Genomic DNA, 56,930 nt, shown 5'->3' with positions numbered 1-56,930 from the left:
CCCAGTGTTTGTCCCAGTAGACGGGCGGTGCCCAGCATTCCGCTGGCTCCGCCACTTCGGTTGGATGGGGCTGAAGAGATGATAGTGCTGTTGTTGGGTGTCTGGAATAGCCCGAAGCCGGCTCCACAAATAAACAGGCGCCATACTATATCCATATTTGTCGGATTTTCAGGCAGTATGGCGAGAAGGAAAAGACCGGCTGCAAATACGGTCATGCCGATACCTCCTAATATACCTGCATGGATACGTTCTACCAGTCGTCCCGCAAGGGGAGCCATGATCATGGTGGCCAACGGCCAGGGTGTCAGAAGTAAGCCTGTCGTAACATCACTGCGTCCCAGCGAACCCTGCAGGAAAAAGGGGAGGGAGATCATTGCCAGCATTTGCCCGGTGAAAGAACAGATAGATGTGCCGATCGACATGGAGAAGATCGGGATACGCATCAGGTCGACCGGTAGCAACGGAAACTTCTCATGCAGTTGGCGGCGTACAAAGAAATAACCGATCACGAACAATGCAAATATCCCGGCTATGATCAATGTTGTGTTTTCTTTGTGGGCAATACCTTCTAATGAGAATATAAGCAGACCAAAGGTGACTGCGTTCATCAGACAACTGAGCTTGTCGAAACGGCGTTTGGTTACTTTTATCGGATTGTCAGGCAGGTACATCAGTCCGATTGCGAGTGCAGCAATTCCTATCGGGATATTGATGGCAAAAAGCCAATGCCAGGAACCCAATGAGAGAATGATTGAAGCGATTGTAGGTCCGGCAGCAATCGATACGGCAACGACAAGGGCGTTGATACCCATCCCACGGCCTAGAAAACGTTTGGGATAGATGATCCGGAGCAGCGCCGTATTCACGCTTGTGATTGCGGCTGCTCCGAATCCTTGTAAAATACGGGCGGCTGTCAGCATCCAAAACGAATCGGCTAAAGCGCAGATGGCAGATGTGATGCTGAACAGCAAGATTCCTGATAAATAAATCCTCCGGTAACCGTAAATGTCTCCCAATGAGGAGAAAGAGAGAAGCGAAATGGTGATGGCCAGCTGATAGGCATTGACTACCCAGATCGTTACAGACGGTGATGTTCCCAGGTCGCGGGCTATGGTCGGTAATGCAACGTTGGCGATGGTTCCGTCTATCACCGACATTCCTACTCCTAAAGCTGTGGCTAAGATGGCCCAGTAACGCTTGGGTAACGGCAGTCCGTCGTTTTCATTTACAGTTGTGGCGCGATTTGACAATATCATTTTATCTTATTTACTTGATAACTTCTCTTACCGCCTCCAACATTGGTTCGACAGTGAGCGGACTGCCGGTTGCCAGTATCATCCATTGGTTCGGTGTAAGGCGTCCCTGGCGAAATATACGTTCGACTTCGTTGGCGAAATCCTTCCCTTCCAGATACTGGTCGAGTTGAAATTCGATGATCTGTCCGAATGCATAGGCCGATAAATACAGCGGATAACTGATCATATGTGAATAAACGGCCAGTACGGTTTCATCTTTTACCCCGAAAACAGGAGCATAATATTTGTTCCATATTTCTTTAGACAATGAGATGGTTGCTTCTTTCAGCTGTTCCGCTGTTGCGTCCGGATGGGCATACATCCATTTCCAGACAGAAATATCCAACATGGATACACCGCATATTTCATACATGCTCCATATCTTGTCCAGCACATCCATCGCTTTCTTCTCCGGATTCGGATCGGTGATTCCTAAAATTTCAAGATCACGTTTTTGGAAAACAAATGCCAGTGCCTCGGTGAAAGCGGTGTTCGGAACGCCATGCAGCATATAATAATCCACGTCATAAAGTGACAACGTCTGTTCCACATTATGCCCAAATTCATGAATGGCAATGTTATACCCTTTGTAATTCATTCCGGAAGAAGGGATACGGGTACGAAGGCGCGACTGTTGTCCTTTCATCGAAGCTCCCCAGGCGTGTCCTGAACCACGGGCCGCATCTACTGTGATCTTGTCTGCCAGGTAGTTTGCGCGTTCGGCACTGAATCCCAGTTTCATCAGGATATCCGGCAGTTTGTTATCCAGTGCGGCAGCATCCGGGTAAAGAGCCTGCGTCTGTGCATCCAGCTTCGTTTCATCCAGGTTGCTGCGGGCTTTGAAACCATCGTACCAGATGTCGTAAGCTTCCAACTTACGTCCCAGACGCTTGGAGATCATTTTACCGACCTCTTTCAGTTCGGGGGCAGAAAGAAATTCGTCAAACAGTTTTTCTACATCTTGCAGGGCTACTTCCATATCATCATTGAATTTGCGGTCGATATAAGTATTTCCGGTGTATTGGTCGATGCCTTGCATAGCTTTGAAATTGTTCAGCATCTTCTGATAACGGGTTGTCGATTCGGGTGTCGATTTTACCTCTTTACCGTTTTGTTTGATTGTGTTTGTATACGGCTCCCATTCATAGGCTCCTGAATTGATTACTTCAAGAGGTATATCCTGCGATATGATACGTTTCATCACTTCGTAAACCGTACGTTGCTTATCCAGGCCTTCTTTTCCTTTGTTATAGTTCGCTTTGATCTCGTCACGCAAATTCCAGTGTGATAACAGGATCATGTCTTGCGGAAACAGCAACTGCCCTTTCTTGTTTGTCACATGCCCCATATAAATATTGTACTGGGAAATATAGATATCGGCATCGCTTTCAGCGTTTGATGCAGCTTGCAACAGGGAGGCCGGGATGCGTTCCGTGAACAGGTCACCCATACGTGCGTAAGCCCATGCTTTACGGTCGGTTCCGAGTGCTTCCTTTTCTTCAAGGGTGAGATGCGGAAAATTCAGGGCAATGATAAAGGCGATTTTGTTGTTGTACAAGTCATCGCTCAGGTGAGTGGACGGACTGTATGAACCGAATTTCTCATCGATAGAGAACAGCGGTCCGTTATCTAGATGCAGGTTTTTCTGCAGGCGCAGTGACATTTCGTTGAAATGACCGTAAATGCTTTCCAGGTAATCACTGATTTTAAGAAATGTCTGATACTTTTCTTCCGGATCAGTGATATAATTCGCTTCACAGAAAGCCTGGAAAGCGGCATCGTCGCCATCGGTTTCCAGCCAGAGACGGGCAACCTGGTTGACCCCTTTTACAATACCGTTTTTGTTACTGTTGTCTTTGGTGGTTAACGCGTTGATTGTCGATTGTACGACGGACGGGGCAATAGCCGCTTGTCCGTACAGATACGCTAATGAGCAAATAAGCATGATGCAGATGCGTTTAGTTAGATTTCTCATAAGATTTATGTTGTTAAGTTCAAGATCTTTTGCTGCACAAATAAATGTGAAAAACAAATGTAGCTATAATATTTGTATCTTTGTACGTTTTTAAAAAGAGTAAAACTAGAGAAAAATGAAAAAAGTGTGGGGATTAGTGGTTGCTATCAGCATCCTGCTGTCTGTATCCGGTCAGGCATACGGACAATCGTTGAAAGACATCTTGAATTCATCTACCGTAAAAGATGCGGTGACTTCTGTAACAGGAGGTAAAAAACTGACGGTAGAAAATCTGACGGGAACCTGGACATATACGAATCCGGCTGTCCAGCTGGAAGGAGATAACGCCTTGAAGAATGTAGCCGGAAGTGTGGCTGCCGGTGAACTGGAGAAGAAACTGAAAACATATTGCGCCAAAGTGGGCATCGTTGAGGGTATGTTCAATTATGTATTCAATAGTGACAGTACATTTACGAATGCGTTGAAGAAGAAAACCTTGAAAGGTACTTTCTCTGTTAATCCGGATGAGAAGACGGTTGAGTTGAAATATGCTTTGGGCGGAAAGCTGAAAGTAACTACGCTGACAGCTCATGTCGTTATCTCCGGTGATGAGTTGTCCTTGCTTTTCAATGCCGATAAGTTACTGGATTTTCTGTCGAAGATATCTTCTATCTCTGATAATTCCACGTTGAAGTTGGTTAATAAACTGGCCAGTGAATATGATGGGATGATGCTGGGATTTGAATTGAAGAAATAATTCAGCTTTGGACTTGATCCAAAAGCAGACAACAGATCAAGGCTGAATCGCTTCGCTACTCCGGTGAAGCTCGTTCAGCCTTATTTTTTATTTTAAACCGGATAATAACCTGTAAAGCGTCTTTTTCGTCATAATCTTCTGATTCAGGAAACTGACGATATACCCTGTAATGCAAGCTGCAATAAGTGAGCCTTCGCGTATGCCTTCGATCCCCTGTGTAAACATGAGCGAAATTAGTACCGCTAAAGTAACCAATGTAACATCAAAATAAACTTTAAACTTTCCGAATTCCTTGTTATAGCAACGGGAAGCATATTTTACAAACGCTTCGGCACTCATCATTGCCACTTTGGGTTTGATTTCGAGTACGACACCGATAGACTGTACGAGGCATCCTACGAGTAACAATCCCATCGCCATCCCATAACTGGAAGGCTGTAAATTGCTGGTCAGTATCATATTGAAATCTATAAAAGCCGAGAAGATGAATGAAAAAGGTATCTGAAGAAGAATTTCTATTGTATCCTGCCGGCTTCTGTCTTTCCTGATCAGCCAGAATTGCCCCATGATCAATAAAATATTCACGATAAACGTCCAGGTCCCTAACGAGAAAGGTGTATTAAGACTTAATACGTAATTAACACTGGAAATAGGGGTGGTGCCTAAAGTAGAGCGTACGATCAATACAATACCTACTGCTAAAAAATATAATCCTAAAATAAAAACCGAATACTTTTTTAATAATTCTTTTATCTCCATATCAAATATCTATTTGCTTGATATTTATCTTTTTAAACTTACTGAAAAGATATGCAAATATCCGATTTTTTTACCAGAAAGGGATGACTCTGATGGATAAATTAGTATAAAATAGTCAGATGGGAGGTAAATCTCGTTTAAAGCGAGTAAATTGACTTTCAAAATTTATTTATACATACTGTTATCCTTTACGGAACTCATCAACCAGTTTCAGTAATATACTGCCGTAGTTTTCTATGACTTTCTTTCCTATTCCGGGAATAGCCAGCAACTCTTTGGAATTGGTCGGTAATGTATTTACGATACCCAATAAGGCTTTCTGTTGCAGGATCGTGTAGGGAGGCAACTCTTTTTCTACGGCCAGCTCGTAACGCCAGTTTCTGATGCTGTTGTAAAGGTCCGGATGTAAGATGTCGCTGGAAATCTCCACTTTTGCCGTCTGTGATGAAGAGCGCTCGGAACGTTTTTTGGTCGATGCAGGCGGTTCAATCGATGCTTTGGCCTTGGCGGAGAGATAGCCAACGACAGAAAAACCGTTTTGGCACGCTTTCAATGTTTCCTGCTTCAGATGTAATTCTTCCGTAAATTTGCCGACTGCATTATTGACGGCCTTCCGGCTTTCCTTGTTGTCTATTTCGACTGCCGAGTTTTCTTCCAAAGACGTACAAAGGCTATCGATATGCTCTATAAAATAAGTAACACCTTTTCGGACACGTTCCTGTATCGCTTCGTCTTCCCGGTAATTCGGATTGCCTGTGATCATGCGGGTCAGCTGCTGCTGGAAACGTCCGCCGACCTCTGTTATCACGGAACGGAAAGCATCCCGGGTATTCGCATATTGCGTGTTGAGTTCCGGATATAGCTTTTGTAAATGCGTATAAACCATATAAGCCGCATATTGCAGCCGTTGCTGGATACTCTCGAAGTTGAAAAGTTCGAGAGCCAGTTCCAGGAAATATTCTTGTTGCGCCAGTTCCAGTTGTTCTTTTTGCGGTTGTTTTTCGGCGACGGTAGAGGAAAATTCCTGTATCCGTAAATCCTTGATCATGGCATTACGGGTAATGGGACTGCTTAAAACTAATCCTTCCAGTGTTTTACACCGACTAAGGGCAACATACACCTGCCCATGCGAGAAGGCGGCGGAAGCATCGATGATAGCATGATCGAAAGTCAATCCCTGGCTTTTATGGATCGTGATTGCCCAGGCTGTTTTCAGCGGATATTGACTGAAAGTTCCGGCAATTGTCTCTGTGATCTCTTTGGTCTCGGGATTGATCGTATATTTGACGTTGCTCCAGGTCTCTTTTTCAACTTGTATCTCGTTCCCGTCTTCTCCGACAACGGTGATTTTGTTCGGGTTGATGAAAACGATCTTACCGATTTTTCCATTATAATACCGATGTTCGCCGGAAGAATCGTTCTTGACAAACATAACCTGGGCACCGCATTTCAATTCCAGGTGCTGATCGGTCGGATAGGAGTATTCAGGAAAGTCATTGTTTATTTCCGCATTGAATGTGTACGACTTACCCGGTAATTCCGCCAGTTTACGGTTGTTGAGTTGCTGGGCCTGATAATTATGGGTGGTCAGGGTGATATATCCCTGTCCGTCATCCGGTGTGAAGTCCGGTATATAGCGTTGGTTCAGACAATGTAATGTGTCGTCATCGAACCTGTTTTCCCTGATGTTATTCAATAGATTGATAAACGAACTGTCGCTTTGGCGATATACCTGTGTCAGTTCGATGCAGTAGTAATTACTTTCCCGAAGCGCTTTGCTGTCAAAGAAAAAGGTGGAGGGATAATGTTCTTTCAATAGATTCCATTCTTCCTCTTTGGCAACCGGCGCCAGCTGTTGCAGGTCGCCGATCAATAACAGCTGTACTCCGCCGAATGGCTTTGTCCGGTCTTTATAACGGCAAAGGACATCACTGATAGCATCCAGCAGGTCGGCCCGTACCATACTGACTTCGTCTATCACGAGTAAATCCATACTCCGGATGATGTTGATCTTATCCCGGCTGAATTTATTCATATAGTTGTTACTTTGATTACCTTCTCTGTTAGCGGAAGGAATGTAAGGACCGAAAGGTAACTGAAAAAAAGAATGGATGGTTACACCTCCTGCGTTTATAGCAGCAACACCGGTAGGGGCGACAATAATCATACGTTTAGGAGAAACCTCTTTCAGCTTTTTCAGAAACGTAGTTTTTCCGGTTCCGGCTTTTCCTGTCAGAAAGAGGTGCGTTCCTGTGTTCTGTAGGAAGTTGAAGGCCAGGTCAAATTGTTGGTTCATTTGCATGTTCATAGATCTATTGTTTATGGTATCTGCAAATATAAAATAAAAAAACGTGAAAAAGGGTCTTGTCTACCAAAAATCAAGCAGACAAGACCCTTTTTTATTTATACTTTTTCTCAGACAATCAGATTTGCGATCAACTGAATAGATAAAATCAGGAAAACCATTGCAATAGGGTAAACAGTTGCATAGGCAATACTTGGAGCCGAACTGTCTGTCATAGAGTCTGCAGCAGCCAGTCCAGGGGTACTGGTCATACCTCCGGCAACTGTACCGATCAGGTCGAGGATATTGATTTTAAATACCCAGTATCCGAAAATGAGGGCGATGAGCATCGGAACCATGGTTATCGCCATTCCGACCCCGAATAGCGTCCAACCGCTTTCCTGAAAGGTGGATACCAGATTGACACCGGCTGATGTTCCTACTTCAGCCAGGAATAATAACAATCCCAGCTGACGTAACAACTGGTTGGCGGAACCTGACATAGACCAGACGATCGGTCCGGTTTTTCCGATTGCACTTAAAATAAGCGCCACCATCAGGATACCTCCGGTCAGTCCCGGTGAGAAAGAGAATGAGTCGGAAAAGGAGAGATTCAGTTTTCCGAATAATACTCCTAATACGATACCTGCTGCGATAGGGAAGAAATCGGTGTCGGAAAGTTTCTTCTCGTCATTACCGAGTACCTGTCCCACTTCTTTCAAGTCTTCCTTTTCTCCGGCAATCATCAGTTTGTCTCCAAATTTCAGAGTCAGATCCGGTTCGGGAGGAAGGTCGATACCACTTCGGCGAACGCGTGTTACCGTGCAGTTGAAAGTACTTTGCAGGTTTAAATATCCTAAGGTTTTATTTAATACATTCTTGTTGGTGACAAGCATGGACTGAAGTTCCTGTGTGCTGTTAAAAGGAAGGTCGCCCTTGATACGCTCACCCACTAATATCTCCAGCTGTTCCAGCGATTTGTCATTACCGACGGCCTTGATCAGGTCTCCTTCTTTTAAAACCGTATTAGCTGTAGGGATAGATGTTTTTTCATTGTGTTTGATGCGGGAAACAACAGCTCCTGTCATGCTGCGCAGTTGCAATTGAGCCAGTGTCTTATCGCAGATATTGCTGTTGACAATACGGAATGCGGCAGTATGGAGCGGGGGATATTTGCTTTTCCGTTTGGCTTCCAGTGCCTGTGCTTCGGCATTCAAATCGATACGGAGTATTTTGGGTAATAATTTGATAAATAAAATCACACCGATCACGCCGAAAGGATAGGCGATACCATAGGCGATAGAGGCTGAAGAAGATTGGGTGGTATCGATGGCTACCGCCAAACCGGGTGTACTGGTCAGTGCTCCGGCAATCAGTCCGACGATACTCGGGGTATCGATGCCAAGGGCATATTTAAAAATGATTCCTGTCAGACTGGCTGATCCGATGATAAGTAGGGTAATGATAATCAGTGTTTTACCTTTTGAACGGAAAGAATCGAAGAATCCGGGACCAGCCTGGATACCAATGGTGAAAATGAATAGTACCAAACCGATGTTACCTAATTCCTTGGGGATAGTTACTCCGAAGTGCCCGAACAAAAGTGCAATAAAAATAACGGCAGAAACGTCTAGTGAAAGCCCTTTGATCTGTATCCTGCCCAGAATAAATCCTAATGCAACGATCAGAAACAAAGAAAAATAAGACGATTGAAGCAATGTTTCAAACATGTCAAATAGTTTTATTGTGTAGATTTGAGAGTGCAAAAGTACACTTTTTTAGACGTATAGGCAATCTCCCGGCGATAATTCTGTTACCTTTGCAGCGAATTATTAAGAAGTAAATATCCTGCGCGTGAATCGTTATTTTATTTATTTAGGTTATAATGGTAAGAATTTCTGCGGATGGCAGATACAGCCCAATGGCTTAACCGTGCAACAATGCCTGGAGGAGGCTTTGGCTACGTTGTTGCGTCGGCCGGTTCCGGTAGTCGGGGCAGGGCGTACGGATGCGGGAGTGCATGCTCGGCTGATGGTGGCTCATTTTGATTGGGACGAACCGCTTGCTGATCCGGCTTTCCTGGCAGAGAAGCTGAACCGTTTGCTTCCGAAAGATATTGCCGTTTATCGTGTCGTGCCTGTCAAACCGGAGGCACATGCCCGCTTTGATGCTACTTCGCGTACGTATAAATATTATGTCACTACCCGGAAGGATCCGTTTAATTACGATCTGGTCTACCGGATGAATGGGAAACTGGATTTCGAGGCGATGAACGAGGCCTGTAAAGTGTTGTTCGATTACATCGATTTCACCAGCTTCAGCAAGTTGCATACGGATGTCAAAACAAATAACTGCCGGATCTATCAGGCGGGATGGAAACAGGAGGGGGATGTTTGGGTGTTTACGGTGCAGGCGGATCGTTTCTTGCGCAATATGGTGCGGGCGATAGTGGGTACGCTGCTGGAAGTAGGCAGGGGAAAACTGACAATCGATGGCTTTCGTAAAGTTATAGAGGCAAAAGACAGATGTAAAGCCGGGGGATCTGTTCCCGGTCATGCACTTTTCCTGGTAAACGTCACGTATCCCGAATCCCTTTTTGAAGTATAATAAACTATTAACTGTCAATTGTCAACTATCAACTGTCAACTGTTATGTGGGTAGCATTAGCATTTGCCTCAGCATTCCTGCTGGGATGTTATGAGGTGAATAAGAAGATTTCCCTGAATGGGAATGCCGTAATTCCGGTGTTGTTTCTGAATACGTTGATAAGCAGTCTTATCTTCGTTCCTTTCATACTTTTATCGTTCTACACCAATGTGCTGGACGGTACGATGTTTTATGTTCCGCGCGTTTCCTTTGAAACACATGTAGCGGTGTTGATTAAGGCGGTAATCGTATTATCATCCTGGATCTCCGGTTATTTTGCATTGAAGCATTTACCGCTAACAATCACCGGACCGATCAAGGCGACCCAGCCGGTACTTACGCTGGTCGGTGCGATGGTTATTTTCGGTGAACGGCTGAATCTGTACCAATGGATCGGTGTGTTGCTTTCGATCGCTTCTTTTTATATGCTTTCCTCTTCCGGAAAGAAAGAGGGGATTAATTTCACCCATAATAAATGGATCTTTTTCACGGTGATTTCTATCCTGACCGGTGCTATGAGCGGTTTATACGACAAGTATCTGATGGGGAGTATGGATGTGATGACGGTACAGGTCTGGTTTAATGTATATCAATGTCTGATCATGCTGCCGATCCTGTTATTGTTATGGTATCCGCAGCGGAAAAAGAGTACACCGTTTGTTTGGCTCTGGAATATCGTCTTTATTTCCGTCTTCCTGATCATTGCCGACTGGATTTACTTTTATGCTCTGAGCTTCCCCGATTCAATGATCTCGATCGTATCCATGATACGCCGTAGCAATGTGTTGGTCACTTTTGTCGCCGGAGCGCTCTTCTTCCATGAAAAAAACTTAAAGAGCAAGGCGATAGATCTCTTTTTAGTATTATTAGGAATGATATTCTTATATCTGGGTACACGCTAAAGGTTATTCTATTATTTTTGTACATACAAAATAGTATATGGATATGAAAACAGGAGATAAAGTACAGGTTTCACCTGATCTTACAGGTTTGGATGACTGGCTTGCCGGGGTTGTTACAGATGTGGAAGACAATCCTTTTAACGGAACAGTTATCACTATAAAGGCAGATGACGGGCGTATGTTCTTCGGTCAACTTCGTTTCTTTAAACCGATAAATAAGACTGGCTTATGTATGCAATAGCTTTTGATTTAACCATAGGTGACCTTAAAAAGAACTATGGAGAACCTTACAATAATGCTTATGTTGAAGTGAGAGCTGTATTGAAACAATATGGTTTTCTTTGGACACAGGGGAGTGTGTACTTATCCACTGATAATAATTTGGCTACGATTTATCAGGCAATCAATGCATTGTCGGGTATTGAGTGGTTTAGAAAGTCGGTAAGAGATATCAGAGCCTTTAAAGTTGAAGACTGGTCTGATTTTACTGATATTATAAAAAATGGCAAATAGAATGAAACGACTTATTTTTTCTATATTGATTTGTGCTTTTGCTTTTGGGGTGAAAGCGCAGGAGATGGATGCTTTATTTGTATCCATGCCGGACAGTAATATTCCTCAACTGGAAAATGCCTGGCGTAAAGATTTAATCGATTTGTATAAATCGGGTAAGGAAGCCCGTTTGAAAAATACGATGAATGGCTTTTCTACCTTGAAGAAGCTGACCTCTGATTATTTATTGCTGCAGGCTACCGAACGGAGTACTATCGAAATGAAGTTATTGCCGTTAGTGAATAATACGAATGTGATTTGTATGGTGAAAACGGTGAATGGTCCGGTAGCTGACAGCCAGGTAGACTTTTTTACTACTGAATGGGAACCGTTGGCTGCTTCTGATTTGTTCACTCCGGTTTCTGCCGATTGGTTTATGAAAGAGGATGCGGATAAGAACAGTACCGCCTTTCTAGATGCTACATCCCGTTTGGATATGGATCTGATACAGTACAGTTTAAGTCCCGATAACCTGACACTGACGGCCACGTATACAACTCCCTTGTATCTTAGCCGGGAGGACCGAAAGAATGTAACGCCTTTTATAAAAGAGTCTCCGAAAGTATATACCTGGGAGAAGTTCCATTTCAAATAAGCGATTATACTTTATAAATTATAGCCTCCTCTATAAAGTGTTTTACCTTACTGGGGAGGCTACTTTTTTACTGTGTATTTAACCTTTTACTATTACCGCTGGCAGGACACTGTCTCTTTATTGGTAAGGCTTTCGACAGATAATATAAACTGCCCGTTACTCCACGAGTTGTCCCTCCGCGTCAAAAGTCAGCTTTACTTCGTTATTATCCATTTTCAGTTCGAATGTATAGAACATACCTGCCGGTTTTTCTATCGCATCCACTTCCAACACTTTGTATTGATTGTAGGCGGAGCTGGCCAGTTCATCCATCACGGCAACAGGCACATCTTCCGGACGAGTGTCCCATTTGGTGCTTATCCATTCGTTCTTATCATTGAATACAACCTCTTTGTTAATGTCTTTGTCTTTTATATCCACTTCTGTGCCCTTCTTTTCCTGATCGAACTTCAGGACTGTAGCCTGCGGATACTTGGTAGAGATAAAGTTTTGGAGAGCCTGTGGGATTTCGACGGTCTTATTTACTTTCTTCTGATGATCATTGCAGCCGGTAAACAGGGAAATACAACATACGAGAATAGCTAAAACAGATAGTTTTTCTTTCATGACGTTTAATTTTAATTGTTTATAAAAGAAAACACGAACACAATGGAGGTTCAGCCATTGTATTCGTGCAGTTTATTCTCGTAAGAAACAAATAGACTATCTACAAAGTTCTTTTTACATAGTTAATCTTTGCGGACATTCTCTATGTTCCCTTCGGCACTGATCGTTACTTCAACATCATTGTCGCCCTGTTCCAGTTCAAACAGGTAAAATGTTCCTGCCGGCTTTTCGATCTGATCTATATCTTCGATCCGGTAATTTTTATAGTCGGAAGCTTTGAGGGCATTCATGACAATAGCCGGTACTTTATCTTCCGTGATGTCCCATTCGGTAGAAATCCATTCATTGGCAGCATTGAAATATACGTCTTTGTAAATGCTGTTGTGAAGAATATCCACCTCGAAGCCATTCTTTTCCTGGTCGAAATCGACGATAGTGGCACCTGCATACATTTCGTTGATTGCGTCTGTGATAGCCTGTGGAATGGTAGTCGGTTGGAAGTGGCTGTTGTCATCGTCGGTATCGTTGACTACTTTTATGAGCGTGCCGTCTTCGGCATAATACAGATCGACTTCCTTTTCTCCCTGTTCGGCTTCGATCACATATATTGTGGCTGCATTGGAACGTTCGAGCTTATCGAAGTCAGTATATTTCCAATCGGCATATTCATTGGCCCGCAGGTCTTTGCGTACGGCTTCCGGAAGCAGGCCGAAATTGATTTCGGTCTTTGTCATCAACCAGTTGCCTTTATTGTCGAACCAAGCTTCTGCATCGTTGCCGCTTATATGAAAATCTGCCACTTCGTAGCCGCTCTTGGTTTCCCATTCCACTTTTCCTGCATCCGGATATTTGGTATCGAATGCCTTAGTGACTGTCTGGTCAGGCAGGTAGTTGTTGTCATCATCATCACAGCTTGTAAAAGCCAGTAAACCACACATTACTAATGCTAATACAGATAATTTTGTTCTCATATTTCTTTCTTTTTGTTCTGTTATTAATCAAACTTTTTAAAATTGCCGTTACGGTCGAACTTGAGTTCGAGGTCTGTGTTTAGCTTGACCTCATATTCACGTGTATCTTTATCTACTGAAACAACAGTATTGTCGGGAAAGTTTTTCCGGATATAATCCGCTATTCTTTCCGGTAAAACACTTAATGGGATAGATGCGTGACGCGCTTCAATCTCTTTCCATTCACCGGACTTGTCGAACTCGATATTTGTTCCGTTCGTCAGGATGACATCGTATCCTTTAACACCCAATAGATTACTCTCGATCTTAATATGCGAAATATCCGTTTGTCCGAAATTGGCAGTGATGAAATTCCGACATACAGAAGGCAAAACCGATTTGTCTCTTGTTACCTTTTCGTTATCAGCGAAAATGGCCATGACAGATAATAACAGGCTGGCCAGAATTAATCCAAACTTCTTCATAACATTCTTCTTTTAATTTATACTGCAAAGAAAAGGAGACATTTGGGAAAGATTTGGGAAAACCACCCCATTAGAATGTTAAAATGAATTTATGCAAGCCATCGTACTTATATTTTATATCTATTCCATAAATGGAGGTGATCGACTTAACGATAGCTAATCCCAATCCTGTCGATTCTTTCTTATGCGTTTGCTTTTCGAAACGATTGAATAAGGTCGCTTCATTCAGTCCGGTGCTTTCACTGCTGTTTGATATTGTCAGTGTCCGGCCGGTTACCGAAATGGCGATCGATCCGCTTTCTATATTATGTATAAAAGCATTCTTTAAAAGATTGCTGAGCAGGGTAGAGGCCAACGATTCATTCATTGTATATATTAATGTACCGGTTTCGGTATAGGTGATATGTATATTCTTGTATTCATACATATCCTCGAAGTCCGGCAAATATTTATCGATCAGTTTATTGAAGTCTATCTCGGAAGTATCGGGGAACTGTTTATTGTCGATACGCGAAAGAAGCAGCAAAGACTTGTTCATTTTGATGATGCCCCGAAGCGTATGGTTGATCCCGGCTATTTCGGATAGTTGCTCTTCCGTGCAGTCGGGGTTTTCGCTGAGCAGTTCCAGTTTATTCATGCAGATGGCAAGCGGGGTTTGCAGCTCGTGAGAAGCATTCTCTACAAATTGTTTTTGCTGGTTATACATTTCCGTGCTCCGGTTGGTTGCCGTCTGGATAGCCTGGTTCAGTATCTTGAACTCTTCCACCTTGGTTTGGTTTATCAATGGAGCCTGTTGTTTTCCGGGCCGGTATTCTTTCAACCATTTTACCAACGTATAAAGCGGGCGGAAACTGGACTTGAATACGAAATGCGATACCAGCAGGATGCAACACAAAAGGCTTACATATAGAATAATGATACTCACAAAGATTGCTTCCGCCATATCCTCTTTTTCGAGGGTGGAGGTTTCGATCGTCAGTTCGTAATATTTCCGGTCGGCTGTCATGAACCAGGTGCGTAACACACGTACTGGTTCATCTTCCATCTCTATTTCGATGTAAGTTGTTGAATCGAAAAACTCGTCTTTATCCAGATCGGCTTCTGATTCGGGGACTTCGCGGATATAATATTTAGTCATTATATCCACATGGTCATGCAGGAGCGTGCTGTCGGCAAGTACCGTCTTGATGATGATCTCCTTGTAATTTTCCAGGCTGTCGTTGGTCTCGTCGTCTATTTCATGCATGATAACGAAATAGAAACAACATGCCCACGCCGTTAGAATGATCAGCAACGGGATGGACAGGTTGCGGAATGTATAGTGGATCAGTTTCATCGGCTATTCTTCATTTACCATTTTGTAGCCATAACCGTATACGGCCTTTATTTCCGGGACAGCCCCGACTGACTTCAACTTCTTGCGCAGATTCTTCACCTGGCTGTAGATGAAGTCGAAACTATCCGCCTGGTCGATATAATCCCCCCAGATGGACTCGGCAAGCGCTCCTTTACTGATCAGACGGTCGGGATTGGTGACAAAATAATACAGCAGGTCGAACTCCTTCCGGTTCAAAGCCAGTTCCTCTTCATTGATATATACGGCACGACGATCCGGATAGACAGTGATGTTGGACAGGTTGATATGCAGTTCGCCGTCCTGCTGCTTGCGGCGGATGATACATTTAATACGCGCATTCAGTTCTGCCAGGTGGAACGGCTTCGTCAGGTAGTCGTCCGCACCCAGGTCGAGGCCCGTCACTTTGTCTTCGATCGAGTCTTTGGCAGAGACGATGATGACACTATCCTTCTTCCGCATCTTTTTAAGCTCTTCAAGCAGATCGAGCCCGCTGCCACCTGGAAGCATGATGTCCAACACGATACAGTCGTAATCATAATCATTGATCTTCAATAATGCTTCGTTATAGTTGGCGGCACTTTCCACGACGTAACGCTCCTTCTCCAACGAACGGATCATTATTTCACGTAAAGAATCTTCGTCTTCTACAATCAGAATTTTCATGAGCTATCTTGTTTGTTTACAAAGTTATGCAATAATTCTGGCAAAAAACTGGAATATTGATGTTATGTTTTCTTTCCTTTGCCGTCATATAAACAGAATGGAACTTGAAACGTTTAAAATAACCGTACTGCCACTCCGGGAAAAGCTGATCAACTTTTCCCTGAAACTGACGCAGGAGAGAGCCGACGCCGAGGATATCGTGCAGGAGGCTTTCCTGAAGCTCTGGTATATCCGCGAGAAGCTGGACGGTTATCATAGTGTGGAAGCCCTGGCGATGCAAGTCACCAAGAATCTGACGCTGGATAAACTGAGAGCACGCCGTCCGGAAGGCCCCGACATCGACACCTTGTCGATCGACTCGGGAAGTCGTTCGCCGGCAGAGCTGTTGGAACAAAAGGATGCCGCCGCCCGTATCCGCGAACTGATTGCCGGGTTGCCCACCGTGCAGCAGACTATCATCCGGATGAAAGACGTGGAAGGCTACGAACTGTCCGAGATCGCGGAAATAACAGGATCAGCCATCGAAGCCGTCCGCAGCAACCTTTCAAGGGCCAGGAAAAAGATACGGGAACAATTTTTACAGTTAAACAAACAGGAGCAGTTATGAATATAGAAGAGGTATTAAACCGGTATTTTGAAGGAGAAACTTCGGCAGCCGAGGAACGCGAACTCCGCCGTTTCTTTGCAGGGGCGAACGTTCCGGAACATCTGTCCGCCTACCGTCCGCTGTTCGCATACTTTGATGAGGAGATTGCAGCGCAGCACGATCCGGCAGAAGAGATATGGGCGGAGGTGACAGCCACGACACCGGCTGTGAAGCGTTTTGCGATGAGCCGGCGGTCGATCGTATATCTTCTGTCTACGGTGGCAGCTTGTGTGGTGGCACTGCTGGGGATCAGCCAATTGTTGTATCCGACCGACCCCTGTTTCTGTTCGGATAATTATGTAGTGATAAACGGTCGGTGTTATACCGATATCCATAAGGTACGGTCTTCTGCTTTCGAGGCGTTGCATGAGGTGGCCACTCCTGCTGACGAATATTTTCCCGAGGAAGACAGCGATGAAGCCGACCGCCGGATTATCGATAACCAGTTAAAGGAACTCGGTTCCATATTTAGTGAAGACGAATAAAAACATGTAGCGATGAAACAGATAAGATACACATTACTCGTATTGCTGGCAGCCCTTTTCCTGCTGCCTTTCGGAGCAGGGGCAACAGATGCAGAGGTTCTGCAAAAAGACCTGAAAATACAGGATGTTTTCCAGCGTTACGGCCGGAAGAAAAATGTAACGATGGTCGAACTATCCAACGAGATGCTCGAAACTTACGGCATGACCCGGTATAAGAGCATCACGATCAAGAACGATCCCGACGCCCTGCGCTTCACCCGCCAATGCCTGGAAGCCGATCAGAAGGGGGCCCGGAAGATCAAGGAAGTGACCGACGACGGCGGCGTTATCTCCGCCTACTACCAGCTACCCGGTAAGGAGGCAGACATCAACCGCTTTGTCCTCTTCAAGGTCAGCTCCAAAGGAGTGATTACCCTGGTTTATATCGAAGGAGATCTGGACAGCGACGACCTGATCACGATCCTCTTCACCAAAAAAGATTTATAAACGAATAAAACAATACAAAGATGAAAAGATTATTACTGATCGTGGCAGCCTTTCTCCCTGTGATGGGCTTGCTGGCTGCCGAAGCCGGACCAATGCCGGCCGATACAATCTTCCGGTTGGAAAAGAAACGCATAGAAGTAAAGGATAACGGCGACCGGATGAAAGTCCGCGTTTATGAAGAACAGGAAGACGGCACCGAGATAGACGACGAAATGGTCTTCGAAGGACAATACCGTGACGGGCAGAGCTACGAGCGACGCAAACATATCAAGACGCTTAACATTCCTCTTCCTACCTGGGATCGTGATTTCTCCGCACACTGGGCGGGCTTCGGTATGGGCTTCAACAGCTTTACAGGAGACGATGTGTCCCTGCGCAAAGGTAACTCGCTGGAATACAATCTTAACTTTATGGAATTTAGCCTTCCATTCTCCCGCTACAACTGGGCGGTAGTGACCGGTGCCGGTCTGCGCTGGAACCGTTACCGCATCGACGGGAATGTTCATTTTCAGGAGGTGGACGGTGTCACTCAGTTAGTTCCTGCCGCCGATGGTATCACCTATAAGAAAAGCAAGTTGAATATGACCAGTGTCACCATTCCCGTCCTACTGGAGTGGCAGACCAAGAAGGTACGGCACCGCCCACGTTTCTTTATCTCCGGTGGTGTTGTCGCCGTAATCAAGACTACCTCTTCATCCAAAATTGTTTATGAAGACGGAAGTGGAAAGACCAGGAAGCAGAAGATGGATGGCGGCATGAACCTGCGTCCCGTGACAATGGATCTCCTTTTCCAGGCGGGTGTCGGCTGTATGGGCGTTTACTGCAAATATTCTCCTATCGAAATGTTCGAGAACAATAAAGGGCCGGCACTCCATCCGGTTTCTTTCGGGTTGCAGATACACTTATAACATAATTTTAATCTCTTTTTCCCGATGATGTGCTAACTTTGCGCCCGAAAAGTTTAGGTTATCGGTTATGAAGAAAAGTCTTATCGCCCTGGCGTTCGGTACGCTGGGGCTCGGTTTGTCCGAGTTTGTGATGATGGGGATACTGCCCGATGTAGCGAATGACCTGGGTATATCTATCCCCAGTGCCGGACATCTTATCTCCGCTTATGCGCTGGGTGTTTGTGCCGGCGCTCCCTTACTGGTTTTACTGGCCCGTACACGACCGTTGAAGCAGATCCTGCTTGCGCTGGTCGCTATCTTTATTGTCGGGAATCTGTTTGTCTCGCTTTCACCTAACTACTGGACGATGATGGCGATGCGGTTTATTTCCGGATTGCCTCACGGGGCCTTCTTCGGTGTAGGCTCTATCGTGGCGGAACGATTGGCGGCGGAAGGGAAGAAGTCGGAGGCGGTGGCTATTATGATCTCCGGGATGACGGTGGCAAACCTGTTGGCTGTGCCGCTCGGTACTTATATAAGTCATGCTCTTTCGTGGCGGGCTACCTTCTTCGGTGCTGCCTGCTGGGGACTGGTGGTGTTTTGGTTTATCTGGCGGTGGGTGCCGTACGTGGCTGCCTTGCCAGATAATGGGTTTAAGGGACAGTTCCGTTTTCTGCGCAATCCGGCTCCGTGGTTGTTGATCTTTGCTACGATGTTCGGTAACGGCGGGTTCTTTTGCCTGTACAGTTATATCACACCGTTGCTTACGAAGGTTTCCGGTGTTCCTGTTACCGACATGACCTTTATCATGGTGCTCGCCGGGTTGGGTATGTGCATCGGTAATATGTTGGGAGGGAAGCTTTCCGACTTTTATACTCCGGGACGCGTGGCGGCTGTTACGCAGGGGGTGATGTGTCTGGCTTTACTGATGTTGTTCTTTTGGTCGGCCAATCCGTGGATGTCCGTCTTGTTGATGTGTGTCGGCACGACTTGTTTGTTTGCCGTTTCGGCGCCGCAGCAGTTGCTGCTCATACAGAATGCCAAAGGGGGAGAGATGCTTGGAGCAGCAAGCGTGCAGATCGCTTTCAATCTCGGGAATGCGCTGGGGGCTTATTGCGGCGGACTGCCCATAGAAGCTGGTTACAGCTATCAATATGCGGCTCTTCCGGGGGCGGCTTCGGCTTTGGCGGGATTTTTACTGTTAAGTTATTTTAGCCGTAGGTTTGAATGTCGACGTATTTCGGCAACTTGTATTCCGGTCTAAATTATTTATCTTTGTATCGGATAAGAAATTTTTATGTATCTGTCTGAATGACAGCGTAGAGTGAAGATTAAGAAAGATGTCAGTAACGATTTAGCGACCGTGTAACTGCGCTGAACTGCTGCGCTTTGCATCTCGTCGAATAACTCTATGTAAATATAGCGTTTTTCTTGGAAATAGCAAAATCGACGAACGTAAATATACTGATAATGCGGACAGAACTTTCCATCCGCATTATTTAATCAGCGTCGCCGCTCCTGTTCTTTTTCATCGTCGCGTTGCATCCGCAGGTTCAGACGCTCGCGCAACTTGTCGAGAAAATAGGTACGGCTCTCGCCCTTGCGCCGTTTGATGTCGGTATAAGCGTCATAAAGACTTCGCGCATCGAGGCGAATGCCGAACAACTCGCCAAAGAATCCGGCCAATTCGTTCATGGCTATCTCCCCGTCGTCGATACGTTTCATCTCGTGTAAGGCATATATCAACTCGACCAGTTCGACAACGGCGCCCGTCCAACGCCGTTTACATACATGAGGTTTCGGCGGGTAAGTATCTCCGTAGCGATTCAATATCTCCAACTCCGTGTCGATATATCCGATAACGATATGCAGAAACCGAATTTGAGTACAACTCTCCGGCGTTTCCTCTTTCGAGATATATCCGTATAATACGCGCAGGCGGATACGCGCATAACGCAGAGTGCGAAAAACGGCTTTGCGGTCGGCTTCCTCATCGCAGAGGGCGCGGAGTGTGTTATCGAAGTCGCGGAACAGCTCTTCCGTGACGGCATGAGGGCGGATTCTACCAAACGATCCGCCGTGATATGATGGGTCATAAATGTTCGTTTTTATAAGTAAATAAATCAGTTTCTTCGAATCTGTTGAAGTGAGACTCGGTGGAGATTTATTTCTTGTAAAGCGAACAGCTATATGCTATTTTATTTTTCGCCGAATAGGTTGTATCGCTTTGTGTAGAGAGAATATGCTTTTATTCTTCATTTTTCTATTACAGTTAAATATTTGTTATTCTGGATTATAATAAGAATCATAAATTATTTAATAACAGATTTATCAAAACTCATTTTAGCAACCACGTCTGTACTGTTTTCAGTGTTTGCGGTTGCGAGTTTTGTGCGGTTGTGCCTTTTATGGCAAGCCCTGCACTTACCGTAGCTCCTTTGCAGGCATCTTTCAGTTTACGTTCCGTATCCGACAGCCCGCTGCCCTCGTGCGTGCAGAACGGAACGACAGTTTTCCCGTTCCAATTATGCTTCTCGATAAAGGTATAGACTGCCATCGGCATATCTCCCCACCAGTTGGGATACCCCAAGAAGATAATATCGTAATCCTCGACTTTTACATCGCCTTTTATTTCCGGGCGTGCATTACTCTCTTTCTCTGCTTTCGCTACCTCCACGCAAGCCTTGTACTCATCCGGGTAAGGCTTGACCGTTTCTATCCGGAACAACTTGCCTCCGGTCTCTTTCGCAATCATTTCGGCTATGATATGGGTATTTCCCTTTTCGATATTTCCCACCGCGTAGTTTTCACCCGTCCGGGAGAAGAAAACCACAAGCACTTTCTTACTGTTTTTCATATCTGTTGTTTGAGATGTATTACCCTGCGCATGGGCGGTAAATGCACACGCGCAAAGCATCATTAAAATTGATATTATATTTTTCATAACTCCATTGATTTGATTGTTTCATTTTTCGGGTTTCAACGCTCCATAAAAGTAGGATGCCGTAGCACCGCCATCGATCAGGAAATCGACTCCCGTGATAAACGCTCCTCGTTCACTCATCAACAGCTCGGCCACGTTAGCAATTTCATCTGCCGTACCGGGACGTCCTGCCGGACACTTGGCGAACATATTTTTGTAAAAATCACCTCTTGGCCCGTTGAACTCATCCAATGCCAGCGGAGTTACGACAATCCCCGGAGAGATGGAGTTGATGCGGGCATCCCGTTCGCCCCATTTCACGGCCTCGGCCATTACACGTTTCACGTTGCAGCGTTTGGCCATCTGGTAAGCGTGCAGCGTATCCCGGATATTTTGAGGTTGAAGAATATCGAGCGAGAGCAGTTCCTCTGTCGGTGTGCAGGCCAGTTGCTCGTCCTCGTCGGCAGTGAGTGCAGGCATTCGGTATCCCGACTGGCTGGAAATCGTAACGCCGACACCACCTTCTTTGATAACTTTACCGACTTCTTCGAGCAGAACGGCCGTTCCGTATAAGTCCACTTTCAATATGGTCTCTATCGAAGCCTGCGACGGCGACACGCCCGCCGCATTGACAAGCATCGAAATCTCACCGTATTTCCGAGCCTCGGCAATCTGGCTCAATATGGATTCTCTGGATGAAAGATCCATTTCAACGGGTATTGCATCGAACCCGGCATTATTCATGATTCGGGCAATATCCTCTGCATTTTCCGGATTCTTATCACCCACGACTATTTTCTTTCCATAGCCCATGCGACGGGCTATTGCCATACCGATCTGACCGGCTCCGGTCAATATCATTACATCTTGTTTCATTTTCAAAATCTATTGCTTTAATTATTATTCTTAGTAGTTGCAAAATTACGGTATCACCGATTACCTGACCTTAACCCGATTACAGAGTATCTTACCGAAATTACGAATTGTCAGACTGCTTGTCGCCTCATGTTTTTACGGCGTATATGCAGGGCGAATAAACCGATACTACCGGATAACACGAGAAATACGATTCCCATAATAAAGATAAAACCGTAGGAAGTTGCATCGGCTAAAAGTCCCCAGCCCCCGGCAGCGATAGCCCCGCCTATGGCGATAGCCATCGATACGTTGGAGTAAATCCGAGCATAATTCTTATTGCCGAAAACAGAGCGTACCAACATCGGCGTCTGTACCGTCACTCCGGCGTAAGCCCAACCGAAAAGGAAACCGCCGATAATGGAAAGTGTTATCCCGACATGACCCATCAACAACAGCACCAAGCCCAATATACCCAGTCCGATGGTTGTAAGAATACCATATAACGTGCTCCGGTCGTTTATCATTCCCAGCAAAACTTTACCGACCGTGACACCGACCATAACCGCGGAGGCTACAAACGATGCCTGCTCCACTGAAAATAGAATTTCCTGCATATACGTCGGAACGAACACGTTAAGCGTTGCCGTCGCATTCATTAGAAACGCGAATACAATCAACCCGTAGAAGATAGGCATCCTGACAGCATGGGCATACTCGACTCCATCTCCCGTGGATTGTTTACCGTCTGATCGAGAGGAAACAGTGTCAGACAATTCGATCTCTCCATAAGGTTTCAGTCCCTTATCTTCGGGATAGTCGCGCAGGAGCAATCCCAAGATCGAAGTAACAATCACCATTATTATAATTCCGAATATCAAGTATGTCATGCGCCAGCCATATTCCGTAATAAGGAATCCCGCCAGCGGATTGAACAGTACGCCCCCGATTCCGGACCCGGCACTGCAAATACCGATAAAAATACCCATACGGGTTTTGAACCAGCGGTTCAACAGAGTGGGAAATCCGAGATAGAGTAAAAAAGCCAGCATTATACCGAATACGGCTCCCGCTACATAGAATTGCCACACGGCACTGAACAGCGACATCATCATGAAAGTGGCGGCTATTATCGCAGAACAGAGGGTGAGGATTACACGGACACTGTATTTTTCCAACAGTTTCCCAGCGAAAGAGAGCGTCAGCGTGGAAAACAGAAAATTCAGCGACATATATAATCCGAATTTACCGACATCGACTCCCAGTTCCTCGCTGACCGGCTTATAGAAAATGCCCGCACAACTCATTACCAATCCTACGATGACAAACATGATCAGGAAACAGCATCCCACGATAACATAACCGTAATGAAAAATAGGTCTTTTGTAATTTACCATATTCTACCTCCTTTCGTATAGGTTTCTATACCGAAATAAAACAATAAAATCGGATTCGCTTTCATATCTTTTCTTCCTTTTTAGCATTTTAGTTATACTTTATTCTGCTGCAAAATTAACCGGGTTCTTTGGGATGGAGCTTAAACGGATTACAGATTGGCTTACCGATATTACAGATTATTATCATGCACAAATTCAAAGTGTTACGTTGGCAATCCAGTGTCTTACACGGATTACAGATTCTCTTACCGAAATTACGGATTCTGACCTTTTTGTGATATTGGTAAACAAGGTAATTCTTATATTTGCCGTCAGAAAAACAACAAAGCAATGAATAAAGAACTATTGAATATTACAACCGTTACAGAATATAATGATATGCTGGGTGTGGAGACCCTGCATCCGTTGGTGAGTGTAATCGACTTGTCGAAAGCGAAGCCGATGAAACATATGAAACACACTTTCAGTTTTTATGTCGTATTCCTGAAAGACGAGAAGAATTGCGAGTTGATTTACGGACGTCAGCGTTACGATTACCAGAAAGGCTCTGTCGTGTGTCTTGCTCCCGGACAGGTAATCGGGGTGGAAGACACGGGAGAGACTTTTCAGCCTCAAGGGTGGGCGCTTTGTTTCGATCCTGAACTGATACGGGGAACATCGCTCGGTCGTAACATCCGGGAGTATTCCTATTTCTCATACGAGGTGAATGAAGCCCTGCATCTGTCGGAGCGGGAGCGGAAATTGTTTCTCGACTGTCTGGAGAAGATTCAGAACGAGTTGGAACACGCTATCGACCGTCTTAGCAAACGGCTGCTTGCTACCAACATTGAACTGCTGTTGGATTACTGCCTGCGTTTTTATGAACGGCAGTTTATCACACGGGAGCGGATTAATCACGATGTATTAACCCGCTTCGAAACGTTACTCGACGATTATTTCCAGTCGGACAAAGCACAACAAGACGGCCTGCCGACAGTCAGGTATTGTGCAAACGAGCTATGCTTGTCGCCCAATTACTTCGGTGACTTGATAAAAAAAGAGACCGGAAAATCAGCCCAAGAATACATACAGTTCAAGGTTATGGATATAGCCAAAGAACGTATATTGAATCCGGAAAAATCCATCAGCCAGATTGCCTATGAATTGGGCTTTCAATACCCGCAACATTTCACACGGTTGTTTAAAAAAGTGGTGGGACAAACCCCGAATGATTATAAAGGGCAAGCAATAACCGCGTAAATACGGATATGGAAGAATTTAGAATCGACATGCGCAAGCCTGAAGAGGCCGACCCCGCCGAAGGGATTCGTTGTGCGCAACTTTGCTTTAAGATTAACCACACTATGCCCATGACCGAAGAATATAACCGACTTGTGTCGGAGCTCTTTATGGGAAATATAGGTGAAGGAAGTCGTGTCATGTCTCCTCTGACAGTGGTGCGGGGTAATAGAGTGAAAATAGGTCGGAATGTGGTAGTGATGAATAATTCGCTCTTTATGGCTGCCGGAGGTATTACCATCGAAGATGATGTGATGGTAGCCGCCAATGTGCAACTTATCTCGAACAATCACGATTTATACGACCATCAGATTTTGACCTGCAAACCCGTCAGGCTGAAACGTAATTGCTGGATCGGTGCAGGAGCTACCATTCTCCCTGGTATTACGGTCGGGGAAAATGCGGTAGTGGCCGCTGGTGCTGTCGTTACCAAAGATGTTGAAGATAATACGGTCGTGGGTGGCAATCCGGCTAAAGTGATTAAACGAATATAATTCCACCAATCTATTCAAAAAGGGAACAAGATACCGACAATGGCATTGGTATCTTGTCCCCTTTATTTTTATCGAAATTATGTAGTCTGTCTTCAAGCGTCAGAGTGTTTCGAGTAATTCGATAAGACGTTCAGCGTGCACTACCGATACATTTTTTTGTTGCTCGATAAGTTCCGGTGTGGTACGGTTGCCATAACTTACACCGCAGGTATAAACACTGCCGCTATACTCCATTTGCGTGAGTCGGCAGGTTGCTTTGTAGCAAGCCAGAAATTCGTCGAGCGTGTAGCCCATCGCCCCCTCGTGGCTATACATCGCCTCAGGAGCTCCCGTCGTGAACGAGAGAACGAGTTTCTTGCCTTTGAGTTTGTCTCCGGTACTTCCGTGCGAGAAACCGTGACGGAAAGTCTCTTCCATCCAGCGTTCCAATATGGAGGGTGCGGAGTACCAGAAAAGGGGGAACTGCAACACGATGATATCTGCCCGGAGCAACTTCTGCTGTTCGGCTTCCACGTCGATTTTGAAGTCGGGATAGAGTTCGTCGAGTTTTACGATTTCGGCTTCCGGCAGCCGTTCGTTCAGGGTTTCGAGAATCGTTTTATTGGCTACAGATGCGGTAAGGTTTGTATGGCCGCTGATAATCAATACATTTTTCATATTCATTCTTTTTATTGTTGTTTGTTTTATGCACCTACACCACCGTCCACTTTATAGTCGGCTCCGGTTACGAAGCTGGCTTCGTCGCTTGTCAGAAAAGCGACGACGGCGGCAACCTCTTCGGGTTGTCCCATTCGCCCGAGAGGCACGCTCTTCGTTACCATATCCTTGTGGGCTTTCGCGGCCTCGTCCGAAAGCTCGGTCTTGCCGTAGATAGGGGTTTCGATGGGCCCCACGCCGAGTGAATTGACACGCACGCCGTCTTTTGCCAACTCTTTCGCCCATGCACGTGTCATGGTATAGACGGCAGCTTTCGAGGCAGCATAGTTCGCCATCGTCGCGATAGGATTGGTTGTCATAGTTGTCGTGACGTTCAGGATATTGCCTTTCGCTGCCTTTATCATCGGCAGGCAGGCTTGGGTCAGCATGACGACGGCACGCACGTTGATGGCAAATACCTTGTCGTATTCCTCGATTTTCATCGTTGCAAACGGGGTGACGGGTGCCCATCCGGCATTATTGACAAGAATATTGAGACGACCGTATCGTTCTCCGACAGTCTGAATAATAGATTCTATTCCGGCTTCCGCTTCAAGATCGGCAGTAAGAAAGGTTATCTTATCGCTATGGGCGGCTGTCTCGGCAAGTGTCGTTTCCGTGCGGCCTACGATCAATACGTTAGCGCCTTCATCGGCCAGACGTCGGACGATAGCTCTTCCGATGCCCGTCCCGGCTCCGGTTACAAGAGCGACTTTGTTGTTCAAAGACTTATACATAGGCTATTATTTGTTATTAGGATTAAATTGCTTGTCGTAATTCAGAAGGAATTTTACAAGTTCGGGATTACGGTGCGACCAGCGGAAGTCGGCAGGTTTGTCGAGCGGACGGATGCTTTCCATATCTTCCGGTGTGAGGGTGAAATCGAATACATCCAGATTTTGTTTCATTCGCTCGATGTGCGTGCTTTTCGGAATGGCGATGATGCCGCGTTGCACCAAGTAACGCAGGGCGACTTGCTGTACCGTTTTATTGTATCGTTCGGCCAAGGCCGTCAGTACAGGATTGGTCAGCAGGTCGGGATCGCCTTGTGCCAGCGGCGCCCAAGCCATGATACGTGTATCATAGGGCTTCATTTCGGCTTCAGCGTCCCACTGCTGACTGAATACATTGGTTTTTAGTTGGTTTACGGCAGGTTTTATTTCGGCACATTCGGCCATATCCACGAAGCGGTCGGGATAGAAGTTCGAGAGTCCGATAGCACGGACTTTCCCGGCCTTTACCGCTTTCTCCATCGCCCGCCATGTTCCCGGATAGTCGCTAAACGGCTGGTGGATAAGCAGCAGGTCAATGTAATCGGTGCGCAACTTACGGAGCGATTCGTCGATGCTGCGGGTTGCCTTTTCCTCTCCGGCATTGGTAATCCAGACTTTGGTGGTGAGAAAAAGTTCATCACGGGACACGCCGCATTTTGCAACGGCATTACCCACGCCCTCTTCGTTATAATAAGCCTGCGCCGTATCTATCAACCGATAACCTGTGCCGATGGCATCGAGTACGCAACGCTCGCACTCTTCGGGCGATACTTGAAATACACCATATCCTAATATCGGCATTTCGATGCCGTTGTTCAATTTTACAGTCTGCATATCATTCTGTTTTAAGGGTTAATATTCTATTTGAGCAATGTCGGCGCTCTGTATATCGAAAGCCTCTTCCGCTTTTTCCGCGATGTCGGTATGTGTCCGGCTCCGGATCAACACATCGAAAGCGGCCTTGTCGTTAAGATCGACAACCATCATCACAGCATCGGGACGCCCGAACAGTCCGCGTGTACGACCTACCATGATCTCTTCAATAACCGTTTCTTTCTCTTTCATGGCACGCATTTCTGCCATCTTTTGTTCTACCACGTCATCGGAAATTCCTTCCTTGACGTTGATGATAAATACATGACGTAACATATTTCTTTTTTATAAATTATTCGTGTATGCGATGTAACCCGATACCTTTTACCGTAGGCAAGTCCATATCGTCGTAGATGGGGCTTTTTCCCGTTTCTAGCAGGGCGATAGCATCCATTTCCTCTTTTGAAAGTGTGAAATCGAGGATATTGAAGTTTTCGATCATCCGTTCCTTATGTACGGATTTCGGGATAACTACGATGTTACGCTGGTTCAGCCAACGAAGAATAATAGCTCCGACGCCCTTACCGTGTCGCTCTGCTATCGCTTTCAATGTCGGATGGTTGAATATGTCATTCTGCCCTTCGGCAAAAGGCGCCCATGCTTCGTGCTGGATGCCTTCCTGCCGTAAGAAAGCATTGGCAGCCTGCTGCTGGAAAAACGGATGCGTTTCAAGCTGGTTTACGACGGGTTTTATTTCGTTATGCAAGAAAAGGTCTTGCAGGCGTTCATTAGAGAAACTCGTAACCCCGATAGCCCGGATACGTCCCTCTTTATAGAGCCGCTCCATCGCCCGCCATGCGGCATAGTAATTCCCGTATGGTTTGTGCATTAAATAGAGGTCGAGGTAGTCCAATCCGAGTTTTTTCATCGAGAGGTCGAAAGCGCGCAGAGCATCGTCGTATTCGTAGTCCTGCACCCACAATTTGGTGGTTATAAAAAACTCCTCCCGTTTGATACCGCTTTGCCGGATGGCATTTCCCAACTGTTCCTCGTTGAAATAAGCCGCGGCTGTGTCGAATTTCCGATAACCAACCTCGATAGCATCATTCACGACTCGTTCCGTTTCGTTTTCAGGAATCTGAAAGACACCGAACCCGATAGCAGGCATCATTACTCCATTGCTTAATCTTACATTTTTCATATCCTTTATGGTTTTTTATTCTGATGCAAAGTTACAGGGTACCTATCATTTTATTGTTGTATTATTCGGAGAGGAATTTTCACTATTCGTGGTTTTTTTGTTATTTTCGCAGGAAATGAAAGAGAAATGACACATACAGACTTCGACGGGATTATTTTCGCCGATACATTGCAGGAGTTCAATGCCTTGCGACATGCAGGAAGGGTAATCCATATTCTTTGCAGCGGAGGAAATATGGGGTTTACATTTCAGGATACCCGTTATAACATCGCGGCCGGGGATTATGTAATTCTGCCCAACGCCACGCTCGTATCGGAATTTTCGGACTCCGAAGACTTTCAAGGTATCCTGATGAACCTTTCGGATGCGTTCGTTTCCTCGATTGCTATTCGCAGCAATTACGGCATTATTGGGTATCTATCACTCTTGCAGAATCCGGTCATGAAACTTTCCTCCCATGATTTTCAAGTATGCGAACAGGCAATGCGCTGTATCCGGCAACGTCTGAAAGATAAAGAGCATCTGTTTTGGGAAGAATTGATGGGAAGCCTGCTTACGGCGCACATCCTCGACCTTTATGATATTCATGCACGCAGTCAGAACAACATGCAGGTATCGGAGCGTATTACGGTCTTACTGCGAAATTTCATAGAACTGTTATATAACGGCGAATATATCCGAAATCGAGATCTCGATTTTTATGCTTCCCGGCTTTGCATAACACCTCATTATCTGTCGGAGATATGTAAAAAGGTAAGCGGCAAACCTGCCACTTATTGGATCGACCGCTTTACTCTTCAAGAGATTACCCGCTTGCTGCGACAAAAAGAGTTGTCTTTAACTACGATTGCCGAACGAATGAATTTCTCCTCTGTTTCTTATTTCAGTCGGTATGTGCAAAAGAGGATGAAGATAACACCATCAGAGTATAGGAAAGATATATCTGTCCGCTAAAATTTGATATTCCCTGTTTTACGATACATATTAGTGAGTTTAAGAAGTTCATTGACGCCGCTTTAGTATCTCCGTATGGATTTAAGGGTGTCCGAATACAGGCCAATCTATATGCAAAGATCTACGGGCAAAATTATTCGCAGCAACTGAAAATAAAAACGGGCAGCTTCAACACCTGCCCGTTTCCTTGTTTGTCCGGTTCAATTCAGAAGCCCGTTCCTATACTGAATGACAACCGGAGGTGTCGTGCGTTGGGGTAGGTATTCAGCCGGAACGCGAGGTCGATTACGACCTCCATGTTATACACGTCCGCACCATTGCCGTTGTCCTTTGCTCCGGATAAGAAACTTTTATGTATCTGTCTGAATGAATCTTCCATCCGCATTCTTTAATCAACTCGACCAGTTCGACAACAGCTCCTGTCCAACGTCGTTTGCATACATGAGGTTTCGGCGGATAAGCATCGCCGTAGCGATTCATCGAAGTCGCGGAACAGTTCTTCCGTGACAGCATGGGTGGCGGATTCCACCAAAAGATCCGCCGTGATATGATGGGTCATAAATGTTCATCTTTTAAGTTTAAAATCTGTTCTTTCAATTCTTATATTGTTCACACTACAATTGATGGTGGAGATTTATTTCTTATAAAGCGGGAAACTGCTGTTTCTCCATGCCCATGTACGAAATAAAACACATTATACTGTTGGTCGGATGCTTTATTATAACCATACGGTAAATAGACGTAGGCTGTATTTATACGTGTTTTCCGTTTTTCTTTTCAGCAATCGCCTGCTCCACCATTTGTCTGTAAGTGGTCTGTTGTTCGGCTGTCAGTAGAAGAGAGATGTCGGTCGTCAACTTTTCCATAGCTTCTTTACGTTTTTCACGCGGATATTTCTGTTTGTTGAAATCAGCATAAAGCTCGCGAATTTTTGTTTTCTGCTCATCTGTCAAAATAAGTTTCTCGTCCAGCAATTTGATGCGCTGTTCTGTTCGCTGTTGAACTGTCATTTGCTGCCTATTATTATCTTGTGCAGACACTTGAAATGTTGTTACGATGGCGATAGTCATTATTAAAAACATTCTTTTCATACAAAATTCTCCTTTTTATTTATTAGTTAATAAGTTTATATTGTCAATACTGTAAATTTATCGGGCATTTGAAATATCAGTTCTTACTACTCGGAAGCCGACATTAGCATAACCCTGCGCACCCGTCCTTACGTCATCCGATTTCTCGCTACGACAATCGTCGCGTTTGGAGTCCCAACTGCCTCCTTTGATGATATGCTGTCCGTTTGCGTCGGTCGAGGAAGTCCACTCCCAACAGTTACCCCAAAAATCAATACCTCCACATGCACCGATAGACTGTTTATAAGCATCCACTGCCGTCAATCCTGATTCAATATGGTTGGCGTTCATAGCCACATCTTTAGGCATATGTCCGGCACCAAGAATCCACTCTTCTTCGCTTGGCAAACGGTAGATGTGTTTCCGATCCTGCTTTGTAAGCCAGTCACAATAAGCCGTGGCTTCAGCAATCGTAATGTTTACTACCGGATAATTCTCTTTTCCTGCATCATAGACAAAATCCGTTTTGAAAGTAGCGTATTCGGCATTGGTGACAGGTGCATAACCTATGTAGGCATTTGGAGCCGATGCTCCACGCAACACCATCCAAATATCTTTCGGATTCTCGTCCTTTCGAGGGTCAATGAATCGAAGGAATTGTTGTTGTATTCGGATGTCACGGTTTTGAACCATTTCATCCACAATACCCTTCATATGTTCCACGATATTGTAAGTTCTTGCCTCTCGTTCCAGTTGGCGGAGCTTGTTTTTCTTTCTTGCAACCACTTTGTCGTAGCGAACGCCCATCTGATCCAGTAGAGCTTGTTTATTGGCTTCTGTCGGTTTCTTCCGATATTGAACGAAAAGCTTGTGTGTCTTGGAATCCATTTTAGGGCGTCCCTCTTCTACAAGTGGAGCATTGGGCTTGTCGAACTTCAATTCGCTTTCCACCAAATCATCGGGACTGATAAATTCTCCCCAATCCACTTTCTGATGCACACCGAAATAATGGGCCACAAGTCCGTCCCGATAAATAGATAGCCGGTATCCTCCATAAAGGTCGCAAGGCAAGGTGGAAATGTAATAGTTTTTTCCGGGTATAAATCCGGACTTGTCGCTTGAGCTATATGTAATGATGGTGCTTGTATGTGCCATATCACCAATTGAAGTTTTTCCCTGAATACCCTCATATATGGTTGCCGCACCCGCCAGTGGAAGCCCGTCCACACTTTCCAGTTCAACCTTTGTCACGCCTGTAAGCCGGAAATTGAATTTGATACCGCATCGGTTGGCGGAATTACCCTCGTATCCATCCGCTTTATCCGTCTGGTGGGTTGAAACCACGATTTTATCTTCCTTGTCGCTGTCTTGTGCGGACACAGCGGTGGCCGTCACAATGGCAATAGCCATTGCTAAAAACAAATTTTTCATATTCGTATATTATTTTGGAGAATTAAATAGAATCAGTTCTTACGACTCTGAAACCGACATTGGCATATCCTTGTGTACCAATTCTTACGTCATCGGATTTCTCGCTACGGCAATCGTCACGTTCAGAATCCCAACTGCCGCCTTTAATGATATATTGCCCGTTTGTATCCGTGGATGAAGTCCACTCCCAACAGTTGCCCCAGAAATCAATACCGCCACAAGCACCTGTTGTCTGGCTGTAAGCATCTACTGCTGTCAGTCCCGTCTCCACACGACCAGCGTTCATTACAACGTCCTTCGGCATATGCCCTGCACCGAGAATCCATTCCTCGTCGGTAGGCAAACGGTAGATATGCGAATGATCCTGTGCCGTAAGCCAATCGCAATAAGCCGTGGCATCAGCAATCGTGATATTCACTACCGGATAGTTGTCTTGGCCGGCTTCATAGGTAAAATCCGGTTTGAAGGCTGCATATTCCGCGTTGGTTACTGGGGCATAGCCGATATAGGCATTGGGGGCAGACGCACCGCGTAGCACCATCCACGCATCGTTGGGGTTGTCATCATTCCGGGGGTCTATAAGACGCAGGAACTGCTGTTCGAGACGGATGTCACGGTTCTCTACCATCTCATCCACAATCTCCTGCATTTCTTCCACCACATCCAAAGTCAAGGCTTCCCTCTCCAGTTCACGGAGCTTGGCTTTCTTGCGGGCTACTACCTTGTCGTAACGGATACCCATCTGATCCAATAACGCCTGCTTGTTTTCCTCCGTAGGGTTTTGCTGGTATTGACGGAGAAGTGCCGTTGTCGTGGCATCCAGTTCCGGTCGTTCTTCTTCCACGAGCGGTGCATCCGGATCGTCAAATTCCAGTTCATTCTCCTTCAAATCGACGGGGCTTATGAACAAGCCCGATTCGACGGTCTGGTGTACGCCAAAATAATGTGCCACGAGTCCTTCCCGATAGATTGACAAGCGGTAACCTCCATAAAGGTCGCAGGGTAAGGTAAAAATGTAGTAGTCTTTTCCGGCAGTCAAGCCGTTTTCATCCGAGGCATTGAACACCAGAATGGAGTTGGCGTTTTCCACTTCACCGACAAGTAGTTCCGCTGTTTCGCCCCATTGGATATCGACAGTTCCGGCCAAGGCATAACCATCTACACTTTCCAACTCTATTTTTGTGATTCCGGACAACTGAAAATTCAGTTTCAAGCCACTGGATATGCTGTGCAAATCCTGTGAACTTGGGAAATTCAACACAGTAACCCCATTTTCATCATATCCGTCATTTCCTGCCACCTGTTCGGCAAGAACGGTCATGGTTGGATTTTCACTGCCGGACACTTCTTCCTGTTGGTCTATAATCTCTTCACTGCCACATGAAGATAGGGTTGCTGTCATCAGAAACGACAGGCAAAATATGCCAAATACTTTCATTTTCATAATCTTGTCTTATTTATGGTTTCCTTTGTTTTTGGAACGGTTGAACAGCCTGTTCATCATTTCTCTTTCCAGTTCATACACCCTCTCTATTTGGCTGGGTGTTAAAAATTTGCAGTATTTCAAATAATACTTCTTCCTCAAGTCAAGTATCTTTTGGCTGTGAGCGAACCTTTCATTCATTGCCTGTTCAGCCTCTTTATCCGAAAGATGGGAGGTGTCTCTTTTAGGGCGGGGGCCAAGTGCCCAAATATCTTTCTGGAATTGGCAGAAAGTTTCCACAAACCGCGTGGCTGTCGAATCATCCATAGCCATCTCATTGGCTATAAAACGGGCTTGAGTTTCAGCCAACTGTTCTCTGGTCATGCGTTGACGTTCATTCTTTTGGGCATAGGTACTTGTGCTGATAGTTACCATTGCGATTGCAAGTGCAAGAACTTTAATGATATTCTTCATGTCTTTTTATTTTTACTCGTTCAAAATTTCATAAATAGGTCATCCTGATAAGTTGCAAGCAGGTAATCCCGATCGTTGCTGCTCAGATTGGCAAAAGCCTTTTCAACATCTTCAAAATCATTTCTTGAATTATCAGGTAATAAATTGAAGACAACCAGTAGTGCAATACTTGCTGCCACAAGTCCTCCTGTCAAAGAATACCAAAGGTGAAAATGGCGTTTGGGTTTGGAAGGCAACATCTCCTGTCTTACAGTTTTCCATACGTTGTTTTCCATATCGTCTAGAAAACCATCTGGTGCGGTATAGGGAAGACGCTTGCCTATGCGGTCAAAATCAAAATCTCTTTTCATACATCTAATTGTTAGCATTCATATATTTGACAATCTTATCTTTGGCGATATGATAGTTGGATTTTGCCCCATCTACTGTTGAACCAATGATTCCGGCAATCTCGTCATATCCCAATTCACTATAATATCGCAGGTTAAAAGCCAGCTGTTGCTTGGTAGGCAAGGACAAAATGGCTTTTTGCAGTTTGACGGTTTCCAGATCACTGTAATCGACATATTCATCAGCCATCAGGTTGCTTAGTTCGCTGTAAGAGTCATCCAATGACACCAGTTCTTCTTTTTTATATTTCCCAAGCAAACGTAAGGCTTCGTTGGTCGCAATCCGGTATACCCAAGAGCGAAAGGTGCATTCACCTTTGAAATCAGATAAAGACCGGAATGCCCTGACGAACGTTTCTTGCGTTGCATCTTGTGCGTCTTCGTGGGTAACGACCAACCTTCGGATGTGCCAGTAGACTACTTCCTTATATTTTGTCATCAGGTAACGAAAACCTTTCTCCGGGTCTTTAGTCGTTAGATCCACCAGTTCCTTGTCATCCTTTATACTCATAAACTGTTGCGAGATCCATTGCCATATAGATGGCCAGCGTATTAAACAAAGTCATATTTGTAGTCTGTTGGCTGATGACCATACAATGTCTGTGATGGTGATGATGGTGACGAGCTTTGCGCACGGTTACACAGGATTGTAGCAAAAACATAGCGATTACTCCCAACATCAATAGTTTCCAATTCTTTTTCATATCCCATTATCTTTTGATGTACACTTTCTTTTTTCCTCTGATTACAAGCTGTATGGGCTTTTTTTTATCCATAGCGAAAGCATCCAGTTCTGCTTCTGCCGATGCCACGCTAAGTTTAGTCATTTTGGCATATTGCCTAATGGTAAGCTGCTTATGCGTTTCCAAATAAGCTATAGCCATCGCCAATCGTTCCTTTTGGTTGAAACGGTTACTGACATGAGATATTACGTCAGGTTGAACAACAACGGTAACAATCCGGTTGGGACGATAATGTCGATGCCAATGTTGTGCATTTACAGCTCCGCAAACCAATATCATTGCGACTACCAGTATTCCTGCTTTCCATTTTCTCGTTGTACACATAGTCATTTATATTATTTTGTTATACATTCATATAAAATAAAAGCCTCCATGAACTCATTCGAATGGACGTTCTATATAAAAGACCTTGCAAAGAAATGAAAGTAAAATTGAACTGGTATTTTTTTCATATTCTTACCTGATTGCCGTTGTGAGGCCGGGAATAGCGGACGCACAACAAGCACATGACCGGAATAAGCCCATTCTTTTTCGGGGCATTCTCGGTTTTTCTCCTTATCTTTGCTATATGAATAGAAATAGGATTGAAGATGTGCCTTTCGAAGAGGTGCACGAAGTACAAAAGTACGGTACGTATTATTCGGATAACCGCTTTTGGAAAAAAATAGAACGGGTGGCGAAGAAGGTCGGCGCTACGGTGCTGTTGCCTGTTTTCACACTCTATTATACATTGCAGGACGAGAAGGTGCCGGTGAAGCATAAAGCGTATATCATCGGTGCGCTCGGTTATTTTATCCTGCCGATAGACCTGATACCCGACGGGATTCTTCCGGTGATCGGTTTTACCGACGATATTGCCGTCATGACCCTCGTCATCAGTATGATCAAGGATAGCATCACCCCGGAAATCAAGGCCCGTGCCAATGAGCGGGTGGCAGAGATTATGGGGACGGATAGGGTCTGAAAGATGCCTACTGGCTGGCGATAATGTATTTAACAAATATTAGGAGACGATCTTTGAGACGATCTTGAGACAGATTTTATTTCTTGTAATAAGTTTAATAATAGCTTATTACGTAGGTGTCGTAGGTGGCTCCGAGACGAACTTGAGACGATCTTTGAGACGCTTTTCATATATTATATAAGAATATATATATAAGAGCAAAGATGTCAAAGAACTCTTTTTATCCATAAAGATAATATCGGAAGACAGGAAGTCGTATTCCCTGTTTTCAGATATCTAAGTCTCTTTTAATCAGTGTATTAGATAAATAAAAGGCCCTTATTTGCGTAAAATAAGGGAAGATGGCTTTTTTATGTTATGAAATACATCAAAAGATATTGTTTTTCAGCTTTCGGGGTAATATCTTTGTGATACGATCTGGTGGCGGATTATATGACCATTAACTCTTGATTATGGAGAAGTTTGTAGATACAGGCTTGGCATGCCTGTATCACAATAGTCGCCTGCCTATCTTGCAACTGTGGGTTGCCTATGCCATTCGGCTGGGATTACCATGCTGGAATTGGAAGGAGAAGAACCTGCTTTCGGAAGAAGAAGCAGATGCGTATCCGGCCATTCACGGCGAAGGTATTGCCGGAGATATGCCAGTGTGTTGTCTTCAATCAGCTGGTCGGTATGAGGATATAGGTTGTAAATAACGCTGTGTACTTGAATCCCTTGCAGACGGCAGGCATAGAGGCTCAGCAACGTATGATTGATGCTTCCCAGTTTGCCGGAGGTGACGAGGATAAGCGGGTACTGCTGCTCGCGAACATAGTCGATCGTTAACGATTCGAAATTGTTCGGCACCATCAGTCCGCCTGCTCCTTCGAGAAGGACGTACTCGTAACGTTCCTGCAGTTCATTCGTCGCGCGGGTGATCGTGTCGAGTTCGATCCGGCGACCGTCCCGTTCGGCTGCCATGTGAGGGGAGCAGGGATAGGTGAAGATATAGGGGCAGGTGAGGCCGGCTTTATCTTCTTCCGTAAAGGGGATTCCCATCAATTGGCGATGCATTTCGATATCTTCCGAAATGTCTGTACAGCCTGTCTGAATCATCTTTTGGGTAATGACTGTGTGACCTTCGGCTGCTAGCTGGCGGGCGAGGATTCCGGTGGCATACGTTTTACCGACATTGGTGTCGATACCTGAGATAAATAATACTTTTCCTTTCATTTTATTTGTTATTTTTTTACTGCGAGGACGTAAACCGGGCAGTAAGTGAGTGTTACTTTGTGATCTTTTGTGCCATACAGAGCGGTGTAATTGCGGCAAAAAATTTCCTGGAGACGGCGTGTCCAGTAGCCGTCGCTCGTGGCAGTCACCCCCGTATATTTCAGATGGCGGAGTACGTCAAGCGGCGTGTCGAAGGTGAGGACGATCTCTTCCTGCCGGAGGTGAAGCAGATTGAAGTCTGCCGTCAGCCATTCTGTCAGTTGTTCGGGAGTGGGGTAGTCGAGACCTTTGCCTGTCAGTTTCTTGATCTCTGCCAGGTTACCGGGTGCAAAGGTGTTAAATACCAATGTGCCGTTGGGCGTTAACATGTCCGCCAGCTTATGCAGGAAGGTGACCGGCTCCTTCATCCATTGGAAAGCGGAAGCGGAAGCGATCAGGTCCAGACTGCCGGGGAAAGGGATTTCTTCGGCATTCCCGGCGATAAAAGCGATCGACTGCCCATGAAAGAGTCGGGCGATCTTCTCGTAGCAACCTTCACAAAGGTCATTCAGATACCATTCGTCGATGACGCAGCTTTCTTTCAGCAGGTGGGTGAAACCACCTGTGCCGCAGCCGATTTCGAGGGCGCGCTGAAAGTGCATGCCGGTGTAACGCGATAGCAGGGCAGTCAGTTTCCGGCAGATTTGCTGCTGGGCTTCCGCATACCGGTCGTAGCTGTCCAGCGCACGGCTGAAGCGGGTTATAATTCGTTCCACTGTTTCCATAGGTAAAAGGGGTAATGAGGGGCTGTTATTTCAGTTACCGGACAACGGCTGTCCCACCAGGCGTGCTGGTTGGCTACCGGGAATATATGGTCGTCTGAACCGATGACGGCACGTGTCCAGGGGAACTGCTTGTCGGCAGTATCGGTCGACGGAGCGAAGCGGTTGTAGATGGCTTCTAATTCTTCCTTTACCTCTTCCAACGGGCGGGGCGGACAAGCATCGTATCGGGCGAGTATCTCGCGGGTGCCGCACATGCGACGGTTGAAACGTCGGAGGCCTTCGGCTGTCAGATTGTCGAGTGTACCCTTGAAAATCTTTTCGGGAATGCCGTATGCGTCATGTATCGGACGGGAGGTTCCGTTGATGGCGGTTGCAGAGGTGAGTGTGTATTTGTCTGTCAATGCACATTCTGCCATCCGGACTCCCATCGACCAAGCGACGAGGTGTATCTCATCGTACCGGCTGAGGTCTTCCTCAAATGCCGTCTCCCTGTAATCGTAGCAGAGCATAATGTCTGTTTCTTCCCTGGTCTCCAACCGGGTGAATAGTTCCGGAGATGCGGACCAGCCGGAGAAGAAGAGAAGGAGACGTGCGGCGTGATTATCTGTTTGTTTTATTATTTTCATATTGCATAATTAAATGTATAACGGTATCCCCGTAGGGGCGGGGTTTGCCCGCCCTTTCATACATAACCTATTTTTGAATAAATATTTATGTTGATAATAGGGTGGGCAAGCCCCGCCCCTACAAGGCCTGTATTAACGGTTGCAGGTCTTCGATTGTCACATCTGCTGTCAATGAGAAACGGATGCGTGCCGTTCCTTTCGGTACCGTCGGGGGACGGACGGGGAGACAGTAGAAACCTTTACGTTGTAGCTCTTTCGCTTTGAGGATACAGTCTTTATTATCACCTATTATATAAGGGATGATATGGCTTCCGCTGACTTCTCCGCCTTTGCCCTTCAGTGCTTCGGCTAGTATATGGCTGGTTTGTGCCAGTCTTTCGCGAAGCGGGGTGATCTCCGGCAACAGTTCCACTATAAACCGTGTCCAGGCAATCTGAAAAGGAGGTAAAGCTGTACTGAATATTAGCGGGCGCATCCGATTGATCAGATATTCCCGAATAGTGCGGTCGCATACGATATAGGCTCCCATGGAAGCAAGAGCTTTGCCGAATGTGCCTACCAGTAGGTCTATCTCTCCGATGCAGCCTTGCTCTTCCGCAATTCCCAGTCCGTTTCGACCGCGGACACCGATGGCGTGTGCTTCATCGACATATAAGACAACATTCGGATAGCTTTTCTTTAGTTCGACCAGGCGGTGAAGGTCGGCAACATCGCCATCCATGCTGAAGATGCTTTCCGTGACGACAAAGACTTGCTCGTATTCTCCGGCAGACTTCTTTAGGAATGTTTCCAACTGTTCATAGTCATTGTGCCGGTAGCGTTGGAAAGGCGCACCGCTCAGTAAAATGCCATCGATAATGCTGGCATGCACCAGTTTGTCGGCAAGGATAAGGCTTTGCTTATCGGCTAGTGCAGGGAGTATTCCTGTATTGGCATGGTAACCGCTGTTGAAGATCAGGGCGGCTTCGCGGTTGAAACGTTCCGCCATCAGTTGTTCCAGTTCCGTATAAGCGGTAAAGTTACCGGTCAGCAGTCGAGAAGAAGAGGAGGAGAAGGGGTATTTCTGTTCCTGCCATTCTTCCAGGAAAGCCTTCTGAAGGTCGGCGCAGGAAGCCAAACCCAGGTAGTCGTTGGACGACAGGTTAAGCATTATCTGCCCGTCTTTCTCTATCCGGTTGCCGTGATGCGTTACCGTCGGTAACTGGCGGTAGCTGCCGGTTGCCTTGAGTTGGTTTAATATAGAATTATAATCTTTCATTCTTCGATACATTTTAATACTCCGGAAGTTAACCGTGTAAGTTGCTCCGGCTGGATAATAAACGGAGGCATCAGGTAAACCAGCTTGCCGAAGGGACGAACCCAGATACCGGTTTCTACAAAACGGCGTTGCAGGATGGCCATGTTGACCGGCTCTTTCATCTCGATGACTCCGATAGCTCCCAGTACGCGTACCTCCTGCACATGGTCGAATAATCGGGCAGGTGCCAGTTCCCGACGAAGTTGTTTTTCGATAGCGCTTACCTTCTCTTTCCATCCGCTTTCCAGGAGCAACGAAACGGAAGCGGAGGCAATGGCGCAGGCAAGCGGATTTCCCATAAAAGTGGGGCCATGCATGAAACAGCCTGCCTCGCCGGAGCAGATCGTCGTCGCCACTCTTTCCGTAGTCAGTGTGGCTGATAACGTCAGATAACCTCCGGTCAATGCCTTGCCTATGCACATGATATCCGGTACGACTCCCGCATGTTCCCAGGCAAAGAGCTTGCCGGTACGTCCGAAGCCGGTAGCAATCTCATCGAAGATCAGCAATACATCGTATTGTTCGCATAACTCCCTGGCACGCACCAGGAATGTCGGTGAGTAGAAATACATTCCTCCGGCTCCCTGAACGATCGGTTCCAGTATCAGGGCGGCAATGTCGCTTGCATGTTGCTCCAGTAAGTCTGCCAACGGTTTCATCGCCTCTTCATTCCATTCTTCCCCATATTTTACAGAAGGTTGGGGGATAAAATATTGTACCGGAAGGCTACCAGCAAATATCCCGTGCATACCTGTGACCGGGTCGCAGACAGACATCGCATGCCAGGTATCTCCATGATAACCACTGCGGATAGTCGCAAAAGCATGCTTTGCCGTTTTCCCCTGCGACTGCCAGTATTGGATAGCCATCTTCATCGCCACTTCAACGGCAACCGAGCCACTATCGGCAAAGAATATCTTATCCATCTCAGGAGGGAGTATATCCAATAACTTTTGTGCCAGTTCGACAGCCGGTTCATGGGTGATACCGCCGAACATGATATGGCTCGTCTTTTTCAACTGCTCGTTGGCTGCTGCATTCAATACCGGATGGTTATATCCGTGAACTGCCGCCCACCAGGAAGACATGCCGTCGATCAGTCGTCTGCCGTCTGCCAGGATAATTTCCACACCTTCTGCTCCGGCTACCGGATAAACGGGAAGCGGGTCGATGGTGGATGTATAGGGATGCCACACGTGTTCCCTGTCGTATTGTAATAATTCTTCTGTAGTCATTTGTCTGTCTGTTTTATCCGACCCAGTCGGTTTCCCTTGTTAGTGAATAGCCTGCTTCGGTGAAAAGCTCTTTATCATCAGCCACACAGCTTCCGATAGTTGTCAGCAGGTCGCCGATGATGGCTGCGTTTATACCTATATATAATGCTTTCCGTTGTGTTTCTTTGTTCAACAGGGAGCGTCCGCCGGAGAAACGGAGATAAGCTTCCGGATTGATGAAACGGAATAAGGCGATTGTCGTCAGAAACTCTTCTTCGGACAATTGCGGAGTACCGGCAAGCGGAGTACCCGGTATCGGTTGTAATAAATTCAGGGGAATGGAGTGTACCTGTTCTTTTTGTAATAACAGAGCCATCTCTATTCGTTGTTCCATCGTTTCCCCCATGCCGACTATACCTCCGGAACAGATACGGAAACCCTCTTCCCGGGCTGCATGGATCGTTTCCAGCTTTTGTTCGATCGTATGTGTCGTGCATAATGTACGGAAATAGGAGGGAGCTGTTTCTATATTACAATGGTAATTCTCTACGCCACTTTCACGCAATTCCTTCAGCTGCTCTTTATTCAAAAGTCCCAGGGAAGCACAACATTTGATATCGCTTGCCTGCTTGATGTAGCGGACTGTCTCCGTCAGTTTCTTTATCTCTCCGTCGGATAGACGCTTCCCGCTGGTCACCAGCCCGAAACGTTCGATTCCCTGCTGGCGGTTGTGTAATGCCTGATGAACGCATTCTTCTGCCGGGAGGAGGGGATACAGGGCTACAACCGTATTGTAATGTCCGGATTGTGCACACCATTTACAGTTCTCGCTGCAATTTCCGCTTTTGGCATTGATGATGGAACAGGTATCGAACTTATCTCCCATAAAATGCCGGGTGATTTGATGTGCAGCTTTATACAACGCCTCTTTATCCGTACATCGGGAGAGAGCAGTTGCTTGTTCCTCATTTATTTTTCCCCCTTCGATAACAAACTGTTTAAGTGTCTCAATCATATCGCTTTGTCTTTTAAGAAATAAAAAAGCGGGAAGTCTCAGCATATACTGAAACTTCCCGCTTTAGGATGTATAAATAGATTAATATGTACGTACGAAGCCGCTACCGATGTCTGTTTAACAGCCGGCAAAGAGAATAAAAGAAGCAACAGTTGCGAAATCCACGTAAAGGTTTCCGTGCCCGATCGCTCTTGTGAGCTGTCTGTTACGACCTCGGTCTCTTCTGTGTTTATCTGTCCGGCAACTAATACAGACGAGTGGTTGGAACCGTTCTTGACCTGGAATCTTTCCGATACATTGGAAGAAAGTTGCCCGATCGTAACGCTTCGGCTAAGACTGAAGAATGCAGCATACCCTTTCCGGCTCCATCTTTTGAACCGGAAAGAATTTTGCGTGAAATATCTTTGCTGCAACTTCATATTTCAGTTTTGTCTTATTTGGCTACTTTTTCCAATCGTTTCATGATAGAGAATATGAACAGTGCCGATAACAGACAGCACACGATCAGTACGCTCCATACCATCCACAACTGCATTCCTCCCCACAAGTAACCGATGATAGCTACCAGATAGTTACCGATAGCCGTAGCTACGAACCATCCTCCCATCATCATACCTTTATATTTAGGAGGTGCCACCTTCGATACGAATGAAATACCCATCGGCGATAATAATAACTCGGCAAAGGTCAATACCAGGTAAGTAGAGATCAACCAGTTAGGAGAAACCAGTACATCAGCAGAAATACCATTCGCTTCAACAGCAGCCGGTGTCGGCAGACCTAAAGATCCTAATGCCATGATAAGGAAACCGCAAGCAGCGATAACCATACCGATACCGATCTTACGCGGAGCAGAAGGTTCTTTCTTTTTCTTTGCCAGGTAACCGAATACTGCCAGCGATACCGGAGTCAGCACAATTACAAAGAACGGGTTGAACTGCTGGAAGATCTGCGGCAGGATAGTCACTGTCGAGTCCATAGAACTATAACTCCATCCCAATAACCCCAGCATGATTATCAATACACCGGCTGAGATACCTTTAGCCTTACCTGTCTTTGACTGGAACAAAGAGAATGCGGCATAAACAACCACCAGCAGGAAAGTGAGGTTTACGATATTGAATCCTAAACGATCCAGACCCGTTACAGCCTGTGCGGTATAGTCACGTGCAAAGAATGTCAGTGTTAAACCGTTCTGGTGGAATGCCATCCAGAAGAAAATAACGACGGCAAATACCAGTAACAGAGCCTGGATACGTGCTTTTGTCTGTTCCGGTGTCAGTTCTTCTTCCTGTACGTTGGCAGGTTTAGCCTGTTTAGAGTTGTAATCGGCATGTTTGAATGTCGGGCGGAACACCACGTAGATCAACATGGATACAATCAGGGAGATACAAGCAATAGCGAAGCCGTAGTTGTAAGCCTCGGATAATTTGTCGATATAAGTCGTACAGAAAGCAGCTGTATCGCCAACGAAATTCTGTGCAGCCTGTAAGCCGCTCAGCGTTGTTGCTCCTTCTTCTGTAATCGTTCCGTTCAGGAATTGATGGGCGAGTGAAGGGATCTGCGGCACATAAGTGAATCCGGCTTTTCCCAACATCTTGTTAGTGATCATAGTAGCTGCTGTCGGAGCATACATCGCACCGATGTTGATCGCCATATAGAATATACTGAATGCAGTATCACGTTTCGCTCTGTATTCGGGAGCATCGTATAGGTTACCTACCATTACCTGCAAGTTCCCCTTGAAAAGACCTGTACCACAGGCAATCAGGGCTAAAGCTCCGAACATTAGTACTTTTCCGGTAGAAGAGGGTGTCGGAATAGATAACAATACATATCCGATAAACATTACGATGATACCAGTTGTTACCATTTTTCCGTATCCGAACTTATCGGCGAGGATACCTCCGACGAGTGGCATGAAATACACTGCTGCTAAGAAAGAACCGAAGATGGTTGATGTCTCGGCGGCTGTAAAGCCGAACTTAGCTTGTAAGAATAGAGTAAAAATCGCGAGCATCGTGTAATACCCGAAACGCTCGCCGGTATTCGCTAAGGCTAACGCGTATAAACCTTTAGGTTGTCCTTCAAACATAGAAATTTAAATTAGATTATTATTGAATTATTTGTTTTATGGCGCCGGTCTCCGGATAGAAATAGACTTTCACCGGAGCTTTTTTGTCTTCGAACATAACAGGAGCAAGGCCTTCGCGTGAACCGAACTGAGTGATTTGGGCTTCTCCTTTATATAGTGTTTTCTTGTTCATGCTGATCTCGATACTGGCTTTTCCCGGTACGTTATAAACGATACCTTTCAGTGATTTTTCCTTCTTTTCGGCTTCTTTCGGGTCGAGAACCGGAGCACGGTCGGTCGCTTTCAGGTTCATGTAGACCGGAACGCCGCCCAGGTCGTCTGCATCGACGATCCCCATCAGGTTGGAGAAACGGAACAGGACTTCCTTATCCAGGTTATCATAAGGGGTGATACTTACTTCATAATGAGATGTCTCTTTGGTCAGAATGCCGGTGAACAGGTTGGATAAAGCCTTTTCCTGTTCTTCCAGCTGTTGGATCACCAGCTTCATCGCTTCACCGTCGGGAGGAAGATTGTCTGCATCTCCGGTTAAGATATTCAAACGGCTTTCACGGATACGGTAGATTTGTTTTGCGGCAACTTCTGCCTGTCTAGCTGTTGAACCAGCCATCAGTAATTCTTCAGAGAAAACAGATGCATCCGTTACTTTTACCGGTCCTTGTCCGTTTTTCTTTATTGTTTCGAGTTCCGATTCGTCCGGAGTATAATCGGCGTTGATGGAACATAAGAGTCCTTCTTCTGTCAGGTAAGCATAAGGAGCAACCGTACCGCTTTTAAACTCAACAATATAAGTGTTATCAGGATCGGGAATGCCCTTATTGATAAGTGATAATTTACCTAATTCATAGTATACTTTATCTTCTGTTATCGCATCTTTGACTCCCAGATACTTTTCTGCATATTTGTAGTAAGGACCTGCTTTACAGGTGACTTTGGTTACTTCTGCATCAACGATCAGTTGTGTTTTTGGCAATGAATAAGTAATACCGAAATTATTTGCTTTGACAGCATTTTTCTTCACCACTTTGGTTTGTGCCATGAGCGGTATACTAAACAAAAGACATGCTATTGTGATCAGATTCTTCATATCCAAACAATTTATTATCTCAATAATGATTCCACAAAACTAGGAAATATTTTGTTAGTAACCAACCGTAGAACCGTCTTTTAGATTTTCAGTAATGCAGTTGATCAGTAAGATTATGGCATATTGGGCGGAAAGAGATAAAATCATAGTTAATGTTTTGGCAAAGGGAAGCAACTCGCGAGTGGAAAAGGAGATCGAGATATAGAGGGGCTTGGCTAAATCATACTCACGAGTTGCGTATAAACATAAATTTAGTGCATTGAATGCTATTCGATAACGAATGAGCCGGTCAGGTATCCGTATCTGTGTATTAAGTTCAGCGTATATTCTCCATTTTCAACGTTTAATGGGATAGTATAAGCCTGCGGACTTGTAGCAGAAATACATTCTTCATAGACTACCGTACCTGTAATATCTTTTACCTGAACTGTCAGGTTTGTTAGTGGACTAGTAAATGTAATTGTCAGATTGTTCCCGTCTATAGATGCTGTAGGAGGAGCCGGAAAGATTGACTTAATATCCTGTGGACCCCATTTACCTTTACTGGGGATATCATCTGCATACATATTTTGGGTGCAAAACACTCCACAAAGAACTAAAAACAGAGCTGAAATTAATTGTTTCATGATCTTAAATTTTAAATTGTCGGTTGATAAAATTAAAATGCCTTACAAAAATATAATTCATATTCTAATATGGATTATATTTTTGTTGACAAAATGGTGACAATGTATAATGACTTAAAAATCAGAGATAAATGTGTCGAAGTTCTCTGCATTTTCGGGCTCTTGTGTCAATTTTTTGTACAGTCTTCTACGGCATTGGGATACTCCGGAACTGGTTAAATTCGTTATTATTGCAATCTTTTTGACAGGGATGCCTATTTTAACCAGATAACATATACGCAGTTCCTCTGTAGATATTCGCGGGGATAATATAAAAAGACGTTTTGTAAAGTCCGAATAGGTGGCATCTATCAGCATAGCTAGTTCGGACCATTCGCTTTCGGTCAGTCCGGTATCTGCTTTATGTATTTTGATGTATAGAGATGATTTCTTGAAATCCTGTTCCAGTAATTCCAGTGTATTTTGTTTTAATGAAATTTGCCTGTTCTCCATCTCCAGCATTAGTTTTTGGGTCTCAAACAATTGCTTTTTTACTTCGCTGAGCGTTTCTTGCCCGTTTGATAGTTCGTTTTCCAATAATTGGATCTGTTTCTTATTATCTTCTATGTGCCGTTGGCTCTGTGTATACAATTGTTCTTTCAGGTCAAGTAATCTTTTCTTTTTCTTTTGTTCATTTTTGAAAATAAAGAAGCCTGTGATAAGTAGAACAGTAGTGAATATTAATATCTGATAGATAATAACCATTCTTTTACTCGCTTCTTTTTCATATTTTATCTTTTCATCGGCTATATGCTGGTAGTTGAACATGCTTTGTACCATGCGTATATTTTCATAATGGGAATCCTTTTTTATAGAATCTCTTAATTGTTCATAGTGGTCCCAATATTTGAAATAGTTTATAAAGTCGGATTTTTGTCTTTCAACCTGGGCTAGAAAATATAAACTACCAGCCTGGGTATAAAGGCTGGGGCTTTGAAAACTTTGTTTCAGGTAATAACGGGCGGAATCATATTGTGCTGTTTTTAATAGATATTCCCCGTAAGTCAGATATAAGTGATATTGCAGATTTGGATTCGAACATGTCTGTATAGATTGTTGAATGTAATATCGTGCCTCTTCATATTCTCCGGTTTTTAAATACAAACCTCCAAGGTCATTTTGTAAAGAGGACATACTTTCCGGTGTAGCTAGCTTTATTGCTTGTTGATAATAGTATATAGCACTGTCCAGTTGTTGTGTTTCAGTAAAAACACGGGCTGTATTGCGTAGAGCTAAGGATATTTTTGTCGAGTCGTTGCTGTTTTCTAAAAGATGTAATGTGTTTTTATACAGAGGCAATGCCGTCTCATAAATACTTTGGTAAGAATAAAGCGTACCTAAGCTGTTGTTTGCTTTAATAAGCAGATCGGTTTCGTTTACACTTTTACCCAGTTCGAGTGTTTTCAGATAGTACTGCTGTGCCTGCATAGCATCTTGCATATCAGAATATACCCTACCCATATAGTAATATGTCAGAGCCAGGGAAGGGATATCTTCCTGCTCTTCATAATAAATCTCAGCTTTTTTTATCAGGGTATCAGTTGTCAATAGGATATAGTTCTTGTCGAGTGCCTGTGTGAGTTGCAGGCAATAAGAGGCATATTCCTGGTCTGATAAGTTTTCGGGTGATTGTATGCTGTTGAGAATAGTCAGTGCACTATCGGGGGCTGTTTCCATCAATAACTTTGCCTGTTGCAATTCGATTGCAGCAGAGTTTTTGTTTGAACAGGAAAGGATACAAAGAACACTGACCAGTACGAAAAATAAAGTAATATGTTTAAATCTCCTATTCATTAGTTTCTTATTTGTCGTCGAATATATTGCTTTTTTTTGAAACTTACTGCGATAACAAATATTGTAAAAGCAGAGATTATTTAGTATATGTGGTAAAAGGCAATGAATATGAAAGAGTATACATATTTAAAAAAATAGCCAGATCCTTGATGAGACCTGGCTGATGATATAAATCAGAAAGTATTCTGTCTGTTATTTGATCTGCTTGAACGCTTTTCCCAGCATATCGGTAATATCTCCGGCGATCATACTCTCTTCCGAACGGTAAACGGCAGCCAGGTCGCCGGCCGTACCATGCAAGAAAACTCCTGATACAGCCGCTGTTTCGGGTTCTGCCCCTTGAGCCAGCAAGCCTAGGATGATACCGGTCAGGACATCTCCGCTACCAGCCGTTGCCATGCCCGGATTTCCGCAACTGTTGAAATAGATGTTACCTCCGGGAGTACAGATTGCCGTGTAAGTACCTTTTAGTACGATGCAAAGTTTATGGTCGACAGCAAAAGACTGCGCTTTCCGCAGACGTTCGAACATGCTGCTGCTTTCTCCGGCGATGCGGTCGAACTCCTTCGGATGCGGGGTCAGGATGCTACGCGGAGGGATGCGGTTCAGCAGATCGTTATTGGAAGCGATCAGATTGAGCGCGTCGGCATCCAGTACGACAGGCTTTTCCGTTGTCTGAAGCAAACGTTCCAGGGCAGCGGCCGATTCGAGGTGCTGACCTAATCCCGGTCCTACGCCGATAGCGGAATAGGCTGACATTTCGGGGACAGTCGTGAAATAATCGGTATGCGGATCGAAGCTGACCATCGCTTCGGGGAAGGCTGTCTGCATGATCACTTCACCGCGTTGGGGAATATGAACGGTCAGCAGTCCGCTTCCGCTTCTCAGGCAGGAGCGGGCAGCCAGTAGGGCAGCACCCATTTTACCTTTGCTTCCGGCGATAAGCAGAGCGTGACCGAAAGTCCCTTTATGAGAAAACTTGTCGCGGGGCTGGAATACTTCCGCCATATCTTCTTCCGTCACCATCATATACGGGGTAGGAGTCTGGTCGACGATATCCTGATGAATACCGATATCCAGCACTTTCCATTCGCCTACATATTCGGCATTTTCGGGGAAGAAGAAGGCCAGTTTCGGGAAACCGAACGTCAGTGTCAGGCTTGCCCGTATGATAGCATCTGGGTCGTTGGTCTGATTATTCTCGCCAAACAGTCCGGAGGGAATGTCTATAGATACGATTGTAGCTTCCGACTGGTTGATATATTTTACCATGGCAGCGAATCCGCCGGTCAGCGGACGGTTCAGACCGGAACCGAACAAGCCGTCGATCACGACATCGCGGTCGGTCAGTACCGGAGGAACGAAATCGGCTACCACTTCGGTGAACTCCACTTTCTCCAATCCGAGTATCCGTTGCTTGTTCATTTCGCAATCAAACGAAAGATGCTCGGTCGGGTTGAACAGATACGTTTCTACTTTGTAGCATTCATCTTTCAGCAGACGTGCGATGGCAAGCGCGTCGGCACCGTTGTTGCCTTGTCCGGCAAAGACGATGATGCGGGTTTGCTTCGAATAACGGCGGCAGAATTCCTGCACAAAGACTGTTGAGGCGCGTTCTACCAGATCGATAGAGCTGATTGGCTCGTTTTGAATCGTGTATTGATCGAGTTCTTTAACCTTCTCGGTTGGAAATATCTTTATCATAATTGTAAGACATCAGATGTTTATTCTGCATACAAAAGTATAACAAACTTTGTAAATGGCACACAGATAACACAGATTAAGCAGATTTACGCAGATTATTATTTCTCAGAATAAAATAAATCTGTGGTCATCTGCTTAATCTGTGTCATCAGTGTGCCATCTGATAGCTAAACGAAAGTAAGCAGGAAGCGGCTGCCCTTTCCGACTTCCGAAATGACAGTCAGGCTCCCTTTGTGCATATACATGATTTGCCGGGAAATACTTAACCCGATACCGGAACCGACCGGCTTGGTGGTAAAGAACGGGATAAAGATGCGCTCCTGAACATCTGCCGGAATGCCTGTCCCGTTGTCTTTGACCTGGATGAAGGTTTTCCCTTCCGCATTGATGCCGGCCGACAACTCTATTTGCGGGTCTGTACACTCCTTTGTCGCGTCCAGTGCATTCTTTATCAGATTGATAAGGATTTGTTCGATCAGCGTTTTGTCCGCAATGACCTGCAGATGCGAGGAGGCAGGAAGTATCCGGATCGTATCCGTTTCCTCCTTGAACAGAGGAACGACGTTACCGAACAGGCTGTCTACCGGAATGATCTCGGGGACAGGCGTAGGAATACCCGTTACTTTCCGGTAGTTCTCCACGAAACGGACCAGCCCGCTGCTTCTCCGGAAAATCGTGTCGATCGCCTGCTTCATCTCCTCCCGGTCCTCTTCGTTGATCTCTTCCGAAGCCTGTTTGTTTTTCAACAGTTCGGAGAGGGAGACGATCGGAGTCATCGAGTTCATGATCTCATGCGTCAGTACGCGGATCAGCTTCTGCCACGCTTCGGTCTCCTTGTTTTCCAGTACGGAACGGATGTTCTTCATGCTGACGACCGTAAGCGGCTTGTTCAAAACCACGAACGACATGGAAGAGAGTATCAGTTGCGAATAATCCTCCTGGCGGCGGACCTGCAGGATGGAGAGTTCGCCGGGATGCAGAATACGCAGCCGCGCGGGAAGTTCCGGATGATAAGCAGCCAGATCGTCGATCGTTTCGGCGAAATTCAGTCCGGTTTGTATCTTGGCAGCCTGGTTCATCCACTCGATCTGTGCCGTCTCGGACGAATAGACGAAGACGGAAAGGTCGATATGATTGGCAAGCGCCTGGAAATACTGCAGTTGACTTTCCTTCTGTTGCAGATGGGTTTTGTAATGCAGCAAAGCCTCCTCCATCGCTTCGGTCAGCTCACGGGGAAGCGTATCCGGATTTTCCCTGGGTGCTTTTCCCGAAGACAGGAAATCGGAGTAGCGCACCGACCAGACAAACTGGCGGAACAACCGGTCGCTCCGTTCCATCTGCCGCAGCAAGTACCAGGATTCGATCAGGAGAGCGATACCGGCAATCAGCGCGGAGATATAAAACTTCCCAGCCACCAGGAAAGCCCCCGCCAGGCTGGTGACCAGTATTAAGAGGATCGAGGCGATAGCCTTTTTCGAATACTGTTTCATAATCCGTATTTTTCCAGTCGCCTATATAAAGATGTACGCGTGATGCCCAACAGGTCGGCAGCCTGTGTCAGATTGCCGGAACAATGTTGCAAGGCTTCCTGTATCGTATGCTTCTCCAGTTCTTCCAGATTGAATTTCTCTTCTTTCTCCCGATAGCTGGAAACGGGGGTACGGAGCATGAAGTCGTCGTATTGCAGTTTCTTCTGGTCGGAAAGGATGACCGCCCGTTCGATGACGTGCTGCAGTTCGCGGACATTGCCCGGCCAGTGATATTGTTTCAGCAGCTGGCGTGCTTCCCGTGAGAAGCCGTCGACCTCTTTCTTGTATTTCAGGCTGTAACGTTTCAGGAAATGATCGGCAAGGAGGGAGATGTCGTTTCCCCTTTCGCGCAGGGGAGGGACGAACAGCTCGATCGTGTTGATCCGGTAAAGCAGGTCCTGGCGGAAACTGCCGTCGCGTACTGCCGCATGCAGGTCGGTGTTGGTCGCACAGATCAGCCGGACATCTATCTGTGTTTCCTTGGTCGATCCGAGGCGGTTTATCTTCTGCTGTTCGATCACCGTGAGCAGCTTCGACTGGAGCATAAGCGGCAGGTTTCCGATCTCATTCAGAAAGAGCGTGCCGCCGGATGCGATCTCGAAACGTCCCGACTTGCTTTTCCCCGCATCGGTAAACGCCCCTTTTTCGTATCCGAACAGTTCGCTTTCGAACAGGTTGTGCGGGATACTTCCCAGGTCGATAGCGACAAATGCCTCCTGGTTGCGCGGCGACTGTTTGTGAAGCGTATAGGCGATCAGGTCTTTTCCCGTCCCGTTCTCGCCCTGCAGCAGGATATTGGCATCCGCATGTTTCAGCTTCTCCAGTGTCCTGAATATCTGTTCCATCACAGGAGATTCGCCGATCACTTCTATCTCCGGTTCTGTGGTGGTGAGCACCGATTTCTGTTCTTTCAGCGTCTGTACTTCACCGCGGCGCAGGCTGAGTTCGAGGGCGGACGAGATGGTTGCCAGCATCTTTTCGTTCTGCCAGGGTTTCGGGATAAAGTCGGTGGCACCTGCTTTGATGGCACGGACGGCTTTTTCCGTATCCGAATAGGCGGTGATCAGGATCACGACCGTCTCGGGCGATATTTCGCGGATGCGTTCCAGCCAGTAAAAACCTTCTTTACCGCTGACGGCATCGGCGGTGAAGTTCATATCGAGCAGGATCACGTTGTATTTGGTAGTCGACACCAGGCGGTTGATCTCTTTCGGGTTGGTGCTGGTCGTAACGCTTTCCGCCAGCGGGCGAAGCAACATCTTCAAAGTAAAGAGTATGTCTTCGTTGTCGTCGATCACTAATATTTTTCCTTGTCGTACTGCCATGCTATTTGTTCTTCGTGTGTTATAGAGTGCCCCAAACTTAGGTAAAATTTCCGGATAGACGACAAACTAATACGTACTATCCGAATAATTAATGTTTACCTGCCTACTATTTATCTGAAATCTCCTCACTTTTTATTCTTTTTAGCATGCCTGAAATTGATTTTTAGCATGCTTGAATTTAATTTTGAGCTAGCTAAAAATTGATTTGAAGCAAGGAAAAAAGTATAAAAACAGAAGACTTAACAATTAGTTCTTCCTTAGAAAAAGACTAGTTGCTCCTGTGTCGGGAGCTAGTTATTAGTTATGAACCGTACGGTATCGTATGGGAAGTGTACGATATCGTACGGTTGTTATGTTTTGGAGGATGTATATGTCTTTAATTTTTAACGCCTTATGAAAATGGCATGGATATTGAATGTAACTATTCAGAAAGTAACCTAATATTGTTCAGAATCATGTTTAAACATTACATTAAAGTAGCTATCCGCCAGGTGAAACGGAGTTTTCTGTTTTCCTCCATCAATATATTCGGTTTTGTATTGGGCATGACTGCCGCCTTCCTTATTTATTTATGGATTGTGGATGAACTGACGTTTGAGGATTTTAATAAGAACGGCGACTCCATCTATCGGGTGATCCGGGAAGAACAAACCGCCAACGGGCAAGTCCCCTCTACGGTTACTCCGCTCAGCGAAACCTTCCGGAAAGAATTTCCGAAGGTGGAGAATGCTACTTTTATAAAGTACGGCGGTACATATGACATTCGTACGGACGCTGTGGCTTTGGAAGCTAACTACGCATTTGTCGATTCGACTTTCTTCGATGTATTCAGCTTTCCGGTTGTGGCAGGCGATCCGTCCCTGCTGAAGAAAGACCCGCAGATGATCGTATTGTCGGAAGCGACAGCCGGGAAACTGTTCGGTAAGACGTCGGCTGTCGGGAAAGAAGTTTCCTGCAAATTGAATAATAAATATTATAAGGTAGCCGCTGTCCTGAAAGTACCGCGCAAAAGCCATATACAGTTTGATGTACTGGCGAGTTGGGACTCTTATAAGTGGGCGGGCATAGAAGATGAGGTCTGGAGCTTTTCGGAAAGGATGCACGTCTTTATCCAGCTGAAGAAAGGAAATACACTGACGGATGCCGACCGGTCAGCCATGCGCGATGTCTGGGTGAAACATTCGCAATGGGGAAAGCCGCTCGCTTTCCAGCCGTTGAAAGACATTCATCTGCGTACATCTTTCAAAGAACCGAACGATGTGTTCAATCATGGCAATATACAACAGATTTACCTCTTTGCGGTGCTGGCTGTCCTGATCATCTTTATGGGGGCATTCAATTTTATGACTTTGTCGACGGCGCGTGCATCCCTGCGGTCGAAAGAGATCGGAGTCCGGAAAGTGACCGGGGCGAAAAAGAACAAGCTGGTCATGCAGTTCCTGTCGGAAAGTCTGGTGCAGGCTTTTATCTCGTTGCTGCTGGCGTTGGCACTGACGGAACTGTTGCTGCCGTTTTTCAATCTGTTTGTCGGGAAGGATATCACGTTGCAGTTCAATTGGCAGACGTTGTTGTTTGTCCTGTTCGGTATTGTCGGGGTCGGTTGCCTGGCAGGGGCGTTCCCTGCTTTCTATATGTCGTCGTTCAGTCCGCTGCTGGCTTTCAAGGGAGGGCAGGCGACCGGTAAGAAAGGGACATTGATCAAAGGGCTGGTTTGCGTGCAGTTCGTGATCGCAATCACCATGATCATTTGTACGACCGTCATATTCAAGCAACTCCATTATCTGCAGAATGCCGACCTGGGACTGGACAAGGAACATCTGATTGAAGTGGATGTTATGGATTGGCGGCGGGGAACCGAAGGTTTTAAACAGAAGATACTCAAGAACCCATATGTAAAGAGCGTGGCGCTGGGCGTGGAGATCACGGACTACCTGCAGGGATACGGCTATGAACAAAGTATGTTCCATTGGGAAGATGAAACCGGAAAGGCAGATTCGATGATGATGGTCGGAATGGTGGGCGACAGCGACTTTATCCCGACTTTGGGACTGACCTTGCTGAAAGGGGAAACATTCGGCACGAATCCCGACCATTACTGGGACGGCTCCTATGGGAAGGAATCGCCGATCGTTATCAATGAAACTGCCTGGAAGATGCTGAAAGTCGGGAATCCGGTCGGCATGCTGTTGACGGGCGGCGGTATCGGTATCCGTACTTCGAGGATCGTTGGCGTTGTGAAGGACTTTAACTTCCAGCCGTTGCGGGAAAAGATAAAACCGGCATTCTTCTATTATACGGTTCAGCTGTTCAATTATATGTATATCCGTATCTCGGCGGAGAACCAGGCGGCTACTTTGAAGTTCCTGAAAAAGCAATATGAAGAAGAACGTCCGGATATGCTTTTCAACTACCGCTTCCTGACGGACGTGTTGAATGAGAATTATGCCCGCGAGCAGCAGCAAAGCCGGATGTTCCTGATCTTTACCGTACTGGCGATCATCGTTGCCATGATGGGTGTCTTCGGGCTGGTGGCGCTCTCTACGGTGCAGCGGACGAAGGAAATAGGTGTCCGTAAGGTGAATGGGGCACATTCCGACCGGATCGTGAAGATGTTCTGCCGCGAATATATGATCTGGGTAGGCATTGCTTTCGTGATTGCCTGTCCGGTCGGTTACCTGTTTATGCTGAAATGGCTGAGTAACTTTGCCTATCAGACGACGATCAGCTGGTGGCTCTTCCCGTTGGCGGGCGGCATTATTTTACTGATAACCCTGTTGACCGTCATGGCGCAGACCTGGCGTGCCGCATCCCGGAATCCGGTAGAATCTTTACGATATGAATAAAACATCAAACAAACGATAACGATATGTTGAAACATTATGTAAAAGTCGCCCTTCGGTTGATAAAGCGGAGTTTTCTGTTCTCTTCAATCAATATGCTGGGATTTGTATTAGGAATGACAGCCGCTTTCCTTATTTACCTTTGGATCGTGGATGAACTGACGTTTGAGGATTTTCATCGGAACGGAGACACTGTCTACCGTGTAATAGCCGTGAACCGGGACGAGGGCGGACAGACGAAAGAATCCGCCTATACGGTGGCACCGTTGAGCAAAACATTCCGCGAAGATTTCCCGCAAGTGGAGAACGCAACCTTTATGCTTAACTTCGGCACGCTGAACCTCCATTCGGGAGCCAATCTGATCGAAGCAAAATATACCTATGTAGATACCACTTTCTTTGATGTATTCAGTTTTCCGGTCCTGGCGGGCGATCCGAATCTGATAAAGAAAGACCCGCAGCAAATCGTGCTTGCCCGGTCTGCAGCAGAAAAGCTGTTCGGACAAACAGCGGCTGTCGGGAGAGAGGTAACCTGTCAATTCCTGGGGCAGGTCAACCGCTATAAAGTAGCAGCCGTGCTGGATGTGCCCCGTAAAAGTCATATCCGGTTTGAAGTCTTGCTCAGTGAGCAGGCTTATTTTGAGCCGATGAGCTGGGAGTATGTGGAGGGAACCAATGTCTATATCCAGCTTAAAAAAGGAACTGTTCTCTCCGATGCCGACCGGCAGGCGATGAGCCATGCCTGGCAGGACAGGCGGGAAGACGGACTGGCTCTGGAGTTCCAGCCATTGAAGGATATTCATTTGCATACCTGGTTTAAAGATCCGGAAGTCAGCAACTACGGAAGTATTTCGCAGATATGGCTGTTTACCGCCCTGGCATTGCTGATCATTTTTATGGGCGCATTCAACTTTACTACTTTGTCGACCGCACGTGCTTCCCTGCGTTATAAAGAAATCGGTGTCCGGAAAGTGACAGGGGCGAAACGCCGGATGCTGATCGTGCAGTTCCTGTCGGAAAGTATGGTGCAGGCTTTTCTTTCGCTGGTCCTGGCGTTGGCACTGACAGAGCTGTTGTTGCCTTTCTTCAATGTGTTTGTCGACAAGGACATTACTTTGCAGTTCAACTGGCAGACCCTGCTGTTTATCCTGTTCGGTATTGTCGGGGTCGGCAGCCTGGCGGGGGCTTTTCCGGCTTTTTATATGTCGTCGTTCAATCCGTTGCTCGCTTTCAAGGGCGGAAAGGCTACCGGAAAGAAAGGGACGCTGATCAAAGGATTGGTTTGTGTCCAGTTTGTTCTGGCAATCACGATGCTTTTCTCTACCTCGGTGGTATTCAGGCAACTGCATTACCTGCAGAATGCGGACCTGGGGTTGGATAGGGAAGATATGATAGTCGTCAATTGCGGAGAGTTCGAGCTGATGGCTTACTTCGGTGGTCAGGGGATCGACGATTACCGGCAGGAAGTGATGAAGAACCCGAATGTCAGGGATGTGGCAGGCGGCGTGGAACTGTCGAATTACCTTCGCGGGCATAAGACGGAAGAAACCGTCTTCTACTGGCAGCGCGAAAA

General features: G+C 45.9%; 59 protein-coding genes (2 of these 59 only partly in view). 17 read left to right on the top strand and 42 right to left on the bottom strand.

The window, feature by feature from the left end; all coding sequences use genetic code 11:
- Both DXD68_RS05975 and DXD68_RS05970 read right to left on the bottom strand, forming a co-directional pair.
- On the bottom strand, window positions 1–1,256 hold the 5' portion of the coding sequence (locus DXD68_RS05975; protein WP_122360744.1) for an MFS transporter. The gene continues 148 nt to the left of window position 1, outside the view; the window shows 1,256 of its 1,404 coding nt (coding positions 1–1,256); the start codon lies at window positions 1,254–1,256; the stop codon falls past the left edge of the window.
- A gap of 10 nt (window positions 1,257–1,266) precedes the next feature.
- Complete coding sequence (locus DXD68_RS05970; RefSeq protein WP_233577005.1) at window positions 1,267–3,270, bottom strand: hypothetical protein; 2,004 nt, start codon at window positions 3,268–3,270, stop codon at window positions 1,267–1,269.
- Window positions 3,271–3,385: 115 nt separating this feature from the next.
- Between DXD68_RS05970 and DXD68_RS05965 the strand changes: the two genes are divergently transcribed.
- Complete coding sequence (locus DXD68_RS05965) at window positions 3,386–4,006, top strand: DUF4923 family protein (RefSeq protein WP_122360743.1); 621 nt, start codon at window positions 3,386–3,388, stop codon at window positions 4,004–4,006.
- 87 nt (window positions 4,007–4,093) lie between these two features.
- Here DXD68_RS05965 and DXD68_RS05960 read toward each other — a convergent pair whose 3' ends face one another.
- The 3 genes from DXD68_RS05960 to DXD68_RS05950 form a co-directional block, all read right to left on the bottom strand.
- The gene (locus DXD68_RS05960) at window positions 4,094–4,765 is read right to left on the bottom strand and encodes a YczE/YyaS/YitT family protein (RefSeq protein ID WP_075556446.1); all 672 of its coding nucleotides are present in this window, start codon (window positions 4,763–4,765) and stop codon (window positions 4,094–4,096) included.
- 181 nt (window positions 4,766–4,946) lie between these two features.
- Window positions 4,947–7,067, bottom strand: coding sequence for an HRDC domain-containing protein (locus tag DXD68_RS05955; protein WP_199715429.1), 2,121 nt, complete (start codon window positions 7,065–7,067; stop codon window positions 4,947–4,949).
- Between the two features lie 113 nt (window positions 7,068–7,180).
- On the bottom strand, window positions 7,181–8,779 hold the full coding sequence (locus tag DXD68_RS05950; protein ID WP_122360741.1) for an aspartate:alanine exchanger family transporter: 1,599 nt from the start codon (window positions 8,777–8,779) through the stop codon (window positions 7,181–7,183).
- A 124-nt stretch (window positions 8,780–8,903) separates the two neighbouring features.
- On the opposite strand from DXD68_RS05950, the gene truA reads away from it, so the two are divergent.
- From truA to DXD68_RS05925, 5 genes are read left to right on the top strand one after another with little or no spacing between them, the layout of a single operon-like run.
- Complete coding sequence (gene truA, locus DXD68_RS05945) at window positions 8,904–9,656, top strand: tRNA pseudouridine(38-40) synthase TruA (RefSeq protein ID WP_122360740.1); 753 nt, start codon at window positions 8,904–8,906, stop codon at window positions 9,654–9,656.
- Window positions 9,657–9,700: 44 nt separating this feature from the next.
- Window positions 9,701–10,597 (top strand): DMT family transporter, encoded by an 897-nt coding sequence (locus DXD68_RS05940; protein WP_122360739.1) that lies wholly within the window; start codon window positions 9,701–9,703, stop codon window positions 10,595–10,597.
- 43 nt (window positions 10,598–10,640) lie between these two features.
- Entirely contained in the window at window positions 10,641–10,838 is a 198-nt protein-coding gene (locus tag DXD68_RS05935) for a hypothetical protein (protein ID WP_122361082.1), read from the top strand.
- A complete protein-coding gene (locus tag DXD68_RS05930) occupies window positions 10,826–11,110 on the top strand; it encodes a virulence protein (protein ID WP_122360738.1) in 285 nt (94 codons plus the stop codon). The genes DXD68_RS05935 and DXD68_RS05930 overlap by 13 nt, the downstream gene beginning before the upstream one ends.
- Window position 11,111: 1 nt before the next feature.
- Complete coding sequence (locus DXD68_RS05925; RefSeq protein WP_075556450.1) at window positions 11,112–11,744, top strand: DUF3256 family protein; 633 nt, start codon at window positions 11,112–11,114, stop codon at window positions 11,742–11,744.
- A gap of 156 nt (window positions 11,745–11,900) precedes the next feature.
- Here DXD68_RS05925 and DXD68_RS05920 read toward each other — a convergent pair whose 3' ends face one another.
- From DXD68_RS05920 to DXD68_RS05900, 5 genes are all read right to left on the bottom strand, one after another.
- Window positions 11,901–12,350, bottom strand: a complete 450-nt coding sequence (locus DXD68_RS05920; RefSeq protein WP_122360737.1) for a PepSY-like domain-containing protein — start codon at window positions 12,348–12,350, stop codon at window positions 11,901–11,903.
- Window positions 12,351–12,472: 122 nt separating this feature from the next.
- Window positions 12,473–13,321: a PepSY-like domain-containing protein gene (locus DXD68_RS05915; protein ID WP_122360736.1), complete on the bottom strand. Its 849-nt coding sequence runs from the start codon at window positions 13,319–13,321 to the stop codon at window positions 12,473–12,475.
- Between the two features lie 23 nt (window positions 13,322–13,344).
- Window positions 13,345–13,785 carry a PepSY-like domain-containing protein gene (locus DXD68_RS05910; protein ID WP_122360735.1) on the bottom strand — a complete coding sequence of 147 codons (441 nt, stop codon included), beginning with the start codon at window positions 13,783–13,785 and terminating at the stop codon, window positions 13,345–13,347.
- 70 nt (window positions 13,786–13,855) lie between these two features.
- Window positions 13,856–15,121 (bottom strand): sensor histidine kinase, encoded by a 1,266-nt coding sequence (locus DXD68_RS05905; protein ID WP_122360734.1) that lies wholly within the window; start codon window positions 15,119–15,121, stop codon window positions 13,856–13,858.
- Window positions 15,122–15,124: 3 nt separating this feature from the next.
- Window positions 15,125–15,805, bottom strand: coding sequence for a response regulator transcription factor (locus DXD68_RS05900; RefSeq protein WP_122360733.1), 681 nt, complete (start codon window positions 15,803–15,805; stop codon window positions 15,125–15,127).
- A gap of 97 nt (window positions 15,806–15,902) precedes the next feature.
- Between DXD68_RS05900 and DXD68_RS05895 the strand changes: the two genes are divergently transcribed.
- The 5 genes from DXD68_RS05895 to araJ all read left to right on the top strand — a co-directional run bounded on the left by DXD68_RS05895 (window position 15,903) and on the right by araJ (window position 19,573).
- Entirely contained in the window at window positions 15,903–16,412 is a 510-nt protein-coding gene (locus DXD68_RS05895) for an RNA polymerase sigma factor (RefSeq protein WP_122361081.1), read from the top strand.
- The gene (locus DXD68_RS05890; RefSeq protein ID WP_122360732.1) at window positions 16,409–16,936 is read left to right on the top strand and encodes a hypothetical protein; all 528 of its coding nucleotides are present in this window, start codon (window positions 16,409–16,411) and stop codon (window positions 16,934–16,936) included. Before DXD68_RS05895 ends, DXD68_RS05890 begins: the two co-directional genes overlap by 4 nt.
- Window positions 16,937–16,948: 12 nt before the next feature.
- Window positions 16,949–17,422, top strand: coding sequence for a hypothetical protein (locus tag DXD68_RS05885; protein WP_122360731.1), 474 nt, complete (start codon window positions 16,949–16,951; stop codon window positions 17,420–17,422).
- A 20-nt stretch (window positions 17,423–17,442) separates the two neighbouring features.
- Window positions 17,443–18,330: an outer membrane beta-barrel protein gene (locus DXD68_RS05880; RefSeq protein WP_122360730.1), complete on the top strand. Its 888-nt coding sequence runs from the start codon at window positions 17,443–17,445 to the stop codon at window positions 18,328–18,330.
- A gap of 67 nt (window positions 18,331–18,397) precedes the next feature.
- Complete coding sequence (gene araJ / locus DXD68_RS05875; RefSeq protein WP_122360729.1) at window positions 18,398–19,573, top strand: MFS transporter AraJ; 1,176 nt, start codon at window positions 18,398–18,400, stop codon at window positions 19,571–19,573.
- A 239-nt stretch (window positions 19,574–19,812) separates the two neighbouring features.
- On the opposite strand, the gene DXD68_RS24815 is transcribed toward araJ, so the two are convergent.
- The 4 genes from DXD68_RS24815 to DXD68_RS05855 all read right to left on the bottom strand — a co-directional run bounded on the left by DXD68_RS24815 (window position 19,813) and on the right by DXD68_RS05855 (window position 23,484).
- Window positions 19,813–20,139 carry an RteC domain-containing protein gene (locus tag DXD68_RS24815; RefSeq protein ID WP_410510710.1) on the bottom strand — a complete coding sequence of 109 codons (327 nt, stop codon included), beginning with the start codon at window positions 20,137–20,139 and terminating at the stop codon, window positions 19,813–19,815.
- A 508-nt stretch (window positions 20,140–20,647) separates the two neighbouring features.
- Window positions 20,648–21,253 (bottom strand): flavodoxin, encoded by a 606-nt coding sequence (locus DXD68_RS05865; RefSeq protein ID WP_122360728.1) that lies wholly within the window; start codon window positions 21,251–21,253, stop codon window positions 20,648–20,650.
- Between the two features lie 21 nt (window positions 21,254–21,274).
- The gene (locus tag DXD68_RS05860) at window positions 21,275–22,108 is read right to left on the bottom strand and encodes an SDR family oxidoreductase (RefSeq protein WP_122360727.1); all 834 of its coding nucleotides are present in this window, start codon (window positions 22,106–22,108) and stop codon (window positions 21,275–21,277) included.
- Between the two features lie 110 nt (window positions 22,109–22,218).
- Window positions 22,219–23,484 (bottom strand): MFS transporter, encoded by a 1,266-nt coding sequence (locus tag DXD68_RS05855; RefSeq protein WP_122360726.1) that lies wholly within the window; start codon window positions 23,482–23,484, stop codon window positions 22,219–22,221.
- Window positions 23,485–23,814: 330 nt separating this feature from the next.
- Here DXD68_RS05855 and DXD68_RS05845 point away from each other — a divergent pair, with 330 nt between their 5' ends.
- Entirely contained in the window at window positions 23,815–24,723 is a 909-nt protein-coding gene (locus DXD68_RS05845) for a helix-turn-helix domain-containing protein (RefSeq protein ID WP_122360724.1), read from the top strand.
- An 8-nt stretch (window positions 24,724–24,731) separates the two neighbouring features.
- Complete coding sequence (locus tag DXD68_RS05840; RefSeq protein WP_122360723.1) at window positions 24,732–25,256, top strand: acyltransferase; 525 nt, start codon at window positions 24,732–24,734, stop codon at window positions 25,254–25,256.
- A 99-nt stretch (window positions 25,257–25,355) separates the two neighbouring features.
- Here DXD68_RS05840 and DXD68_RS05835 read toward each other — a convergent pair whose 3' ends face one another.
- From DXD68_RS05835 to DXD68_RS05815, 5 genes are read right to left on the bottom strand one after another with little or no spacing between them, the layout of a single operon-like run.
- A complete protein-coding gene (locus DXD68_RS05835) occupies window positions 25,356–25,913 on the bottom strand; it encodes an NAD(P)H-dependent oxidoreductase (protein ID WP_122361080.1) in 558 nt (185 codons plus the stop codon).
- 26 nt (window positions 25,914–25,939) lie between these two features.
- Window positions 25,940–26,689, bottom strand: coding sequence for an SDR family NAD(P)-dependent oxidoreductase (locus tag DXD68_RS05830; protein ID WP_122360722.1), 750 nt, complete (start codon window positions 26,687–26,689; stop codon window positions 25,940–25,942).
- Window positions 26,690–26,695: 6 nt separating this feature from the next.
- Entirely contained in the window at window positions 26,696–27,559 is an 864-nt protein-coding gene (locus DXD68_RS05825; protein WP_122360721.1) for an aldo/keto reductase, read from the bottom strand.
- A gap of 18 nt (window positions 27,560–27,577) precedes the next feature.
- On the bottom strand, window positions 27,578–27,874 hold the full coding sequence (locus DXD68_RS05820; RefSeq protein WP_122360720.1) for a hypothetical protein: 297 nt from the start codon (window positions 27,872–27,874) through the stop codon (window positions 27,578–27,580).
- Window positions 27,875–27,890: 16 nt separating this feature from the next.
- On the bottom strand, window positions 27,891–28,739 hold the full coding sequence (locus DXD68_RS05815; RefSeq protein WP_122360719.1) for an aldo/keto reductase: 849 nt from the start codon (window positions 28,737–28,739) through the stop codon (window positions 27,891–27,893).
- Between the two features lie 540 nt (window positions 28,740–29,279).
- On the opposite strand from DXD68_RS05815, the gene DXD68_RS24810 reads away from it, so the two are divergent.
- Window positions 29,280–29,693, top strand: a complete 414-nt coding sequence (locus tag DXD68_RS24810; RefSeq protein ID WP_410510709.1) for a helix-turn-helix domain-containing protein — start codon at window positions 29,280–29,282, stop codon at window positions 29,691–29,693.
- A 205-nt stretch (window positions 29,694–29,898) separates the two neighbouring features.
- Here DXD68_RS24810 and DXD68_RS24250 read toward each other — a convergent pair whose 3' ends face one another.
- From DXD68_RS24250 to DXD68_RS05770, 9 genes are all read right to left on the bottom strand, one after another.
- The gene (locus DXD68_RS24250; protein WP_199715433.1) at window positions 29,899–30,072 is read right to left on the bottom strand and encodes a hypothetical protein; all 174 of its coding nucleotides are present in this window, start codon (window positions 30,070–30,072) and stop codon (window positions 29,899–29,901) included.
- A 373-nt stretch (window positions 30,073–30,445) separates the two neighbouring features.
- The gene (locus DXD68_RS05805) at window positions 30,446–30,784 is read right to left on the bottom strand and encodes a hypothetical protein (RefSeq protein WP_147382978.1); all 339 of its coding nucleotides are present in this window, start codon (window positions 30,782–30,784) and stop codon (window positions 30,446–30,448) included.
- 57 nt (window positions 30,785–30,841) lie between these two features.
- The gene (locus tag DXD68_RS05800; protein WP_122360716.1) at window positions 30,842–32,194 is read right to left on the bottom strand and encodes a formylglycine-generating enzyme family protein; all 1,353 of its coding nucleotides are present in this window, start codon (window positions 32,192–32,194) and stop codon (window positions 30,842–30,844) included.
- 22 nt (window positions 32,195–32,216) lie between these two features.
- Complete coding sequence (locus DXD68_RS05795; RefSeq protein ID WP_233577004.1) at window positions 32,217–33,638, bottom strand: formylglycine-generating enzyme family protein; 1,422 nt, start codon at window positions 33,636–33,638, stop codon at window positions 32,217–32,219.
- A 9-nt stretch (window positions 33,639–33,647) separates the two neighbouring features.
- On the bottom strand, window positions 33,648–34,091 hold the full coding sequence (locus tag DXD68_RS05790; protein WP_122360715.1) for a hypothetical protein: 444 nt from the start codon (window positions 34,089–34,091) through the stop codon (window positions 33,648–33,650).
- A 20-nt stretch (window positions 34,092–34,111) separates the two neighbouring features.
- On the bottom strand, window positions 34,112–34,441 hold the full coding sequence (locus DXD68_RS05785; RefSeq protein WP_122360714.1) for a hypothetical protein: 330 nt from the start codon (window positions 34,439–34,441) through the stop codon (window positions 34,112–34,114).
- Between the two features lie 4 nt (window positions 34,442–34,445).
- Window positions 34,446–34,991, bottom strand: a complete 546-nt coding sequence (locus DXD68_RS05780; RefSeq protein ID WP_122360713.1) for an RNA polymerase sigma factor — start codon at window positions 34,989–34,991, stop codon at window positions 34,446–34,448.
- Entirely contained in the window at window positions 34,975–35,184 is a 210-nt protein-coding gene (locus tag DXD68_RS05775) for a hypothetical protein (protein WP_122360712.1), read from the bottom strand. The genes DXD68_RS05780 and DXD68_RS05775 overlap by 17 nt, the downstream gene beginning before the upstream one ends.
- A 6-nt stretch (window positions 35,185–35,190) precedes the next feature.
- A complete protein-coding gene (locus tag DXD68_RS05770) occupies window positions 35,191–35,547 on the bottom strand; it encodes a hypothetical protein (protein WP_122361078.1) in 357 nt (118 codons plus the stop codon).
- 244 nt (window positions 35,548–35,791) lie between these two features.
- On the opposite strand from DXD68_RS05770, the gene DXD68_RS05765 reads away from it, so the two are divergent.
- The gene (locus DXD68_RS05765) at window positions 35,792–36,187 is read left to right on the top strand and encodes a YkvA family protein (protein WP_075556466.1); all 396 of its coding nucleotides are present in this window, start codon (window positions 35,792–35,794) and stop codon (window positions 36,185–36,187) included.
- A 507-nt stretch (window positions 36,188–36,694) separates the two neighbouring features.
- Here DXD68_RS05765 and bioD read toward each other — a convergent pair.
- From bioD to DXD68_RS05695, 14 genes are all read right to left on the bottom strand, one after another.
- Window positions 36,695–37,402 (bottom strand): dethiobiotin synthase, encoded by a 708-nt coding sequence (gene bioD, locus DXD68_RS05760; RefSeq protein WP_122360711.1) that lies wholly within the window; start codon window positions 37,400–37,402, stop codon window positions 36,695–36,697.
- 8 nt (window positions 37,403–37,410) lie between these two features.
- Window positions 37,411–38,166: a malonyl-ACP O-methyltransferase BioC gene (gene bioC / locus DXD68_RS05755; protein ID WP_122360710.1), complete on the bottom strand. Its 756-nt coding sequence runs from the start codon at window positions 38,164–38,166 to the stop codon at window positions 37,411–37,413.
- Window positions 38,142–38,792: a DUF452 family protein gene (locus tag DXD68_RS05750; RefSeq protein WP_122360709.1), complete on the bottom strand. Its 651-nt coding sequence runs from the start codon at window positions 38,790–38,792 to the stop codon at window positions 38,142–38,144. The genes bioC and DXD68_RS05750 overlap by 25 nt, the downstream gene beginning before the upstream one ends.
- Window positions 38,793–38,910: 118 nt before the next feature.
- Window positions 38,911–40,050 carry an 8-amino-7-oxononanoate synthase gene (locus tag DXD68_RS05745; protein WP_122360708.1) on the bottom strand — a complete coding sequence of 380 codons (1,140 nt, stop codon included), beginning with the start codon at window positions 40,048–40,050 and terminating at the stop codon, window positions 38,911–38,913.
- On the bottom strand, window positions 40,047–41,324 hold the full coding sequence (bioA, locus tag DXD68_RS05740) for an adenosylmethionine--8-amino-7-oxononanoate transaminase (protein ID WP_122360707.1): 1,278 nt from the start codon (window positions 41,322–41,324) through the stop codon (window positions 40,047–40,049). Before bioA ends, DXD68_RS05745 begins: the two co-directional genes overlap by 4 nt.
- A 13-nt stretch (window positions 41,325–41,337) precedes the next feature.
- A complete protein-coding gene (gene bioB / locus DXD68_RS05735) occupies window positions 41,338–42,318 on the bottom strand; it encodes a biotin synthase BioB (RefSeq protein WP_122360706.1) in 981 nt (326 codons plus the stop codon).
- A 38-nt stretch (window positions 42,319–42,356) separates the two neighbouring features.
- On the bottom strand, window positions 42,357–42,737 hold the full coding sequence (locus tag DXD68_RS05730) for a hypothetical protein (RefSeq protein ID WP_233577003.1): 381 nt from the start codon (window positions 42,735–42,737) through the stop codon (window positions 42,357–42,359).
- Between the two features lie 14 nt (window positions 42,738–42,751).
- Window positions 42,752–44,413 (bottom strand): peptide MFS transporter, encoded by a 1,662-nt coding sequence (locus tag DXD68_RS05725; protein ID WP_122360705.1) that lies wholly within the window; start codon window positions 44,411–44,413, stop codon window positions 42,752–42,754.
- 19 nt (window positions 44,414–44,432) lie between these two features.
- Window positions 44,433–45,500 (bottom strand): DUF4831 family protein, encoded by a 1,068-nt coding sequence (locus DXD68_RS05720; protein ID WP_122360704.1) that lies wholly within the window; start codon window positions 45,498–45,500, stop codon window positions 44,433–44,435.
- A gap of 266 nt (window positions 45,501–45,766) precedes the next feature.
- Window positions 45,767–46,126: a DUF3244 domain-containing protein gene (locus DXD68_RS05715; RefSeq protein WP_122360703.1), complete on the bottom strand. Its 360-nt coding sequence runs from the start codon at window positions 46,124–46,126 to the stop codon at window positions 45,767–45,769.
- 114 nt (window positions 46,127–46,240) lie between these two features.
- A complete protein-coding gene (locus tag DXD68_RS05710) occupies window positions 46,241–47,959 on the bottom strand; it encodes a tetratricopeptide repeat protein (RefSeq protein ID WP_199715420.1) in 1,719 nt (572 codons plus the stop codon).
- Between the two features lie 192 nt (window positions 47,960–48,151).
- Window positions 48,152–49,663 carry an NAD(P)H-hydrate dehydratase gene (locus DXD68_RS05705; protein ID WP_122360702.1) on the bottom strand — a complete coding sequence of 504 codons (1,512 nt, stop codon included), beginning with the start codon at window positions 49,661–49,663 and terminating at the stop codon, window positions 48,152–48,154.
- A gap of 167 nt (window positions 49,664–49,830) precedes the next feature.
- A complete protein-coding gene (locus DXD68_RS05700; RefSeq protein WP_122360701.1) occupies window positions 49,831–51,153 on the bottom strand; it encodes a sensor histidine kinase in 1,323 nt (440 codons plus the stop codon).
- Complete coding sequence (locus tag DXD68_RS05695) at window positions 51,150–52,517, bottom strand: sigma-54-dependent transcriptional regulator (protein WP_122360700.1); 1,368 nt, start codon at window positions 52,515–52,517, stop codon at window positions 51,150–51,152. The genes DXD68_RS05700 and DXD68_RS05695 overlap by 4 nt, the downstream gene beginning before the upstream one ends.
- 455 nt (window positions 52,518–52,972) lie before the next feature.
- On the opposite strand from DXD68_RS05695, the gene DXD68_RS05690 reads away from it, so the two are divergent.
- A complete protein-coding gene (locus DXD68_RS05690) occupies window positions 52,973–55,360 on the top strand; it encodes an FtsX-like permease family protein (protein ID WP_122361076.1) in 2,388 nt (795 codons plus the stop codon).
- 23 nt (window positions 55,361–55,383) lie between these two features.
- Window positions 55,384–56,930, top strand: partial view of an ABC transporter permease gene (locus DXD68_RS05685; RefSeq protein WP_122360699.1) — the 5' portion only. 862 nt of this gene lie beyond the right edge of the window; only the first 1,547 of its 2,409 coding nucleotides appear in the window; it begins with the start codon at window positions 55,384–55,386; the stop codon falls past the right edge of the window.

This window comes from Parabacteroides sp. TM07-1AC, assembly GCF_003480915.1.
Classification (GTDB): Bacteria; Bacteroidota; Bacteroidia; order Bacteroidales; family Tannerellaceae; genus Parabacteroides; species Parabacteroides chongii.
Note: the sequence above shows the minus strand (reverse complement) of the source record. Positions and strands in the feature narration are given on the sequence as shown.

Excerpts from the sequence above, each read along its gene's own strand:
- DXD68_RS05970 (WP_233577005.1), bottom strand. The coding sequence starts at position 3,270 with ATGAGAAATCTAACTAAACGCATCTGCATCATGCTTATTTGCTCATTA.
- DXD68_RS05965 (WP_122360743.1), top strand. The coding sequence starts at position 3,386 with ATGAAAAAAGTGTGGGGATTAGTGGTTGCTATCAGCATCCTGCTGTCT.
- DXD68_RS05960 (WP_075556446.1), bottom strand. The coding sequence starts at position 4,765 with ATGGAGATAAAAGAATTATTAAAAAAGTATTCGGTTTTTATTTTAGGA.
- DXD68_RS05955 (WP_199715429.1), bottom strand. The coding sequence starts at position 7,067 with ATGCAAATGAACCAACAATTTGACCTGGCCTTCAACTTCCTACAGAAC.
- DXD68_RS05950 (WP_122360741.1), bottom strand. The coding sequence starts at position 8,779 with ATGTTTGAAACATTGCTTCAATCGTCTTATTTTTCTTTGTTTCTGATC.
- DXD68_RS05940 (WP_122360739.1), top strand. The coding sequence starts at position 9,701 with ATGTGGGTAGCATTAGCATTTGCCTCAGCATTCCTGCTGGGATGTTAT.
- DXD68_RS05935 (WP_122361082.1), top strand. The coding sequence starts at position 10,641 with ATGAAAACAGGAGATAAAGTACAGGTTTCACCTGATCTTACAGGTTTG.
- DXD68_RS05930 (WP_122360738.1), top strand. The coding sequence starts at position 10,826 with ATGTATGCAATAGCTTTTGATTTAACCATAGGTGACCTTAAAAAGAAC.
- DXD68_RS05925 (WP_075556450.1), top strand. The coding sequence starts at position 11,112 with ATGAAACGACTTATTTTTTCTATATTGATTTGTGCTTTTGCTTTTGGG.
- DXD68_RS05920 (WP_122360737.1), bottom strand. The coding sequence starts at position 12,350 with ATGAAAGAAAAACTATCTGTTTTAGCTATTCTCGTATGTTGTATTTCC.
- DXD68_RS05915 (WP_122360736.1), bottom strand. The coding sequence starts at position 13,321 with ATGAGAACAAAATTATCTGTATTAGCATTAGTAATGTGTGGTTTACTG.
- DXD68_RS05910 (WP_122360735.1), bottom strand. The coding sequence starts at position 13,785 with ATGAAGAAGTTTGGATTAATTCTGGCCAGCCTGTTATTATCTGTCATG.
- DXD68_RS05905 (WP_122360734.1), bottom strand. The coding sequence starts at position 15,121 with ATGAAACTGATCCACTATACATTCCGCAACCTGTCCATCCCGTTGCTG.
- DXD68_RS05900 (WP_122360733.1), bottom strand. The coding sequence starts at position 15,805 with ATGAAAATTCTGATTGTAGAAGACGAAGATTCTTTACGTGAAATAATG.
- DXD68_RS05895 (WP_122361081.1), top strand. The coding sequence starts at position 15,903 with ATGGAACTTGAAACGTTTAAAATAACCGTACTGCCACTCCGGGAAAAG.
- DXD68_RS05890 (WP_122360732.1), top strand. The coding sequence starts at position 16,409 with ATGAATATAGAAGAGGTATTAAACCGGTATTTTGAAGGAGAAACTTCG.
- DXD68_RS05885 (WP_122360731.1), top strand. The coding sequence starts at position 16,949 with ATGAAACAGATAAGATACACATTACTCGTATTGCTGGCAGCCCTTTTC.
- DXD68_RS05880 (WP_122360730.1), top strand. The coding sequence starts at position 17,443 with ATGAAAAGATTATTACTGATCGTGGCAGCCTTTCTCCCTGTGATGGGC.
- araJ (WP_122360729.1), top strand. The coding sequence starts at position 18,398 with ATGAAGAAAAGTCTTATCGCCCTGGCGTTCGGTACGCTGGGGCTCGGT.
- DXD68_RS05865 (WP_122360728.1), bottom strand. The coding sequence starts at position 21,253 with ATGAAAAATATAATATCAATTTTAATGATGCTTTGCGCGTGTGCATTT.
- DXD68_RS05860 (WP_122360727.1), bottom strand. The coding sequence starts at position 22,108 with ATGAAACAAGATGTAATGATATTGACCGGAGCCGGTCAGATCGGTATG.
- DXD68_RS05855 (WP_122360726.1), bottom strand. The coding sequence starts at position 23,484 with ATGGTAAATTACAAAAGACCTATTTTTCATTACGGTTATGTTATCGTG.
- DXD68_RS05845 (WP_122360724.1), top strand. The coding sequence starts at position 23,815 with ATGAATAAAGAACTATTGAATATTACAACCGTTACAGAATATAATGAT.
- DXD68_RS05840 (WP_122360723.1), top strand. The coding sequence starts at position 24,732 with ATGGAAGAATTTAGAATCGACATGCGCAAGCCTGAAGAGGCCGACCCC.
- DXD68_RS05835 (WP_122361080.1), bottom strand. The coding sequence starts at position 25,913 with ATGAAAAATGTATTGATTATCAGCGGCCATACAAACCTTACCGCATCT.
- DXD68_RS05830 (WP_122360722.1), bottom strand. The coding sequence starts at position 26,689 with ATGTATAAGTCTTTGAACAACAAAGTCGCTCTTGTAACCGGAGCCGGG.
- DXD68_RS05825 (WP_122360721.1), bottom strand. The coding sequence starts at position 27,559 with ATGCAGACTGTAAAATTGAACAACGGCATCGAAATGCCGATATTAGGA.
- DXD68_RS05820 (WP_122360720.1), bottom strand. The coding sequence starts at position 27,874 with ATGTTACGTCATGTATTTATCATCAACGTCAAGGAAGGAATTTCCGAT.
- DXD68_RS05815 (WP_122360719.1), bottom strand. The coding sequence starts at position 28,739 with ATGAAAAATGTAAGATTAAGCAATGGAGTAATGATGCCTGCTATCGGG.
- DXD68_RS24810 (WP_410510709.1), top strand. The coding sequence starts at position 29,280 with ATGGGAAGCCTGCTTACGGCGCACATCCTCGACCTTTATGATATTCAT.
- DXD68_RS24250 (WP_199715433.1), bottom strand. The coding sequence starts at position 30,072 with ATGGAAGATTCATTCAGACAGATACATAAAAGTTTCTTATCCGGAGCA.
- DXD68_RS05805 (WP_147382978.1), bottom strand. The coding sequence starts at position 30,784 with ATGAAAAGAATGTTTTTAATAATGACTATCGCCATCGTAACAACATTT.
- DXD68_RS05800 (WP_122360716.1), bottom strand. The coding sequence starts at position 32,194 with ATGAAAAATTTGTTTTTAGCAATGGCTATTGCCATTGTGACGGCCACC.
- DXD68_RS05795 (WP_233577004.1), bottom strand. The coding sequence starts at position 33,638 with ATGAAAATGAAAGTATTTGGCATATTTTGCCTGTCGTTTCTGATGACA.
- DXD68_RS05790 (WP_122360715.1), bottom strand. The coding sequence starts at position 34,091 with ATGAAGAATATCATTAAAGTTCTTGCACTTGCAATCGCAATGGTAACT.
- DXD68_RS05785 (WP_122360714.1), bottom strand. The coding sequence starts at position 34,441 with ATGAAAAGAGATTTTGATTTTGACCGCATAGGCAAGCGTCTTCCCTAT.
- DXD68_RS05780 (WP_122360713.1), bottom strand. The coding sequence starts at position 34,991 with ATGAGTATAAAGGATGACAAGGAACTGGTGGATCTAACGACTAAAGAC.
- DXD68_RS05775 (WP_122360712.1), bottom strand. The coding sequence starts at position 35,184 with ATGAAAAAGAATTGGAAACTATTGATGTTGGGAGTAATCGCTATGTTT.
- DXD68_RS05770 (WP_122361078.1), bottom strand. The coding sequence starts at position 35,547 with ATGTGTACAACGAGAAAATGGAAAGCAGGAATACTGGTAGTCGCAATG.
- DXD68_RS05765 (WP_075556466.1), top strand. The coding sequence starts at position 35,792 with ATGAATAGAAATAGGATTGAAGATGTGCCTTTCGAAGAGGTGCACGAA.
- bioD (WP_122360711.1), bottom strand. The coding sequence starts at position 37,402 with ATGAAAGGAAAAGTATTATTTATCTCAGGTATCGACACCAATGTCGGT.
- bioC (WP_122360710.1), bottom strand. The coding sequence starts at position 38,166 with ATGGAAACAGTGGAACGAATTATAACCCGCTTCAGCCGTGCGCTGGAC.
- DXD68_RS05750 (WP_122360709.1), bottom strand. The coding sequence starts at position 38,792 with ATGAAAATAATAAAACAAACAGATAATCACGCCGCACGTCTCCTTCTC.
- DXD68_RS05745 (WP_122360708.1), bottom strand. The coding sequence starts at position 40,050 with ATGAAAGATTATAATTCTATATTAAACCAACTCAAGGCAACCGGCAGC.
- bioA (WP_122360707.1), bottom strand. The coding sequence starts at position 41,324 with ATGACTACAGAAGAATTATTACAATACGACAGGGAACACGTGTGGCAT.
- bioB (WP_122360706.1), bottom strand. The coding sequence starts at position 42,318 with ATGATTGAGACACTTAAACAGTTTGTTATCGAAGGGGGAAAAATAAAT.
- DXD68_RS05730 (WP_233577003.1), bottom strand. The coding sequence starts at position 42,737 with ATGAAGTTGCAGCAAAGATATTTCACGCAAAATTCTTTCCGGTTCAAA.
- DXD68_RS05725 (WP_122360705.1), bottom strand. The coding sequence starts at position 44,413 with ATGTTTGAAGGACAACCTAAAGGTTTATACGCGTTAGCCTTAGCGAAT.
- DXD68_RS05720 (WP_122360704.1), bottom strand. The coding sequence starts at position 45,500 with ATGAAGAATCTGATCACAATAGCATGTCTTTTGTTTAGTATACCGCTC.
- DXD68_RS05715 (WP_122360703.1), bottom strand. The coding sequence starts at position 46,126 with ATGAAACAATTAATTTCAGCTCTGTTTTTAGTTCTTTGTGGAGTGTTT.
- DXD68_RS05710 (WP_199715420.1), bottom strand. The coding sequence starts at position 47,959 with ATGAATAGGAGATTTAAACATATTACTTTATTTTTCGTACTGGTCAGT.
- DXD68_RS05705 (WP_122360702.1), bottom strand. The coding sequence starts at position 49,663 with ATGATAAAGATATTTCCAACCGAGAAGGTTAAAGAACTCGATCAATAC.
- DXD68_RS05700 (WP_122360701.1), bottom strand. The coding sequence starts at position 51,153 with ATGAAACAGTATTCGAAAAAGGCTATCGCCTCGATCCTCTTAATACTG.
- DXD68_RS05695 (WP_122360700.1), bottom strand. The coding sequence starts at position 52,517 with ATGGCAGTACGACAAGGAAAAATATTAGTGATCGACGACAACGAAGAC.
- DXD68_RS05690 (WP_122361076.1), top strand. The coding sequence starts at position 52,973 with ATGTTTAAACATTACATTAAAGTAGCTATCCGCCAGGTGAAACGGAGT.